Genomic DNA, 50,830 nt, shown 5'->3' with positions numbered 1-50,830 from the left:
CACCAAAATCCGACTCATCACCCGAATCGCCTTCGGCTTCAAATCACCCGACGCCCTCATCGCCCTCGCCATGCTCAGCCTCGGCGGCCACAAACCAGTGCTCCCCGGCCGGGTTTAACCCACGGTTACGACAGGAGAGCCCTTTTGGGCGCGCATTTCACGTGTTTCAGGATCGAGTTGGGTGTACACGAGGATGAAGCCTGACAGCAAGAAGAACAGTGACACCCCGATGTAGCCAGTGCGAACGAAGTTCATCGCCCACCCCGGCCACCCTTGGGCGAATGTGCCGGAGAGGTGGCCGACGAGGACGTGGAGCGCTGCGACAAAACGCAGGCCGGTCAGGGCGTGGAGCACGCGTAGTGGCATGCGCTCAGTCAACCATGGGGATTACCGCCGCTTCGACCGTGACATATGCCAAATTCCCTGGTCTGCTCGGGCACAGACTACCCGGCGCGGACCTTCATCGCCACCACGTGGTTAGAAAGCTGAGGCGCATGGTGAGGCTGGCCTCGGCAGCGAACTCCGACAGGGCAATCAGGCGCCATGCTCGACAAAACCGCGATGGGAGGTGTCGTGCCTGGCGACTGGTCCACCAACACGTTATTGGGGCACACGCGAGTTCACGGGGCAGAGTAGTGATCCAACGCGGGAAAGCCATCGACGTCATGTCCAAGCGAATCTGTCCATGCGATCTTGCAGCGGCGGAGGAAGCTACGTTGTACAAGGCGCCCCATCACGACCAAGCAGGATCTCTCAACTGCCAGGTTGATTGGGCGCTCGCATCTGGCAACCGCGGTGGCGGCGAAGGTGTCGGAGGGCTGCCCCGCAAGATCGGGCCGCCTCGAAGTTCGACGCCCCCTTTGGAGCGACAGACCGGTTGAAAACTGCGTCCACGGGAAAGACGATTCGACACCTCCCCACCGAGTGCCGGCGAGTCCCGGACATCGCCGGAGTGCGGCTTGAAGCTGAGGCCAAGAACAGCCACCTTGGCCGTGTATAGACGAGCTTGTCGAGCGTCTGCAGGGTGATCGCGACGACCCGCTGGCGCTGCCGCAGATTGATGGCGTCAACCTCCTTCAGGAAGGCGACAGAGGCGCCCCGCCGAGTTCTTCAGCACGGGGCGTGAACTGAGGATCGCCGTCGACGCGACCAATGGCTTCACTGCCCGAATAACCACGTCGTTTGAGACGGCGGCGACCTCCCGCACGGCCGAGAGATTCGCACCCAGGAATGGGATGAGTTCGACCCTGCGCCAGACCGGATGGCTGGTGAGCGAACGCGCACTCTCGGTGTGCTTCGCCAGGTCGTCAACAGACGATATCGACCCGGCGGAATCCCCTGACAGCAACTGGGCCTTGATCGTTGAGGCTAGAGGAATCGCCGCTTGAAGTTCCGCTTTCACCGCCAGTAATCGAACCCCCACCCGAGAAACAATGACGAGACTGACTCCAATAGAGACAACTACCCACCGGAACCACCGCCGACGATGGACTCGGGGCTTGTCTTCAAGCACAGCGGATAAATGCGGGTCAGAAGAACTCTTCATTTCAGCCACGGAGCAATTGAATCGGTTCCAAGTCGAATTTGAGGTCTGGAGAGACTCATCACATAGATGGACTCCCATGACTGGAGAGGCAGCCGTTCAGGGCCTGGGCTAGACTCCTCTGAGGCAACGGATGTCCATAGCGACAGCAATGAAGTCCGGGAGTGCCGAAGTGAGGTTGAGACATTTCTCGCCCACGCAGCTTATTCGTCGGGGGAAGCGATACATTTTGGCTCGAATTATGGTGGTCGGACCGTTAGACGCGGATTCATTTGCCGACAATGTCACGGACACTCTGCGGCGTCTCGGACACGACGTCCGTGCGGCGGGGCCGGCTCGAGCGCGACCCAAATCCGACCGCTTGGCGAATCTGATTTCGATACTTGGCGATCGACTCCCGCGCCAGGACGCTCTGCTCCAGCGTCACCTCATCGCACAGGAGCGTGACTTCAAACCGGATGTGATTCTCACGACGGACCGAACGATACAACCGGCCGTAGTGCGGGAGTTGCGCTCGGGTGGAGCGAAAATCGCGCTCTGGTTTCCCGACCACGTCAGCAACATGGGCCGTCACGATCTTTTTCTCGCCGGCTACGATCGGATCTTCTTCAAGAACCCTGTCTTGGTTAGGCAACTGACATCCATCCATGGCGTTGCTGCGACTTACATGCCCGAGGCGTGCAATCCCTCCTGGCACAGACCAGACGCTGACTATGGGACGGTCGAAGAAATCGCCTTGGTGGGAAACGTGCACCCCACCCGCGCGCTGCTGCTGGACCGCATGGTCCGGGCGGGACTTCCTCTCCGGATCTATGGCCCCCGACTTGCGCGATGGATTGACCTCCCGGCTCTCGAGTCTGTCCATTCCGGGATGAGCGTGCACCGGGAGCAGAAGGCACGGACGTTCCGCAGTGCCCGGGTGGTGCTGAACAACCTTCATCCTGGGGAATACGCAGGCGTGAACTGTCGCCTTTTCGAAGCGGCAGGCTCGGGGGCTGCTGCCCTCACAGAATCGCGGGAGGGGCTGAGTGATCTTTTCGATGAAGGAAATGAAGTGATGACCTTCGCGAGCTTTGATGAACTCGTCGAGAAGTGCAATTTTCTCCTGAGCAACCGAGCCGCAGGCGCGGCCATGGGCGATGCTGCCGCCCGCCGTGCGCATCGAGACCACACGTACGATGTGCGGCTGCCCACGCTTCTCGGGTCATTGTGACCTCCGCCGAACCTGTCGGCTGAAAGTCGACGCTTGATAAGGGTACTGAAACGCGCACTTTCGACAGCCTTTGCGGCGCGTCGTCATGCCGTGGTCCATGCGGCGGGAACGAACCTTGTAATCGTGGGCTTGACTACCACTGCGGGGATTGTCATTTCCCGCACCCTGGGAGTGGAAGGACGCGGTTATTACGCGGCCATCATGGCTTGGTTCGCCTTCGCCCAAGTACTGGGCGAGCTCGGTCAGAGCGGATCCGTCACATTCTGGGTGGCCAGAGCGTCCAACCATAAGAAAGACTATGTCGCATCGTCGCGAGTGTTGATGCTGATAGCAGGCGGCACAGTGAGCGCCCTGGGCATTCTGATGTCCGGTGTTTTGGCGCAAGGGGTCGAGAGCGTCACAACGAGCTATCGGATAGCGTTTTTCGGCTGCCTGCTAAATAGTATTTGTGCCGCCTCCGTGTACGCCCTCCAATCTGTATCGATCAAGCGATGGAACGTCGTACGGCTGTGCCAACCAGTCGCATATGTCGCAATTGTCTGGGCATTTTCCGTTTTAGGAATTCTCGACATCATTTGGTTATCGGTGGCATTGGTGCTGAGTATCGCGGCGCAATTCACGGTGGCAATGTTCCATAGTTACAAAGTGGGTCTGGCAGGGGGGCGACCTCGACGAGCGCTACTCGGGGATCTCGCTCGCTATGGCACCGCGTACGCGGGGTCAGCGATACCCGCATCCCTGTCCTCGCAATTTGACCGACTGGTGCTCTCCCGAATCGCCACCCCGACGGATCTCGGGCAATACGCGGTTGCATCGTCGGTCGCGAGCCTTGCCTTTCCTTTCTCGACGGCGGTGGCCAGCGTTGTGTTCCCACAGTCTGCCAACGACCAGCTTTCAGAAATGGAGAGGCGCCACATTGAGCGCCGCGCGATATTTGGTGCCACTGCAGTCAGCGCAGCCGTATCAGTTCTCGTGGCCGTTGCTGTCGCGCCTCTTATTCCATTCGTGTTCGGCCAAGCCTTTTCAGATGCGGTCGGCCTTGTGTGGTGGATCGTCCCCGCGATTCTGTTCCGGTCGATCTCTCAGGTCATTGGCGCCCTGCTGAGGGGAAGGCACAAGCCGGGCTTAGTCACCTACGGACAGCTTCTTGGGCTTGCTGTGGGGGCCGTCTCAATTCTCCCTTTCACGAACTGGTTAGGGATTAGAGGCGCTGCGTCTGCGGTGTCCCTGAGCGAACTTACGGTGCTCGCAGTCGCACTTGCGCTGTTGAGGCGTGAGCAGCGCGGTACTGGGACAGACCGCAAGAGCGCAATCGAGACAAATGGTCTTTCATCGCCGACTCAAGCCGGAGTTGCGGTTGGCACCGAGTCCACGTTCCGGGGAAGGCCTGAGGATGGAAACCAGTAGATCCGAGCAGCAAATGAATCATCCGGTTGCCGGCATCAAGGCCCCTTTTGTCGACCTCTCGGCGTCTCGAGCAACGTCGATCAGGCCGCTCCTGCCGTTCATTCTGTTGGCGCTCGCCTTGATCTCTGTTTACGGCGCCGTCACCGCTGGAGGTCTCGAGGGAGAAATCGTCTGGGGCTCGGTCGCCTTGGGTAGTTACCTCTCGGGTGTCTTCGTGTTGTTGTTTTCGGGGTCTAAGAGCTATGGCCTGTATGACCTCCGCCTGGGCGCCTGGTTTCTTGCCTTCGGCGCATTGGCCTTCGGTTTGGCAACCATGTCGATCACGCTGCCGCAGACGGGTGCGGCAGAACTTGTAGACAAGTCGATCATTCCGGCAGCGCTTCTGATCGTGGGTTTGTCCTTCACTCTTTGGGCAATCGGATACGCGTTGGGGCGTGCCCAGATCTTTCGCATACCGTTCAGGTGGGGCCAGTCCGTCGTCACCTCACGGTTGTCACAAAATGTACGGGGCCCGGGCGCGCTTCTTCTGGTCTTCGCGCTCGGCCTGATCGCTGACGCACTGACAGTGTCGATCTCAGGCAGCTACGGATATCTGGGCGATTCCTCCACGGTCACTTCCGCCGATGCGACTTGGTACGCCCAACCACTGATGATCCTGTCCGGGCTGAAGTCAATTGCCCTCTTCGGGCTCGCAGTGCGGGTCTTCATCTCGAAACTCGACAAGATGATTACGTTCCTCATCCCGACACTCCTAGTCGCTCTTGCACTGAGTCTCCTCACCGGAATGAAGGAGACGTTCGTTGCCACAATGGTCAGTGTCGCCATCCCGTTCTTCCTGGGAGATTTCAAATGGCGGATGGTCTCCATAGCTGCTGTCGTGCTCGTCTTCGTGTTCATCGTTACCCCGTCGATCACCGGCTTCCGGGAAGATATTCGCGGCGAGTCGGGGCGCCTCGACGTTATGAGCTCACTTTCACTTGGCGTGCAGAAGATCTTCGCTTTTGACGAATATCTCAGCAGGCCTAGCAACGGGACGGACAGCTCCAACGGGGCTAGCACGGTTGCACGTATTCGACTGATTGACAACCTCGCGCTGATCATGACCAAGACACCGGTGGAGATCGGTTACAGGCCCGCAATTGAGGTAATCGCTGCCCCGGTCACTGCACTGATCCCTCGTCTTTTCTGGGTAGACAAGCCCGTTCGAATCTCAGGCTACGACTTCTATCGAACGTATTATCAGGGCACGTCTCAAAGTTCGAGCGCGATCACGCTCCAAGGTTCGCTGTACATGTACGGCGGTATTTGGGTACTTTGCCTTGGCATGGTCCTTGTCGGTGCGATCATGAGGGCCCTCGATGACGCACTCGACGCGCAGAATAACCTGCATGGCGCCCTGTTCTTCAGCGTTCTCGTGATGATCATCGCGAAACAGGAGATGGACGTCGCCGAGTTCCTGGCATCTGTGCCGACCTTGACGGTCATATGCGCGCTGGGCGCCCTTTTGATTTTCGACAGGGCCCAGCCTCTGTCTAACGCAAGAGTTCGCTGATTCGTGTCGCAGGAAAAAGTCGTAAACGAAGGATGCAAATGGTGAGGATCGCTCTTGTCGTGCCAGAGTACAGAACTGAATCGGGAGTCGGTGGTGGTATCACCACCATGGCGGATTCAATCTTGAAGGATCTTGCGTTTGTCCCCGACTGGAGTACTGACGTGATTTCCCTTCGAATGTCGAGGCGAGCTCCGCAAAGCGTCCGCCTCCTGGCTCCCCACAGCTGGTTCAAAGGTCCTCGTCTGGAGGAGCGACGATATGGCACTACACGAATCATAGATGTCGGTTCACATCTCGCAGAGTTCGAAACCTTTCGCTACCTGCCCCGCCGATCGCTCGATCGCCTTCTCGGTCAATACGATATCGCCTTGGTCTTATCGGGGTCTCCGGCGCCAGCCGTCGCAATACGACGAATGCGCATGCCTATAGTCTCGTATCCAGCCACACTCATTTCTGAAGAGCGCCAAAGCCTCCTGTCTTCTGCAAAGGGTCTGCGGCGCGTCTTCATGGGGCTCAACACTTGGATAACGGGCAGACTCGACGAGGCCGGCCTCCGGCTTGCCGACTCTGTATTAGTGATCAACCCATGGATGCTAGAAGAGTGTCAGCGTCGCGGTTTGTCGGACGCTATCCTCGCGCCCCCGGGTATCGACACCGACTTCTTCACGCCTGCTGAGAGAACACAGCGGGACGGATACATTTTGACCGTTGGGCGATTGGCCGATCCGAGAAAGAGAATCGGTGACCTCATCCGGGCCTACAAGGTGGCCCGAGAATTGGACCCAAACGTCCCTCGCTTGGTGCTGGCTGGGCGCGAGAAGCCGGCAGAGGCCGATCTTCGTCTAATAGTAGATCTCCAACTCATCGATCACGTAGACGTACTCGCCCCCGTGGCACCAGAAAACCTCGCGGCAATCTACCAAGGCGCGAGCATTTTCGTGCTCCCGTCTTCTGAGGAAGGGTTGGGGATCGTCCTTCTGGAGGCCATGGCTTGCGGACTCCCGGTGATCTCCACGGACACGGAAGGCGGCAAGTACGTAATCAGCGCACCGCCCATCGGCGGTCGACTCGTGAGTCTAGGACCAGGAGTCGAGTCCCGACTTGGAGAAATGTTGGTCCAATTGTCCCAGGATGAACATCTCCGCAGCAGCCTGGGGATTGAGGGCCGGGAGCGCGTACTGAGCACTTTTTCACAGCAGGCGGCTGCAGAACGTTTACGAAGCACCATCCATAAGTCACTATTGCCAACTTTGCACTAGGTGAGCGGATAACGCATGTTGAAAGTTACCAATGGGCGCAAATGGGTCGTGGCTGTATTTGCGCCGGGGTTTCCGCCGGCATCCCTCGGCGGAGGACCGATTCGGACGCTCGAAGCACTGGTGGAAAGCGCCTCCGCCGACTTCGACGTGAGAGTCATCACTCCGGACAGAGACCATGGGGCTACGGCAAGACTCGCCGTGGCCGGAAATCGCTGGCTAGATCATGGAGCGGCGCGAGTTTATTTTGCGTCCACCAACAGAGTGCGCCTGCTCGCCAAAGCGCTGCTCGCCGTCAGAGCTCAGCGCCCAATGGTCCTCTACTTGAATAGCTTCTTCCACCCCACCTTGTCAGTTCTTCCCCAGCTGCTCATGACCCTGGGCTTCTGGGGAAGACCTATACGTCTCCTCGCCCCTCGCGGCGAATTCGGTACTGGTGCGCTTCTGCGGTCCACAACGAAGAAGCGCCTATACATCTTCTTCTACAAGGCGCTTTCCTTGCACCGCAGGGTCTATTGGCATGCCTCATCGGCAGCCGAGGCTGGGGACATCGTCCGGGAATGGGGAAACTCTGCACGGATTCTTGTTCGCGAAGATGAGACATCGCTGCCCCGCCACGCTCGCGCCGCCCCCCGTAACGACCTGAACAATGTCTTGCAGGTGAATTTTGTGTTTCTCGGACGACTGGTCGAGCACAAAGGACTACTGATCCTGCTCGATGCATTGCAGAACGTGAATTCGGCCGTGAACCTCGACATCTACGGTCCCGAGGAAGATGCACTGTACCTTGTGGCCTGCCGAGAGAGCGCGAACCGACTGCCGGCTCACGTTACCGCACGGTTCATGGGACCGGTCAAGCCGGACGAAGTACGTGACCGCTTATGCTCCTACGATGCACTCCTCCTGCCAACCGCTGGAGAGAACTTCGGGCACGTCATTGCTGAGGCGTTGTCCGTCTCTTGCCCTGTCGTTTGCACGCCATACACGCCCTGGACCTCTGTCCTTACCGATGGGGGTGGCAGCCTCGTATCCGATCAGTCTCCAGAGCGTTGGAGGACTGCGATCGCTGGCTATGCAGCGCAATCGCTGGAGGAAAGATCCGCAGGCCGCGCCGCCGCTGGTGCAGCTTACGACCGTTGGATGTCGCAATTGAAAGGTCCACACATCTTCGAAATGCTGAGATTTGCGGACGAGAGCAAGTAACCCAACAGCTATAACGCATCCCTGTCGAGTGATTCGGCTCACAGCCGCTGCGCGCGCTCGATGCTCGATTAGGGGAAGCTGCAGCCCAAAATATCAGGAGAGCCAACGAGCCGTCTCAGTCGGTTGGCCGAATTCCCGTTCTCTGGTGGTGAGAATGGGCGGTGGAAAGTAGGAAAGCCAGGACACGATGGGATGTGTTCGTGATCAGGTACTCATCTGGGACGGTTGTCTTCCAAGTTCCCGAAAGAGCAAATGTCACTGCTTGGAGGACGCTTTTTGTCGAAATCCCAGTGGAAATGATCGCCCCCGCGTCCAGGGCTTCAGGCCGTTCGATGAAATCTCGCAGAGTGACGGCCGGAAAACCTAGCAGCGCCGACTCTTCGCTTATCGTGCCACTGTCAGAAAGCACCAACTTGGCGGACTGTTGGAGCTTCACGTAGTCGTTGAAACCAAATGGTGGGTGGAACTGTAGCTTGTCTTTCAGCCCATCCGATTGTCCTTCCAACCGTTTACGTGTGCGGGGGTGCGTTGAGACAAGCATCGGTAGCTCATACTTATCGACGATCTGACCGAGCGCCTCCAGAACCGAGGTCAGGCGTCCTGGAGCATCCACGTTTTCTTCCCGGTGCATGCTGACCAAGAAGTAGCCACGTTCTTTCAATCCCATTCGCGTCAATACCTCGCTACGAGCGATTGACTCCGCATTCTCGGCTAGGACTTCATGCATCGGCGAGCCTGTGAGGAGAATGCGAGACGGATGGATCCCCTCAGCGAGCAAATTTCGTCGAGCGTGTTCTGTATACACGAGGTTATAGTCGGAAATGTGATCCACGAGACGACGATTGATCTCCTCAGGAACGTTTTCATCGAACGATCTGTTGCCAGCCTCCATATGGTAGACGGGTATCTTCATTCTCTTTGCAATGAGCGCTGATATGGAGCTGTTTGTATCGCCCAGTATTACCAGCGCATCCGGGCGTTGCTCGGCTAGGACAGCCTCCGTCTTGATCAGAACTGATCCGAGCACTGTGCCGAGCGAAGTCGTATCAACTCCGAGAAAGATATCGGGAGATCGCAATCCCAAGTCCTCAAAGAAGATCTCGTTCAACTCATAGTCGTAATTCTGACCGGTGTGCACCAGCACATGTTCAGTGAAGGCGTCCAGGAGCTTGATTGTCGGTGCCAGGCGGATTATCTCCGGACGCGTGCCCACTATGGTCACGACCTTGAGCTTGTTCGTCGCCCCCGAAGAATTGCTCAAGAGTTTGCCGCCCGTCATCACGCCTTGGACCATTGTGCGATTTCGTCCCTGACCTCAGGGATGGTCAGGAGCAGCTCCTCGACTCCGTCCACGTCCAACCGTTCCGTCGTGTGGGAGTCGTAGTCGCGGAACATTTCGAGCCCCTCAGTGCCTTCTTCGAAGTACGGCTCATAGTTGAGGTCACGACTGTCGGGATTGATACGGAAGTAGTCACCCATATCGTCTGCTCGTGCAAGCTCTGCACCACTTGCCAAACATTCGGATAGCTTCTCCGCGTGTCTTGTGCCGATAACGCTCACATTCGGACGGACGCCGAACAGATGACCGAGAGCCTCCACCAAGTCCCCGATGGTGCATGATGGGGCCTTTCGAATGAAAAGATCCCCCTGACTCGCATTAACAAAGGCATGCTCAACTAGTTCGACTGAACCGACCAAGGACATCATGAAACGCGTCATCGAAGGATCAGTGACCGTGATCTGCTTTGACTGCGTGATCTGCCGAATGAACAGGGGGATCACAGAGCCTCTGGAGTACATCACGTTGCCGTAACGCACGCACGACACCGTCGTCACCGCGTTCGGGTTGTTGAGGCCATGGGATTGGGCCACCTTTTCCATCATGGCCTTGCTCATGCCCATGGCATTGATTGGGTAAACAGCCTTGTCAGTACTCAGGCAAACAAGTGACTTGACTCCATGGGTTTCACTTGCCCGAATGACATTCTCGCTGCCGAGGATATTGGTCCTGACAGCTTCAAGCGGAAAGAATTCACAGGATGGCACTTGTTTCAAGGCTGCAGCGTGGAATACATAGTCAACATCGCGAGTGGCTCGATCAACGCTCAGGTAGTCACGGACATCGCCGACGTAAAATCTCAGCCGAGAGTCACCGAATTTGTGACGCATCGCATCCTGCTTGGCTTCATCTCTGCTCAGCACACGTACCTCGGACGCTCCCCGGCCAAGCAGCGCCTCAGTCACCGTCTGACCGAAGGAGCCGGTACCACCCGTTATGAGGATTCGCTTTCCCTCGTAGTCAGGTTTCATAGCCATTTTTCCCCCAGGTATCTTTGTTGCCCTATCAGACGGCGCGCGGCCCCCGCGGGCCCATTGCGCCTCATCACCAAGAACTAAAGCCACGTTGACGTTCGAGTTCCCTCACCCTGATAATCAAGGCCATTGACATTCTCCCACAGGCACACCGAGCTGCCCGCCTGTCATAACTCTGCAGGTCCGATAGCTTGGATATATGAATATGAAGGTACTGGTTCTCGGTGGCGCCGGCATGTTGGGAAGCGCAATAGTTCGCCGACTTGAACAATTCGATATGCAGGCCACCGTTACTGGCCGAAGCGCCGCACCCTCATCAGCCCTGATCAGCCGAGTCCAATTCGCAGTGGGCGATCGTGGCTTGCAGTCCCTCCTCCAGAGCTACGGTTCAGGGGACGTCGTCGTCAACTGCATCGGTCTGATCAAGCACCACTTGGATGATGCCGATAGGCAACTTCGATTGGACGCTATCCGGGTAAACGCGGAATTCCCTTATGTCCTGGCTGAAATCGCAGAACGCCAAGGCTTCCGCGTAATTCAAATCGCAACCGATTGCGTCTACTCCGGATCACGAGGCTCCTACGTCGAGACTTCGGTCCACGACGCGAATGACGTATACGGGAAAACAAAGAGTCTCGGTGAAGTTCCGAGTCCTCACTTCCTGAACTTGCGTTGTTCAATAATCGGCCGTGAGCTCGCTGGGAGCACATCGCTCATCGAGTGGATCCTCTCACAGCCGGCACAAGGTACTATCCGCGGGTTCACCGACCACCATTGGAACGGTCTGACCACGGACACCTTCGCCAGCATCGCAGTTGGACTTATTTCTTCCCGAACTGAACTTTCAGGAACCTTCCACGTGATCCCGGCAGATCAGGTAACGAAGAACGAATTGGTTCAGTTAGTTCTACGGCGATTCGGGAGAGAAGACGTCACAGTGGTTCCCACTGTGACGGGGAACGCAGTCGATCGCACGCTTGCCACACTTCACCCCGAAACGAACAACGCGTTATGGGACCTCAGTGAGTTCTCCGGACCCCCCACAATTGAACAAATGGTTCTATCTCTCGCATAGTGCCGGGTGGAAGCGTTGCCCGTGAGCTAGGCATTTACGCGAGAGCCACTGAAACGGCTGAAAGTGCTGAAAGTGCTGAAGGCACGAGTGACATTCGCAGCAAGCACCGCCGACGAGAGGTTCTCCTCGTAGTAGAAGCGTCCGAGCTTTGCCATATCACCACGTTGAGAATCTGACAGAGACGCCATTTCCAAGATCTTTGCCGCAAGTGATTCAGCACTGCCCGGCTCGGCGATGAGACCCGCACCACTTTCCTGGATCAGCTGAGCGCCGTCACCCGAAATTTGCCCGATGATAGGCACGCACGAGGCGAGGAGCGATGTAATTTTGCTGGGCATCGTGTATTTGAGGAACTTGCGCTCCGCGAGTGACACAAGCTGAACCTGCGCAGTGGCCATGTATCCAGGAACAAGTTGTTTGTCGACTCGCCCCACGAAATCTACGTTCTTGAGCCCCAAGGCAGCTACACGAGCCTCCAGCTTCGGCCTTGCAATTCCGTCACCAACAACCACGATGTTGATGTCACCGTGCGATCGAATGATCGCCGCCGCGTCGATGAGGCTTTCTAGACCCTGCACGTCTCCGACGGCGCCCGCGTACATGACCGTGAACCGGTCCCTCCATGGAACATCCGGAATTTGTGACGGGCTGAGTTCACTCAAAGGATAAAAGACACTCTCATCGGTCGGATTTGGTGCGTTGACAACGCGCTGCGGATCCAACCGAGGGTTGCGGTCAAGGAGCAGATCCCGAGCCCCCGGAGAACTGACACCGACGAACCCCGCCCGGTCCTCCATCAGGCGGACCAATCCCGACAACATCGTCGACGCTGCCTTCCCAATGAGACCGCCAGGAAACATTCCACTGTCGATAAGCGAATCCGGCCAGAGATCCTGAACTTGCAGGAAGTAGGGCGTTCTCCCCCACCGTGAATGAGCCAGGAGCGGCAGGGAGACGGTGATTGGAGAGTTGTACACCCAGATTCCGTCTACGTTCTTTAGAGCTGAATGACTCAACAAAGTCGCCGACGCAGCGAAGGTTGCGTAGTTCGCAATCCGGCCAAGGCTTGACGAGTTGTGGCTGGGATAGAGAGGAACCCGCGTCAGCGAATACCCGGCCTCCCGGGTGACGGTTCGGAGTCGCTGAGGGTATCCCGGGTAAATGCGCCCGGATGGGTAGTTGGGGAAACCCGTCAGAACCGATACCTCATGGCCGGCTGCAACGAACTCTCGACTGTAAATTCCCGGTATGGCGCCGCCGCCCGGCTCGGGATCAAACCACTGCGATAACACACCAATTCTCAATGGACACGCTCCGTCGCTGTTTCAAAAACCTCTGCAAGGTACGAGTTCTTCTCAAGACCAACCGACCGAGCCCAGGATGCATCTTGGGCCTGACCGAGCCACATGAGCTCAACTCGACGGACTGGTCCCCTGAGCGACGGAATGAAAGAGCCGAACAGATAGCCACCAGCGATGAGCGCTCGACAAAACCCTGCCGGCAACCGTCGTGGACTCCTCCCACCTGCCAGTTCAAGCACGGAAGATGTCGTCATTCCCTCCCACGGTTGCAGGACGATGCTTGGTACGCTCCCCTTGTGTGCACCCACGCTGACCACGAACTCCACCAGCCCTTTGACGGAACTCACACCTGTCGGTCGGTCCCCCGGGTTCGCGACGGACGCCACTGGTGACTGCGCGAGACGCCGGAGGCGCCCCGTCGTGGTCCTCCCCGCCCCCTGGACGGACGTGGCGCGAAGAATCACTAGCCCCGGAGAGTCGCGGTGCTGCCCATCTCTGACACCGGCCAATAGGGCGGCCTCACCCAGCGCCTTTGACGACGAATAGGGGGAGAGCGGACTTGTCGTGGCGGTCTCATCCAGCACCTTCCGCCGTCCCTGAACTGAGGACGAGCTGAGATGGATCAGCCTCTGCACCTGTGCACGTTCCGCGGCTAGGAGGATCGCAGCAGGAAGAAGCGCGTTGGCCCCGAAAAGAGATTCGCTCGCGCTGGCGCACGGAGAAGCGAGACCAGCCGCGTTCACAACGACGTCCGCTCCCATCATCTCTGCCGCGAGGGAGGCGATGACATCCGAACTTTGCGCCAACAATTCAAGCGTTTCCAGAGCTGTTGCGTTGGGGTTCAGGCGCAATCTGGGCGCGGTCACAGTATCTACTTGAAAACCCTGCAAACGCAGTCCCTCCACCAACGCCGAACCGATGAACCCCGTACCACCAACGACTACCCAGTGCACTGGCACGAACCCCCCATGCTCATATGAATCGACAGGCAGCCATCCGTCCGTCCTCGGAGCTTCAGGCTCCCTGCCTCTCGCCCCTAATACGAGCGGAAGCGACAGGTAGACGGCTGCGACGAAACCGATTCCCGAGGCTGCGACGGAACCTGATGCCACCGAACCAACGAGGCTGAATAGCCCGACCACACTCGCAGTTAGCGTGCCTGTCGTCACGACGAAAGCAGTGTTCAGATGGCTCAAGCCTGTATCGGTGAGTCGCTGGTACACGTGAGAACGATGAGCTTGCTGCCATTCCTCGCCGGCTAGGACGCGTCTGACAAGAGTGAACGCAGTGTCAGCCAAGTAGACAACGAGCGGTGCCATGACCGCTATCGGTGCGACGCCGTCCAGGACTGCGGTGATCGCCGTGATCCCGATGGCACCGCCGAGGAGATAGCTGCCGACATCGCCCAAGAACATGCGGTTTTGCGTCAGGTTCCACGGCAAGAAAGCGGCAAACGAAACTGCGATCACGAGCCCGGTTGCCAACAGCCAGGGCCTTTCGGTCAGCACGCCGATGAGCGCGAATGCCGATCCGACAGCAGCCCCGTGCAGAGCTGATATGCCGTTGATACCATCCATGAAGTTCGCGGCATTCGTGTAACCCGCCAAGGCGACGGCACCAAGGGGAACCCACCACAGGGCCGAACCGGAGTGCCACACGAGAGCGGATGTCGCCACCGCACCAACTGCGAGTTGCACCGAGGCGCGTGTCAGGATGCGCACTCCACGCAGATCCTCGAAGAGGCCAAGGAGTGCCAAAGCGACGCCGGCCAGTCCGATCACCAGGAGTTCGAACATCCAGGGTCGTAGGAACGAGAACAGGGCGGACATCCCGATGAGAAAGCCGAGGAGCGGGGCGATACCAGCACCCCGTAGGACCGGTACAGAGTGCGACGAGCGTTCATTGGGAACATCAACAACTCTAAGACGGGTGAGAATCGGTCGCAGGAGTAGCGGCGCTGTTGCGCTCACTAGGAAGGCACACGAGATCGCAACCCAACCAGCGATCGTCATCGGGCGGAGTCCTGCAGCACCGGGTGTTGGCTCTCGACGCACCTCTCGGACCAACGAACTTTGTCCAGGCTTTCGGGGGAGATCGGCGGAATCTCGGCGTGCGAGATCTTGGGGTGGACGGGGCGATCGCCTCTCTCGTTTTCACCGATGAGTTCTTCGTGCATCTTCTCGCCCGGGCGCAGTCCGGTGAATACGATATCGATGTCCTTGCCGGACATCTCGATCATGCGCTCTGCGACGTCCAGGATTCTCACGGGCTCTCCCATGTCGAGAATGAGGACCTCGGCAGGGCGACCAATGCCGCCGGCTTGTATGACCAACTGGCAGGCTTCGGGAATGGTCATGAAGAAACGAGTCACGTCCGGGTGGGTGATCGTCAGCGGTCCCCCCGCTTCGATCAGGGTGGTGAAGGTGGGCAGCATCGAACCTCGGCTGCCGATGACGTTGCCGAAACGCACGGAGAGGTAGGCGCGGCCGGTTTCCTGCGCGGCCCAGGCGGTGAGCTTCTCGGCGACGCGCTTGGAATGACCCAGTACGCTCGTGGGATTCGCGGCTTTGTCCGTAGAAATGTTCACGAACGTCGTGACCCCGACCGCTTGGGCGGCCTCAAGCACGTTGAGGGTGCCGAGCACATTTGTTTTCCATGCCTCGTCAGGGTATTGCTCGAGCATGGGCAAGTGTTTGAGTGCTGCTGCGTGGAAAACCACCTCGGGCCGCCGCTCGGTGAAAATAGCGTTCAGGGCCTCGGCATCGCGGATATCTGCGAGCACAACATCCTTGGTGTCGAGAAGCCCGTGGCCAAGGATCGAGATCTGGGTGCCCTGCAGTCCCGTCTCATCGCGGTCGAGCATGATGAGTTCGCTCGGGCCGAACTTAGCGATCTGTCGGCAGAGTTCAGAGCCGATGGAACCGCCGGCACCCGTCACGAGCACCCGCTTGCCCGCCAGATACCCGGCGATCGACGCGACGTGAGTATCGACGGGGTGGCGTCCGATCAGGTCTTCGATCGCGATTCCGCGAAGATCGTGCAGGCGAGACTTGCCACTGAGTAGTTCCTCAAGGGGTGGAAGGACCAGGACCTTGAGATGTGCGATCTTTGCCGCGTCGGTGATCGCACGCAGCAAAGTGGCATCGGCCTTGGCAATGGCCACGACCAGTGCGGTTGCTCCGGTAGCTTCCGCTGCGGCGGAGAGCGCGACGCGCGAACCCACCACGCGAACTCCATGGAGCCAGAGATTGCGCTTGAGCGGATCGTCGTCGATGATCCCCACCGGCAGGAATGGCGAGTTGCGGTCGGTGGTCATACGGCGAGCAATCGACGCTCCCATATAACCGCCACCGAAAATGAGGGCCTTCTGAATGTCATCCTTCTGGACCACGGACCGTTCCACGAGCAGGCGCTTGATGTAACGCACTCCGCCCATCAGGACGAAGGCCATCGGCAGCGCAATCAAGACCGTGCTGCGGGGGATGCCCACTGCGGTTCCGGCGACGGCGACCGGGATGCCGAGAACGACCGCTGCGACAAGTACGACCCCGAGCAGCGCTCGCACCTCGGAGAAGCTGCCGTAAATGTGACGCCCTTGATAAAGGTGGTTGGCACCGCCCGCCAGGAACTGGACGAGGCACGCAGCTGCGCACAGTGCCAGGAGCGGCGGCAGGTCAACCAGTTGCACGTCGAACTCATAGCGAAAAATCTCCGCCGTGAGCAAGGCGACAACCAATGCCCCCGCATCGAACGCATACTGAGTCCCGAACCGAACCAGTGGCACGGACCCGTGCAGCTCCTGCATTCTCGTCGTTGCAAAATCACTTATTGCCACGTTGCGCCCCCATCACCCGACTTGCTCATCGCGTCCCCCACCCACAGCCAGACGGTTCCATCGGCACTTGCGACCGCCAGGTCTCCCGGCGTAATTGTCGCCTCACGGCATCCGGTCGGCGTAAGCGCGCCGTCGACTGCATCCGACGTCGCGAGTACCCGGGCGCCCGGGCAGTCCACCTGCTGGGCGGCGACAATGATGTAGCCATCGTCGCTGACGGTCAGATTCGCGGCACCGGAAAGCGCGACCCCGGGCCCGTACTGAGCGGCACCATCGCTGGTGCGAAAGAGTGTGCCGTCTGAGCAGAGGAGCGCAGCAGCCGAGTCGGTACGGGGCGCGAGTGCGATGACAGTCGGGCACGGAGCTGTAAATGCTCCGCTGGGGCTATGCACGGTGGCCCGGTCTGCTGGGTCCACGTACCAGTTCGCTCCGACCCGATCAGGGTATTCCTGCCACTGGTCCCCGGCCACGAAAGTAGTCACGCGTTGCGGCGTGCAGTCCCCAGCCGTGAGCGTGACCAAAGATACCTCGGTCTTGCTGGAAACGTAGAGCGAAAGAATGGAAGAGGCGTCAGTGCCCTTCGACGCGTCAAAAGTTGTCCAGGTTTCGCCGGCGTCGGTGGAAAGTTCCGGGTTCGCGGTGGTGGCGGGGCAGGCGCCGGTAGTGGCTCGCCAGACCGTGGTCGCGCTGAACGCTGTGAGGATGCGCGTGGGTGCTGGGGTTTCGATCGCGAGGGCCTTGACAGGTTTTGCCTCGGGCGCTTCGGTCTCCGCGGGCTCGGCGGTCGGCCTTGTGGTTTCGATTGGCGCCACAATGGAACCCGCGTTGGCCGATGGCTTGGTGTCCTTGAGCGCGACGGAGACCAGCGCCACGTCAAAGAGCAAAAACGCAGCCAAGCCAGCGACGAGCAGACGTCGGCGAAGCACGGTGTTGCGATTCTTACGAACTTTTGTTTTGGGTCCCCCCATGGCTTTCATTACTCCCGCACTACCCTGGCAGCTCTGTGGAACAGCGCCGTGACCGCATTGATTGCGGGCACGAGCTGCCGCGCCGACTCGACGTATACCTCGTCACTTTGGCGGTAGGGGTCTACCACATCGTCGTCATCGGCGGACACCAGCGGGGCGACGGCGCCGCGCTGGGAGGCGGCCAACCCAATCAGGGTGGAGAGACGCCCGGCCACGTCGTCGAGGGGGAGAGCTGCGGCCCCATCTAGGTCGTCATCGGTGAGCTCGGCGATGAGCCTCGCGAATTCGCGGATCGTGAACGTGTAGCGGATAGCGCGCGGCATGAGTTCGACAATGGCGCGACGGTGCTCGCGGGACATCGCGAATACCAGGTCAGCGGATTGCAGATGCTGCTCAGTGAGTTCCTGCGCCACGTGAGCAGACGGATCGCCGCCAAAGTGCCGGGAGAGGTCCGCCGCTTGCTCGGGCATACCCTGCCCGGTCAGCCCGATGGTTCCGGCACTGGCCAGCTGCACTTGAGGCCACGACGCCAGGCCGACGCGCAGGAGCTGTTCGGCCAGCGGCGACCGGCAAATGTTGCCCGAACAGACAGTCAGAATCGAGAAGGTCTGCATCAGGCAGTTCTCCGACGTGCCTTGCGCATGCTGACCCGAGCGACGGACACCCCGGCTCCGGCTGCGTCGTTCTCTTCTTCGTGGGCCGCGCCGTAGCTGTACTGGCCGTAACCGTAGGAGTCGGGTCCCTTGGTGGGAAGCATGGTGATGACCATGCCGACCAGGCGGCTGCCCGCTCGCTCGAGGGCATTCAGTGCACTCGTCAGCTCGTTGCGCTTCGTGCGGCCCGAGGCCACCACCATGATGGCACCGCCGCAAAGTTTGCTCAGCACGGCGGCATCCGTCACCAGCAAGAGTGGTGGGGCGTCGATCAGCACCACGTCGAACTCGGCGGTGAGCGTGCCGAGCAAGCGGGCCATGGCGGCGGAGCCGAGGAGTTCGCTCGGGTTCGGGGGAACACGGCCGCTGGGCAGCACGAACAGTTTGTTCTTGCCCCACTTCTGCAGCACATCGGCGAGCTCGGCTCGGCCGATCAGAACGTCGGTGAGGCCCACGCCACCCTCGATGCCCATATACTCAGCCACGCGCGGCAGTCGCAGGTCGCCGTCGATCAAAGCGACGCGGGCGCCGGTCTCGGCGAGCGCAATGGCCAGGTTGGCCGTGGTCGTGCTCTTACCCTCACCGGGCACCGAACTGGTGACGACGAAGCTGCGTGGTCCGCCCTCGATGTTCACGAACTGGAGGTTGGTGCGCAGGCTGCGGAACGATTCGGCCCGCGGGTTCTTCGGGTCTGAGTGCACGACCAGGGGACGAAGGCTCGCCCCGGGGTCATTGGTGATGCCGCCGAGCATGGGCGAATCGGTTACGAGCTCGATGTCGTGCAGGCTGTGGATTCGAGTGTCGAGCACGTTGCGGAGCACGGCGAGGCCGATGCCGACCGTGAGACCGAGCAGCAGACCGAGGGCGATGTTCAACGGAACGTTCGGGCTGGCCGGTTTGGTCGGCACGATCGCGGGCTGGATCGTCTCGATCTTCACCGGGCTGGCCGCTTCGCCGTCGGGCTTCTCAAGCCGGTCGACGACGATCTTGCTGAAATTCTGCCCAACCGAGTTGGCGATCTTGGCGGCGAGTTCAGGGTCGCTGTTGCTGACCGTTACATTGATGAGCACTGTGTTGAGAGGAGACGCCGACGTGACCGTTGAAGCGAGTTGCGCCGCGGTGACGTCGAGCTTCAGCTCCTTGATGACCTCGTTGAGAACGATCGCGCTGTTGACGACGTCGACGTAGGACGTGACGGCCTGCCGCGCGAAGCTCGTGCCTTGCACTAAGTCGGTTGTCCCTGCGCCGGATGCAGCCTGCACCGAGACGTAGAGTTGGGTGCTGGCGACGTACTTCGGGGTGGTGGCGATGGCCGCCCCTGCCGCTGCGGCAATGCCGAACAGGGTGCAAGCGAGAATCAGGATCCAACTTTTGTGAAAGATTCTGAGGTAGTCCTTGAGCTCCACGAGCGTTCCTTCGGTAGTGCTGGGCACGAAGGAACCGCTGGAATTGCGTTCCCCCCTCCGCTATCTTTACACACGGACCGAACGTGCTATCCCCATTGGGGTGTGATAACCCTCAGTTACTGCGTTTTCGTCTCTGCAGCGGCGGTTCATGGGGGCCTTCAGGCCTCCTGCAGGAGACCCTCCGGCGTGACCACCAGCATGTGGGGAGTGGCCGCGTCGATCACGATCGACGCGATGATGGGCCGGTCGGCGGGGAGCAACCGTGCCGTGAGGCGGCCGGAGGCGAGCACGTTCAACTCGTCCGCGACCGCGGCGACGACGACGGCCATCTGGGCGGGCTGGTGGTCGCCGCTGTCGTCGAGCAGGGTCACCTCGACGCCGCGCAGACGGGCGGCGCGGGTGGCCGATACGACCGGCTCCACGAATAGGGCGCGGGCCCGCATGGCGTCGCGGAGGGTGGCCTCGACCAGCAGACATTCCGTGCGCACCTCGGGGCTCAGCTCGGTGCTCTGCGCGAGCCGGTCGAGGGTGGGGCGGGAGAGCACGTTCACCCGGGCGAGCTGCGACTCGCGCTCCTCTATCGCGGCCACGGCTGTGGCCGATGCGGCGCCGTTCAGGGCCCGCTCGTGGTTCAGCACGGACAGCGCCTGGGTGGACCGCGCCAGCCCCACGGCGAACAGGCTGCCGGCGAGCAGCGTTCCGGCATGGCGGCTGACCATCACCAGGCCCTCGGCCACGGTCAGATCGTTGGCGATCGACCACACGATGGCGATCGCGGACATGAGTGCGTAGCCGAGCCAGGCCAGGCCGGAGCGGCCCCTCACGGCGAGCACGAGTAGGAGCAGGGTGATCGCGCCGAGGTACCAGTGCCCGAACGGCGTGGGATTCGCCGGCGTCATCGGGAACGAGACCAGTGCCGCGGATGCCGCGCACAAGGCGACGACCGCTGCGGCCCTGATGCGGGTCATTTGATTGATGTACGCGCGGGCCATGATGAGGGCGGCGAGCACCAGGGCGACGAAACCGAGGACCTCCCCCGGCAGGGTCGCCACCGGTTCGTCGTCACCGAAGGCGAGCAGGGCGTGCACGAGGACGAAGAGTGCGAGGATGGCGAAGTTCACCGGGCTCGGCAGGCGCACGCGTTTGGGCGCGAGTGAGTTGGGCGGGTCTGGGATGGTCGGGTCTGGGGCGGTCGGCTCTGGGGCGGTCGGCTCTGGGCGCGTCAGGACAGCGGCGGGGGCGGGGTGGACAAGGGTCGCCAGAGCTGCGGGCGCAGCGCCGGCGGGCGTGGCCGCGGCAGGGACGCCCGCGGGCCGGGGCTCCGGCGTCCAGGACACCTCCACCTCGGTGCCGGCCCCCGGGCGGGACCGCACCGAGGCCGCGCCGCCGGTCAACCGCTCCATCCGGCCGATGATGCTCTGCGTGATGCCGAGGCGCTCGGCGGGCACCCGGGACGGGTCGAAGCCGGCGCCGTCGTCGTGCACGAGCACCCGGATGCCGCCGCGTCGACCCTGCACGGTGACGGTGCGGACGACCTGGCGGCCCTGCCCGCGTCCGGCCGCGGCGACCGAATTGCGCAGCGCCTCGCCGACGGCGTCGAGCAGGGCGGTCACTGCCACGGCGGGTATGCGGAGGGTGTCGGACAGGTCGGAGTGCACCGCGGCATCCGGTGCCAGGTCTGCCGCCAGCTGCTCGAGCGAGTCGACCAGTTCGTGGCCAGTGGTGGGGAAGCCCGGGCTGACCGTGGGTGCGCGGAGGGCGTCGAGGCGGGTCAGCGTGGTCTGCGCATGACGGGCGAGGGTGAGGGTGGGGATACCGCCGCGGCCGGCCATCAGCAGGGTGGAGATGACGCTGTCGTGCACGAGCGCGTCGATGGTCAGGCGCACCCGCTTGCGCGCCACCTGGGCGGCCCGGGCGGCCCGGTCGGCGCGCATCACCCGGGCGGCGGCGTCGACCTGGGCGGCCCGGCGCCGGGTGATCGCGGTCAGGCCGACGAAGACCGTAATCATCAGCAGGGAGTACAGAGCGTCTTCGACGCCCACCAGAAACGGTTGCGAATCGGTCGTGGTGGCGGCCCGCAGCAGTCCGCTCGCCGTGCAGACTACGACCGTGTAGGCCCAGCCGATCCGGTCACGGGTGGCCACAGCCACGGCCATGGCGGGGATTCCGGTGAAGGAGATCACCCAGGGGATGTCGGAGGCCCCGGTGGTGAGGGGTTCGGCGCGCACGACCAGCCAGAACCCGAGGATGACCAGGAACACGACCCCGTCGGCCAGGGCGAGGGCGCGCAACAGGCGCAGCGGCGCCCCTCTGGAGAGCAGGCCGATCAGTATCGGGAGGCCGAAGACCAGCAGGAAGGCCAGCAGCGACAGGGCAGGTGCGGGGCGCCAGGCCTGGTCGAGGTAGGTGCCCAGGCAGAGCAGGCCGAAGGCCAGTGCGGCGACACCCATGGCGCCGTAGAGCACGCGCGCGTGCCGCTCGACCGCGGTCGGAGCTGGCGGCACCTTGCGCGTGCGAGCGGTCACGACTGGCCGGGGATGGGCAGGATGCCGTCTTCCAGCGCGCGCTTGTAGAGGTCGATCTTCGTGTTGGCGGGGCGGCCCACCCGCTCATACTTGGTGCGCACCCGACGGATGTAGTCGATCACCGTGGCCTCTGACAGTCCCATCCGCGACGCCACCAGGGGCGCCTTCGCGCCCGCCGCGTAGAGGGAGAGCGCCTCGCGCTCCCGGTTGCTCAGCCCGGCATCGGCCAGGTCAGGGTCACCGTCGAGGGCCGCTGCCCACTCCGTGGACGCGATCGTCTCCCCCGCCGCCGCGCGCGTGACCGCGTCGAGCAGCACCGCGGTCGGCTCGGACTTGCGCACCACGCCGAGCACGCCGCTGCGCGCGGCGTGCCGCATCAGCACCTCGTCATCACCGCCGGTGAAAGCGAGCACGGCGGCCCCCGCGGCGCGCAGCCGATCCACGTTGCTGCCCACCAGGGATCCGTCGGACAACCGCAGGTCGAGGATGACCAGGTCGACCTGCTGGTCCTGCGAGGCAGCGAATTCGAGCAGCTCGGTCACGGTCGCGACGGTGCCGACGACCTCGATTTCGGGGATGGTGGAGAAGAGGTTTGCGAAGCCGCGGGCGACGATCTCGTGGTCATCGATCAGGGCGACTCGGAAGCGGGACATCAGGTTCCTTGCATGGGTGGTGCTCGGCGATGGCGGGTTTGGTTGTCTTGTTGAGCCGTGTGACCGGCTGTTCTGGTGCGGCTTGCTGCGGTTCTGGTGCGGTTTCGCTGCCAGTTTTGCACAGGATTCGGGCGGCCCGCGCAGTACCCCCGTTGGGGTGCCACAGAAAGTGACGGCTGGTGAGGCGGGAAAAACGCGCCTACGTTGTAGTTGGGAAATCAACCGGGGGGTTGGTGGGGCGCTCACGACTCAGTGTCGTTTGAGCGCCCCCTCTCCCTTGTTTTCCTTGGTTTGATTTGTCCACATCAGGTTCTAACCCAAATATGGGACATATTGATTCAAGATCCCATATACGGGAATGACTCATGTATAGTACCGGATATGCGACAGCTGCTGGACGACATCCGAGCCAGCGTCGGCCTTGACCGGCGGGCGCTCGCACTACGCTCCGGCGTGTCCAAATCCACGATCTACCGCATCGAAGGCGCGCAAGTCGACCCCTCCGTCGGCACGCTCCGAGAACTCGCCCTGGCCGCCGGTTTCGACCTGGACATCAGTCTCGCTCCGCTCTCGGACGTCAACGCCGCGCGGGCTGCCCGGGAAATCCTGGCTGGGCCGGCGACCGGCGAAAAGGACAAGGCCGTCGCCGACTGGGAGGCCCGATTGCACCGCTGGGTGCCAAACGGTGACCCCGTCGAAATCGCTCGCACTGCCGGCGTGAGCTCCTCCCTGTTGAAACGCGCCGGCGCAACATATCTGTGCGGCAGCGTGGACGAGCTCAAGATCGCGGCGGCCGCCAGCGCCGGCGAGACGCCATGGATCCTGTCCGGGCTCAGCGGCATCAGAAGGCTGAACCCCGACACGAACGACCCCGCGGCCGGACCGTCCGTGGTCTACACCGCCGACCCGCATCGCCTGGTTCGCCGCCTGGCCCACATGGCACTGTGCCGACCGGAGGAGGCCGACCTCATCGTCGTCCCGTACACGGCCGACTTGGACGTGGACGCGTTCCTCGACGACGGCATCCGGGTGGTCGCCCCCATCCAGACCCTGGTGGACGCATTCGGCATCGGCGGTGCGCTCGCAGACGAAGCCGAAACCATTGCACGGAGCTGGTGAACCATGACCGACACACCCAACCACTGGGCCCGAGGGTCCAACCAGTACCAGAAGCGTTCGAAGCCGCCGCAGCCACGACCTGAGCTGCCGGGGAGCTCCCTGCCCCGCAGCGTGGTCAATCAGCAGCGCGCGGCGACAGGAATCGTGTGGGACTCCGCATCCGTTGCCTGGGACCTGCTCCCACAGTCGGCCACCGACCGCGCCCGCGCCCGGTTTCGGGCCGCCCTCCCGGAGTACATCTGGGATGCGGCGTCGCTGGAAGGCAACCCGTACACCCTGCCCGAGGTGCAGACCCTCCTCGAAGGCGTCACGGTGAGCGGGCACCGGGTCTATGACCAGAACCAGATCCTCGCCCTCCAGGAGGCGTTCAACTATGTTGACACGCTCGTCGGCGACGGTACTTTCGCCCTCACCAAAGACGTGAGCGACGAAGTGCACCGCCGCGTGGCCGTGCATGAAGAAATCGAGTCAGGCCATTTTCGAGGAGAGGGCAACGTCACCGGCGGAGGCCTTGTCGGGCTGGGTGATTTGGGAACCTACCAGGCGTCCCCTCCTGGAGAGCACGGGGAGACTCTGATTGACGAGCACGACCGCCTCCTCCGTTACCTCTACACCCTGCCGGACGCGCGCGAGCAAGCCATCACGTACTTCTGTGCCGCCACCCGGGCCCAGTTCTACTTCGACGGCAACAAACGCACGTCCCGGCTGATGATGGCCGGCCACCTCATGGCGTCGGGATTCGACGCCATCTCGGTGTCTGCTCGACGCAGACTCGAATACAACGAGCACCTCAGCACCCTCTTCGACACCGGGGACGCCACCACGCTGATGGCCTTCATCATCGACTGCCGGCCCGAGGCCTGACGGTCTCCCCAGGCCAGGTCAGGCCTGCACGGAACGCCGGCGGTTGTTGAGCACGCCGCCGCTCTCCTCGAGGTAGCACGAGCCGCAGAGGGACTCGTAGGTGACCTGCTCGCCGTCGATCGCCACCTGGGCGCCGTCGAAGACGAAGACGCCGTCGATCTGGCGCCCGTTGAACACGGCCTTCCGGCCGCAGCGGCAGATGGTCTTAAGCTCCTCGAGGCTGTGCGCCACCTCGAGCAGCCGGCGGCTGCCGGGAAAGGCCACGGTCTGAAAATCGGTGCGGATGCCGTACGCCAGCACCGGGATGTTCTGAAGAATCGCGATCCGCAGCAGGTCGTCGACCTGCGACTCGGTCAAAAACTGGGCCTCGTCCACGAGCAGGCAGCTCACGTCGAGGCCGGTGGCGGAGAGCACCTCGGCGCGGTGCTGCTGGAAGGAGGCGTAGGCATCCGTCTCGGGGGTGAGCAGGTAGTCGACTCCCCGGGTGACGCCCAGGCGCGAGAGGATGCCGCGGTCGCCCTTGGTGTCGACCGACGGCTTGGTCAGCAGCACCTTGTGGCCGCGTTCCTCATAGTTGTAGGCCGCCTGGAGCATGGACGTGCTCTTGCCGCTGTTCATGGCTCCGTAGCGGAAATACAGTTTGGCCATGCGGTGGGTGCCCCCTCGGCTGCTCGTGCTCGGGTCGTGCTGGGTCGCTGGTGAAAACCTACTTCAGCGTACTGGGCGGTTGCGGAGGCGGGCCCTCGACGCCGGGCGGCGGTCGCCGAAGTCGAGCATCACCAGCGGGCGGCTGATCGTGACCCGCACCCGCGGGAACACGACCCGGAACACGGCCAGGTAGGGGCGGAGCAGGGCGCGGGCCTGGCCGGCGGGCAGGTCGAGTCCGGCCTGGATCGTGACGGTGTCGACGATGCCGGCGGGCACGGGCTGGGGCTGCTCGGCGGGCTCGGGCTGGGTGGGCTCGGGCTGCTCGGCGGGCTGCTCGGGTTCGGCGGGTTGCTCGGGTTCGGCGGGTTGCTCGGGCTCGGCGGGTTGCTCGCTCTTCCCGGCGTGCCCGGGAGCGGCCGGCCGGGCCCCGTCGGCGACCTGCACCACGAGGCTGCGCGGGTCGAAGCCGGGGGCGGCGCAGAGCAGGCTGATCAGGGCGGCGGTGGCGGCGCGCTGGTCGGGTCCGAAGCGCAGGGCGCGGTGCTCGGGGTCGGCGACCACGAAGAGCGGATCCAGGCCGCGCTCGACCAGCCGGGCGCGCTCCCGGGCGATGACGGCGTCCAGCCAGGTCAGGTCGATGTCCTGCACGAGCGAACGGCGCACGCGGGCGGCCAGCTCGTTGGCCCGGGCGATGTCGGCCTTGGTGACCTCGCCGCGTTCGAGCACGTCGGCGAAGAGGGGGAAGACGCCGGTTTCGAGGTCGGCGAGCTGCTGCCCGACCACGGCACGCACGACTCGGCCGCGCGACTCCTCGGTGCGTTCGGCGATGGCGCGGCGGGCATCCGTCTGCCAAGCCAGCAGCAGGCGCACCATGCGGCGGGAGTAGGCGGCCGCGGCCAGGCCAAGGGCCAAAACCGGGGTGACCGACACGACCGCGTAGACGGCCGGCGGCACGGTGATGGCGAGGAACGGGGCCTGCGGCACGGTGACGGCGGCGACGATGACGGATGCCGCCACCGCCGACAGGGTGATCTCCCGCCACGGGCGGTACGGGGCGAGGGCAAGCAGGAGGAGGCCGATGGCGACGGGTCCGAAGTCGTCTTGCAGGAGGGTGTTCGCGCCCCAGCGGGACGCCTGGTCGAGCAGGTAGGCGCTGACGGCGAGGCCGATCATGGCCAGGTGAGAGCCGAGCCGGAACGGCGGCTCGGACGGCCGGGTGCCGATGACGAGGGTGGCGGCCGCGCCGGCGATGGCCAGCAGGGCCAGCCCGACGAGCACCGGATACCGCGACTGGTCGGCCTGCCACGACGTGGCCAGCGCCGCGTAGCCGAAAACGACCGTAGCGATGACCGGAGCGAGCGGCCAGGTGGCGAGGGTGCCCAGCGGGTCGAGCCGCTGCTGGGTGAGGGTGCGCGGGGTGGGCGTCGCGGGGGCGAGCGGGGTGGGGGTGGCCGCGGTGGTGGGGATGGGAGCGGTTTCGGGGGCGGTGCTGGCGCCGGGGGTGGCGGCGGTCATCGGGGGGCCTGCTCGCCGAGGGTTGCGGCATCCGTCGTGATCGGGTCTGAGATGGGGACCGGCACGTTCAGAAGTACGGATGTGCCCGCGCCGGGGCGGGTGAGGATGCTCACCGAACCACCCAGGCGTTCGATGCGGTGGCGCACGGCCTGGCGCAGGCCGAGGCGGTCGGAGCCGGTTTCGGATTCGGTGAAGCCGCGGCCGGCGTCCATCACCATCAGGGAGATGCTGTCGAGTTCGCTCTCGATCACGACCTCGGCGGCCACGATGCCCGAGTGCAGGATCACGTTGGTCAGGCACTGCTGCACGGCGAGGCCGAGCTCGCGGTCGCTGACCGGGTCGAGGCGGCCGAGGGCGGCGCGCTCCCCCGTGACTTCGACCACGAGGCCGCGATCGCGACTGCGCTCGATGGCGGCGTAGACCTCGCTGGTGAGCCAGGCATCCGTGCCCGCGGACGGCTCAACGCTGCGCTGGTCGGCGTCGGTCAGCCAGTCGGTGCCGCGCAGGGTCTGCAGGGTGGCACGGATGCTGCCGGCCAGGTTCGGGCTGAGCGGGCCGGCGTGCGCGCGGGCGAGCGCGACGAGCTCGGTGAGGGTGGTGTCCTGGGTGCGGGCCAGGGCGCGCTGGTCGAGGTCGTGGCGCAGCAGGCGGGCCCGATCGGCGAGGACGGCCCGGTGCAGGGCGGTCTGGGCCGCGGCCTGGCGGCGGGCGAAATGGGCGAAGAGGAGCACGCCGACGAGGAACAGGTAGGTGGAGATGGTGAAGGGGTCGGGGCTGTAGGGCACCTGCGTCTGGAGGGCGGCGAGCACCGTGACGGCTTCGGCCAGCACGAAGCCGAGGGTGCTCCAGAGCACGCCGGCAAGGGCGCCGGTGCCGGCGCCGCCGACCATGATCAGGGCCAGCTTGGGCAGGGCCACCAGGAACAGGTTCGAGAACGGGAACACGTCGGGCATGCCGAGGATGGTGACCGTGAAGAGGTAGATGCAGCCGCTGCCGACAATCAGGTAGGCGATGGTCAGGGTGACCGTGCGGCGCAGGGAGAGCTCGATCAGGAAGCCGGCCATGGCGAGGAGGGCGAGGATGGTGAACCAGAGGGCGGCGGAGGTTGTGGTGGAGGCGGCGGTGGCGGTGGAGGCGGCGGGGCGGTGGGCGAAGTTCAGGGCCAGCAGGGCGAGCAGTGCGCCGGCGAGGCAGGTGAGTCCGAACCAGTGCGAGGCACGCGCGAGGGCGTGACTGATGGTTCTCGCCACCAGGTGGTCTGGCAAGCCAAGCGTCATTACTGTTCCGTTCGTGTTGGTGCGTGTGGTGCGTGTGGTGCGTGTGGTGCGTGTGGTGCGTGTGGTGCGTGTGGTGCGTGTGGTGCGTGTGGTGCGTGTGGTGCGTGTGGTGCGTGTGGTGCGTGTGGTGCGTGTGGTGCGTGTGGTGCGTGTGGTGCNTGGTGCGTGTGGTGCGTGTGGTGCGTGTGGTGCGTGTGGTGCGTGTGGTGCGTGTGGTGCGTGTGGTGCGTGTGGTGCGTGTGGTGCGTGTGGTGCGTGTGTGTTGGTGTGGTCGCACGTGTGCTGCACCGCGATCTGCGGTACGTTCTGCGGCGCGTTCGTGCGGGTGTGTATCGGTCGAGTATCCCATTTCGGCGGCCGTGTTCCCCGTTCGGGGCGCAAGCTGCCCGTCGTTCTAACCAATTCGACGGAGATTTTGGCGAAAACATGCGTTCTCGCCTGCTGTGCGCCTGATTTGGGCAAAATCTCCGTCGAATTCGTTCGGGGCCGGGGCATCCGCTCGAAGGGTGATGGCCGGGTTGAGGCATCCGGGCGCAGGCGGCTTCCGAGCATACCCCCAGGGGTATACTTGGTGAAGGTTGGCGCGGCAGCGTGCCGCTGGAGTACCGACGACGAAGGGTTCCACCTTGACGACAGCGCTTTTTCTATTCGATGGTGACTGCGGCCTGTGCCAAAACGCAGTCGACCGCATGAAGCGCCGGATCGCGCCGCAGATTGTTTTCGCAACGTACCAGTCGGTCGACCTGGACGCGCTCGGCGTGACCCTGGCGACCTGCCTCGAAGGCCCCGTGCTCGTGCGGGCCGATGGCAGTCACGTGGTCGGTGTGGGCGCGATGGCCGGGATGCTGCTCACGGCTCGCAACCCGTATCCGTTCTTCGGACGCGTAATGATGACCCCGGTCGCTTCCTTGCTGCTCAACCGGGTCCAATCGGTGTTCTACCGAAACCGCCACCGTCTGCCGGGCGGCACGGAAACGTGCCGGATTCCCCAGGTCTGACGCCGCGCCGATCTGGGCCGGTCGCCGCCGAATTCGTTCGGGGCGGGGCATTCGTTCGCGGCCTGTTCGCCGGAGTCGGGGCGGTCGGTCAGAAGAGAGTCGGGCTCAACTCGGGCGGGAGCTCCTCGGCGATCAGTGAGCGCCGCACGGCGGTATTCGCCGAGTCGCGGCCGGCGCCGCTCCGGGTACCGCGGCCGGCACCGGCGCCGCTGCCCGCCAGGCCAGTACCCCTGCCGGGCGTGGCGGGACGGCCGAGCGCCGTCGAGCGCACGCCGCCGGTGGACGGATCCTCCAGCCCACGCTGCAGTCCGTGCGCCTTGATCAGGGGTTTGATTCGGGCGGCCAGCCAGACCCGGTAGTCCTTGGGCGCATAGGCGCCCTTGGCGTAGAGCTCGAGGTAGCGCGGCAGCAGCTCCGGGTGGTCGCGGGCCAGCCACTGCAGGTACCAGTCCCGCACGCCCGGGCGTAGATGGAGCGCGGTGTACATGATGCTCGACGCACCGGCATCCTTCGCCTGGCGCAGCGCCTCGTCGAGGTGGGCCTTCGTGTCGGTGAGGAAGGGCAGGATCGGCATCATGAAGACCGAGCAGTCGAGTCCGCGCTCGCGCACCGCCGTCACCGTGGCCAGGCGCGCGACCGTGGACGGGGTGCCCGGCTCGACCGCCTGCTGCAGCTCGTCGTCGTAGATGGCGATCGACAGGGCCAGGTCGACGGGGACGAGTTCGCTCGCCTCGACGAGCAGGTCGAGGTCGCGGCGGAGCAGCGTGCCCTTGGTCAGGATGGAGAGCGGCGTGCCGGACTGCGCGAGCGCGGCGATCACGCCGGGCATCAGCCGGTAGCGGCCCTCGGCGCGCTGGTACGGGTCGGTGTTGGTGCCGAGCGCCACCGGATGCCGGCCCCAGGTTGGCTTCTTCAGCTCCCGCTGCAGCACCTCGGCCACGTTCACCTTGACGATGATCTCGTTGTCGAAGTCTGTGCCCGCGTCGAGGTCGAGGTAGGTGTGGGTGGGCCGGGCGAAACAGTAGGTGCAGGCGTGGGAGCAGCCGCGGTAGGGGTTGATGGTCCAGCCAAAGGGCATCGCGCTCTGGCCCGGCACGCGGTTCAGGGCCGACTTCGCCAGCACCTCGTGGAACGTGATCCCGGCGAATTCGGGCGTGCGCACGCTGCGCACCAGGTTGTTCAGGCGGGCGAGTCCGGGCAGGGCGCCCGCCTGCTCCGTCGTGAGTTCCTGTCCGCTCCACCGCATGCACCTATTCGAACACACGTTCTAGAGAGATGCAAGCGGATGCTGCGGCTATCCGCGTGCGTGCTCGACTGGTGATCGGCTGCGGCGGGGCCGGCCTGCGGTCGTGGCCAACTCAGGAGAATTGGTGCACTGGCGCCGCCGCGGCCGCGGACCAGTGCCGGAGTCGGGGCGAGGCGTCGCGGATCTCCTGAGTTGGCCACAGGGGGCCTCGTCTCCGACTGCACTTCGGTGGGTAGCAGCAGGAGCACCGCCGCCCGCGCCCGCGGACCGCGGGCGGGACGGGCGGGACGGGCGGGACGGGCGGAAGGACTACGCGGTGAGGTTCAGGGTCTTCGCGGTGGCGGCCAGGGACGCGGCCGCGGCGGCCGGGTCGTCGGACAGCTTCGTGCCGAGGCTCGGGATCATCTCGCGCAGCTTGGGCTCCCAGGCCGGGTACTGGTCGGGGAAGCAGCGCTTGATCAGGTCCACCATGATCGGGGCCGCCGTGGACGCACCCGGGGACGCGCCGAGCAGGCCCGCGATGGTGCCGTCGGCCGAGGTGATGACCTCGGTGCCGAACTGCAGCACCCCGCCGAGCTTCGGGTCCTTCTTCATCACCTGCACGCGCTGGCCGGCGGTGATGAGTTCCCAGTCCTCTATCTTGGCCGTGGGGATGAACTCCTGCAGCGCCTTGAGCTTCGTCTTCTTCGAGGCGAAAACCTCGCCAATCAGGTACTTCATCAGGCCGAAGTTGTGCGCGGCGACACCGAGCATCGGCCCGATGTTGTGCGTGCGGATCGAGAACGGCAGGTCGAACCAGGTGCTCGACTTGAGGAACTTGGGCGTGAAGCCGGCGTAGGGCCCGAACAATAGCGAGGTCTCCCCCTCGACCACGCGGGTGTCGAGGTGCGGCACCGACATCGGCGGGGCGCCCACGGCGGCCTTGCCGTAGACCTTGGCGTGGTGCTGGCTGACCAGCTTCGGGTTCGTGGTGCGCAGGAACTGGCCGCTGATCGGGAAGCCGCCGAAACCCTTGATCTCGGGGATGCCGCTCTGCTGCAGCAGCGCCAGGGCGCCGCCACCCGCGCCGACGAAGACGAACCGGGCGTTCACCGCACTCGGGTGGTTGCCGACCAGGCGGCGCAGGTTCAGGTTCCACGTGCCATCCGGAAGCTGCTTGACGCCCGTGACCTGCTGGTTCACGTGCACGCCCGCGCCCGCGGCGGCGAGGGAATCGAAGAGGTAACGGGTGAGGGCGCCGAAGTCGACGTCGGTGCCGGACACGATCCGGGTCGCCGCGATCTTGTCGTTCTTCGGGCGCTTCCTGGTCAGGAGCGGGGTCCAGGTGCCGATCACGGCCGGGTCCTCGCTGTACTCCATGCCCTGGAACAGGGGCTGGTCCTTGAGCACCGCGAACCGCTTGCGCAGGTATTCGATGCTGGACTTTCCGTGCACGAACGTCATGTGCGGGGTGGAGTTGATGAAGTTCTTCGGCTCCGGCAGCGCGCCCGTCTCGACCAGGTGCGCCCACAGCTGGCGGCTGATCTGGAACTGCTCGTTGATCGCCACGGCCTTCTCGGCGGTGACGGTTCCGTCCTTCGCCTCCGGCATGTAGTTCAGCTCACACAGAGCGGCGTGGCCGGTGCCCGCGTTGTTCCACGGGTTCGAGCTTTCCTGCGCGACTTCCCCCAGTCGCTCGTAGATCTCGATGCTCCAGTCGGGCTGCAACTGCTTGATCAAGGTACCGAGGGTGGCGCTCATTATGCCGCCACCAATAAGAACGACATCGACATTCGCCATTGGATTCACACTTTCGAGTGTAACGCCGGTAACGGATTCCTCCCGCCGGAACGCGGGCACCACAGGTAACGGTTGGCCCGCGACTCGGGCCGAAACGGCTCAGGCGCTGGACTTCACGCGCTCGTAGTTGGCAATGAATTCCTCAACGGACACTTTGGCGATGACTCGGGCGACAAGATCGAGATCCAGGTCGGCCAGCGTCTTGAAGCGCACGCAGCTCTTGCCCATGTTCAGAGTGCGGCCGGTGGCGGCCCACTCGGCGCGGAACGCGGCATCTTTCTCGGGAAAGCTGTAGAGGGCCATCAGGTAGAGCGAGTTGTAGTTCTTCTGCGCGGCCAGGCTGACGTAGGCGAGCGGCTGCTTGTTGTACGTGTCGGGGTACGTCTCCAGCGGAACCACCCAGCCGAGGATGCCGCCGTACACGCCGAGCCGGTAGCCCTTCGGCATGGCGTCGCGCACGGTGTCGAGCACCGGGTAGAGCACGGCACGGCGTTCGGGTTCGAGGTCGAGAACGAGCGTCTCCACCTCGAACGGAATCGGCTCTGCACTCATGGAGTCAAGGATATCGGTTCCGACTCTCGAGACAGCGGCCCGCTAGGGCTGTGGGACCGCGTCCGGCACGACGTCCGACAACACGACGTCGACCGCGGCCGTGGCGGGACGGCCGGCGCCGACCGGCGCGCCGCGCGGCACGACGGCCCGGGCCCCGTGCAATTCCAGCCGGGTGAGGGTGTTCTCGAAGTTCTCCGGCACGCCGTAGTGGAACCCCTGCGCGCTGCGGATGCCGAGTCTGATCAGGTGGTCGGCCATGGCGTCGTTCTCCACGCCTTCGACGATCATCGAATACTCGAGGTTGTCGCCGAAGCCCTGCAGGGCGGTGAGCACCTCGCGCTGGCGGACGTCGTCGAGGTCGTCGACAAGGCTGCGGTCGATTTTGAGGATGTCCATCGGCATCCGTACCAGGGCGTCGACCGAGGAGTCCTGGGAACCGTAGTCGTCCAGCGCGATCATCAGGCCGAGGTCGCGTAGGCGGTCGGCCTGGGCACGGATGGCGGGCGTCACCTTGGTCATCGACCGTTCGTTGAGTTCGAGGCAGAGCGAGATGCCGGGGTAGCGTCCGGCGAGGTCTTCGATGTACGTGCCGACGCGTTCGGGCAGGATCTGCCCGGCCTCCACGTTGATGGTCATGCAGACCACGCGTGGCTCGACCAGACGGAAGTCGGCGGCCGCCTTCATCGCCTTGACGGCCACCTGGCGGGTCATCGCGTCGAGCCGGCCGAGGCCCTTGGCCTTCTCCACGATCGACGGCGGGGACAGCGGACCCAGGTCGGGGTGGGTGTAGCGCACGAGCGCCTCGAACGCCCAGATCTGCCCGGTGACGAGGCTGACGATGGGCTGGAACGCGAGTTCGAGCAGGTCCTCGTCGATGGCATGGGCGATGATGTCGTTCATCTGCGAGGACCGGTGGCTGGAGATGTTGATGCTGCTCTCGTTCGCCGGGCCGCCGCGCCGGCGGGACTTCTTGATCGCGAGCATGGAGCGGTCGGCGTCCTGCACGAGCTGGTTGACGTCGGTTTCCCGGTGCGCGGAGTAGGCCAGCCCCACGCTGATCACCGGGTTGTGGGTGTTCTGACCGATGGTCACCGGCTTGCCGGACTCCACCAGGATGCGCTCGGCGATGATCTTGGCCTCGGCGAGCGACGTGAGGTGGGTGAGGATGACCACGAATTCGTCGCCGCCGACGCGGGCCACCACGTCGTTCGGCCGCACGACCGCGCTGAGTCGGCGGCCGAGTTCCTTGAGCATCTCGTCGCCCACCTGGTGGCCGAACCGGTCGTTGAGGCGCTTGAAGTCGTCAATGTCGATGAACAGCACCGCGAGCGCCTCGGAGTAGTCCCGGTGGTCGTTGATGTTGGCCAGGGCCTCCTGGAACGCGCCGTAGTTCGGCAGGCTCGTCAGCGGGTCGGTGTTGGCCCGGAGGGTCAGGCCGGCGATGTTCGCGCGTGCCTTGACCACCATCCCCGCCGTGGTCGCGAGGGCCTGGAGCGCCCGGCGGTCGTTTCCGGTGAAGGCACCGTCCATGGGGTCGCGGCGGGCGACGATGTACATGTCCTTGCCGGGAACGGCGCCCAGCGGCAGGGCCATGCTGATCTCCCCGGGGCGGGCCGGCTCCGCCCGCACGGAGACGGATTCGGCCCCGATGGTCTCTTCAACCGCCTGCCGGAGCACCTCGACGATGGTGGCGGTGGCGCCGGACTGCGCGTCGGCGCCCGGGTCGGTGCTCAGCGCGCTCGCGCCGCTGACCATCCCGGCGAGCCGGCGGCGCATGACCGAGACCGTGGTTGACACCTTGACGATGGTGGCGACGATCACCAGGGCGACCAGCACCCTGGCTGCTTCGAGGGTGGTGCCCACCACGACCATCACCGGCACGCCCTCGACAGTCCAGACTCGGGCGATCACGGAGATCAGGGCGCAGCCGACCAGGGTGACGGCGAGCCGCACCGGCGACAGGAGCGGGCGGCCGCCGCGCTCGACGGGAGAGTTCGCCAGGCGGTGTCGCAGCACTTCGACCAGGACGACGAAGGCGACGTAGCCCACGGATGCCGCGGCCACCGCCGGCAGCACGGGCAACCCGGCGCCGGTCAGGCCGGCGTAGATCAGGGCGGAGACGATGCCGCCGGCACCCTGCAACCCGGCACTGTAGAAGGCGACGGATGCGCGGCCGGCCTCGATCAGGATGGCCAGCAGGACGCCGAGCGAGATCAGGCCGATCGCGGCTTCCGCCGACAGGGTCGGGGCGAGCGCAGGCAGGGCCAGCATGGGAAGGCTGATCACCGGGCTGCGGTGCTCCACGGCGCCCACCCGCACCCAGGTGAGTTCCAGGACGGCCGCGCAGAGCACGCCCGCCGCGGCGATCAGCCAGTGCTCGGCGGGGGCGCCGACGAGCAGTGCCAGGGAGGTGGCGATGCTGGCCAGAGCGATGCCGGCGAACAGCACAAAGGCGGCCCGTCGCACGGCTGCTGAATTCCGAATCCCGCCCACGAGGTCTGACACTAGCGGAGAGAGCGGTCGAACGTTCACCATCCCGCGAAGGCTGGTGCCGCGGACCCCCGGCCGGCGGGTGCGCGGGCCGCGGGGGGACGGCCGGCGGGTGTCACCTCCGCCGGCCGTGAATGCCGGTCCTTACACTCTGATCAGTACTTTTGCTGGCCGTGATGCTCTGCGAGGACCGGATCCGCGGCGGCGGGTCAGGGCTGCAGCGCGAGCAGATCGGCGGCGACGAGTTCCGCGATCTGCACGGCGTTGAGCGCGGCGCCCTTGCGCAGGTTGTCGTTGGTGATGAAGAGGGCGAGGCCGCGCCCGTTCGGCACACCGCTGTCCTGACGTACCCGGCCGACGAAGCTCGGGTCCTGGCCGGCCGCCTGGAGGGGGGTGGGGACATCCGTCAGCACCACGCCGGGCGCGGTGGCCAGCAGCTCGAGCGCGCGGGCGACCGACAGCGGGTTGGCGAATTCGGCGTTGATCGACAGGGCGTGGCCGGTGAAGACGGGGACGCGCACGCAGGTGCCGGAGACGCGGAGTTCGGGCAGGTCGAGGATCTTGCGGCTCTCGTTGCGGAGCTTCTTCTCCTCGTCGGTCTCGAACTCGCCGTCGTCGACGATGGAGCCGGCCAGCGGGATGACGTCGAAGGCGATCGGGCGAACGTAGACGATCGGGTCGGGCATCGGCACGGCGGAACCGTCGTGCACCAGCTGCAGCAGGTTGTCGCTGGCCGCGGCGGCGCGCACCTGGCTGGCCAGCTCGCGGGCGCCGGCGAGTCCGCTGCCGGAGACGGCCTGGTAGGTGCTCACGATCAGGCGCTCGAGGCCGGCCTCATCGTGCAACACCTTGAGTACGGGCATGGCCGCCATGGTGGTGCAGTTCGGGTTTGCGATGATGCCCTTGGTGGCGAGCTTGATGGCCTCCGGGTTGACCTCGCTGACGACGAGGGGCACGTCGGGGTCCATCCGCCAGCCGGACGAGTTGTCGATCACGGTGACGCCGGCAGCGGCGAAGCGGGGCGCCTGCACCTTGGACAGCGTGGCGCCGGCGGAGAAGATGGCCACGTCGAGGCCTCTTGGGTCGGCGGTGGCGGCGTCTTCGACGACGATCTTCTTGCCCTTGAACAACAGAGTGGTGCCGGCGGACCGGGATGACGCGAAGAAACGGATGCCGGCGACCGGGAAGTCGCGCTCCTCGAGCAGGCGGCGAACGACGGCCCCGACCTGGCCGGTGGCGCCGACGACGCCGATCTGGATTCCTGCGGTGCTGGTGGCTGCGGTGCTGGTCACTGTGTGTTCCTCTGCTGCTCGCGGGTGGTGCTTGTGATGCTCATGGGACTGATGTGGTCGGTGTTCCGGTGCCGGTGCCAGTTCGACGCCGTGTCTGCTCCGGCCCTGGTGGCTAACTCAGGAGATTCTTCCGGTTTAGCCTGAAATCGGGCCGGATTGGGGCATCCGTGGCCGGTTTTCCTGAATTAGCCACAGAAGCACCAGGTGACAGTTGCGTGGTTGGGGGTGGGGACGGGCGGGGCGTGGTTGGGGGTGGGGACGGGCGGGGGACGGGCGGGTGGGGACGGGCGGGGGACGGGCGGGTGGGGACGGGCGGGGCGTGGTTGGGAAGGGGTGGGGACGGGCGGGGGACGGGCGGGTGGGGACCGGGCCTGGCCTGGGCTGGGGCTGGGCTGGTGGGGACGGGTGGGGACGGCGGGGCAGGCGCGACGGATGCGGCTAGCGGCCGGTGCCGCCGTGCACGACGGCCTCGTCGGTGGAATCGAGCCCGAAAGCCGTGTGCACCACCCGCAGCGCCTCGTTGATCGTGTCGGCCCGGGTGACCACCGAGATGCGGATCTCGCTGGTGGAAATCATCTCGATGTTGATCCCGGCCTCGTAGAGGGCCTCGAACAGCTTGGCGGAGACGCCCGTGTTGGTGCGCATCCCGGCGCCGACCAGCGCGAGCTTGCCGATCTGGTCGTCGTACTGAAGTCCGGCGAAACCGACGTTGGCCTGCTCATTCGTCAGCGCGGTCAGCACCTGCTGGCCCTCCGACTTGGGCAGGGTGAAGGAGATGTCGGTCAGGCCCGTGGCCGCGGCCGAGACGTTCTGCACGATCATGTCCACGTTGGCGTTGGTCTTGGCGACGATCTTGAAGATCTGCGCGGCCTTGCCGGGAATGTCGGGAACGCCGACGACCGTGACCTTGGCTTCGCTCAGGTCGGCGGCGACCCCGGCGATGATTGGCTCTTCCACTGTCTCTCCATTCGCGAGTGCGTTATTGGGATGCGTGTGCTCGGCGATCGAGGAGTTCGGGATCGCGATGTGCGGGCTGGTGGTATCCGGGTTGTACACGATGGTGCCCACGTTGTTGTTGAACGAGGAGCGCACGTGCAGCGTCACACCGTGCCGGCGGGCATATTCCACTGCCCGAATGTAGAGCACCTTGGCGCCGGACGCGGCCAGCTCGAGCATTTCCTCGCTGGAGATGCGGTCGAGTTTGTGGGCGCGGGGGACGACGCGCGGATCCGCGGTGAAGACGCCGTCGACATCCGTGTAGATCTCGCAGATGTCGGCGTTCAGCGCGGCGGCGAGGGCCACCGCGGTGGTGTCGGAGCCGCCGCGGCCGAGGGTGGTGATGTCTTTGGTGTCGCGGTTGAAGCCCTGGAAGCCGGCGACGATTGCGACGGCACCCTCGTCGAGGGCGTCGCGGAGGCGCCCGGGGGTGACGTCGACGATGCGCGCGGAGCCGTGGTGGGCATCCGTGATCATGCCCGCCTGGCTGCCGGTGAAGGAGCGGGCGTCGTAGCCCATGCTCTTGATCGCCATCGCGAGGAGGGCCATGGAGATGCGTTCGCCGGCCGTGAGCAGCATGTCGAGCTCGCGCGGCGCGGGGATCGGGGTGACCTGGTGCGCCAGGTCGAGGAGCTCGTCGGTGGAGTCGCCCATCGCGGAGACGGCGACGACGACCTCGTTGCCGGCCTTGCGGGTGTCGACGATGCGCTTGGCCACGCGCTTGATACTTTCAGCGTCGGCGACGGATGATCCGCCGAACTTCTGCACGATCAAGCTCACGTGGCACTCCTGGGGTTCGGAAACGCGGGCACAGCTAAGATTCCATCATAAATGCAGATGTATTCGGCACCGGCCATGTGACGTTTGGGCGCAGGGGTCACCGTTTGGGCCAGAGCCGCGAGTATGGCCGGCGCGCCTCAGTTCGTGACGGTGCGGCGGCCCTCGAAGGCGCGACCGAGGGTGACCTCGTCGGCGTACTCCAGGTCGCCGCCGACCGGCAGCCCGGACGCGAGCCGGGTGACCTTGATCTCGAGGGTGGTCAGCAGGCGCGAGAGGTACGTGGCGGTCGCCTCCCCCTCGAGGTTCGGGTCGGTGGCGATGATGACTTCCTGCACGGTGTTGTCGGCGAGGCGCTGCATCAGCTGACGGATGCGCAGGTCGTCGGGTCCGATCCCGTCGATGGGGCTGATCGCCCCGCCGAGCACGTGATAGAGCCCCTTGAATTCGCGGGTGCGCTCGACGGCGACGACGTCCTTGGCCTCTTCGACCACGCAGATCATCGCGGGGTTGCGGCGCGGGTCACGGCAGATCAGGCAGGTCTGTTGCTCGGAGACGTTGCCGCAGATCTCGCAGAAACGAACCTTGTCGCGCACCTCGAGGAGCACGTTCGCGAGGCGGGTCACGTCGAACGCCTCGGTCTGCAGAATGTGGAACGCGATGCGCTGAGCCGACTTGGGCCCGATTCCGGGCAGGCGGTTGAGCTCGTCGATCAGTTCCTGAACGATGCCTTCATACATGGGTTAGTCGCCTCTCTGGCGCGAGGCCGGCTCGTGCGGCTGTTCTTCGAGGAACGTTGCCCCGAGGATCTCACGCACCACCGACTCACCGTAACGCTGCTTCTCGGCGAAGGCGGGACCACGACGGGCAACGGATGCCGCTCCGCCCGTGGCCTGGGTCGGGGCGGTGGGCGCGGGCGGGGCGGTGGGAGGGGCGGCGGGAGGGGCGGTGGCAGTGGGCGCCGCGGCACGTGCGCCCGAGGTCGGCCCCGCGGCCTGGAAGCGCGCGGACTGAGCGCGTTCGGCGTGGACGTCCGGCGGGAATTCGTCGTCGAACGGCGGGGGCTCTTCGTCGAAGGGCGGCTCCTGCTCGGATGCGCGTTCGGGCGTGCGCACAACGGTCGGCGCGGGGCGGGACGCGTCGGCCGGACGGAGGGCCGCCGGAGCTTGCGCCGGCGTCGCCTGCGCGGCCGCACCGCCGGATCCGGGGATGACCACCGTGGCCCAGCCGCTGTCTGCCGCCGGGGAGCTGGGAATCGTGGCCGTCACCCATCCCCCGGGGGAGGGTTCCGGTGCGACGGATGCCCGTGCCGCGGCCTTCGCCGGTGCGGAGGCGGGCACGGGTGCGGAGGTAGAGGTAGGTGCCGAAGTGGCTGCGGGCGCGGAGGCGGGGGCTTCAGCGGGTGCCCCCGTGGTTGCGGACGCGGTCGTGTTCAGGGGCGCGGAGATACTCGCGGAGGCCGAGGTGTTTTCGGAAGCACCCGCGCCGTTGGCACCGACTTCGACTTCTGCGGCGACGGAAACGCCGGCCGGGTCGGGTTCCGCGTCGGTGTCGGCCTCGGTCGGTGTCGATGCCGGACTCTCGGGGGCTGTCCTGGTCTCGGAGGATGTTGATCCGGTTCGGCCGACCGTCGGGGTCGAGGTGAGCGGCGCGGCAGCAGATGACGGGGCTGCAGGCGACGGGGCTGCAGCGCTTGGGGCCGCAGATGTCGGAGCTGACGTTGGCGTTGTCACCGTGGGCGCCACCGCGGACGGCGCCGGCGGAGTCGCCGCGACGCCCGCCGGGGCTTCGCGGCCGCCGGAGATCGGGGGCGCATCCACCTTCGCGGTGAGCCTCGGCGTGAATCCGAGCACGTCGTTGACGGCCTTCTTGAGGTGGTCGCCGACGCCCGGTCCGGGTGCGGTGGACGGCCTGAGTCCCTCGACGTCTTTCTGGCTGGGGAACGAGAGCACGAGCAGGTCGCCGTCGCGGAGCTCGATGGCCCGTGCCGTGTAGAGCACCAGCCAGGCGTTGAACTTGGCGACCTTGACCGCCTCGAGGATCTCGGGCCAGGCATCCTTGACCTGTTGGAAGGTCACCGGTCCGACCGGGCGCGGCTTCTCGGCTGCGACCGGATCAGGGGTCGGCGCGGAGGCCGGGGTCGAAGCGGAGGCCTGGGCGGGGACCGGCGTCGGCGCGCCAGAAGGCGACGCACCAGCGGAACGTGCGGTCGAAGACGACGCCGCAGAAGTCGTCGCGGCAGAAACGGGTGCAGCTGAACCCGGCGCAGTGGAAGTCGGAACGGACGAGGCGACGTCGGCACCACGGGCGGGCGGCGAGGCCGACCCGGCGGGCGGGGCCGGGGCATCCGTCACCCGGGAATCGGCGACGTCAGCGTTGCCAGCGCCAACGCTGTTGACGGCACCAACGCTGTTGACGGCACCCACGCCGATGCGCCGCTCGAGGCGCTCGACGCGGGCGAGCGCGCCGCGGGTGGAGTCGTCGCTGGCGGGGATGAGCACGCGGGCGATCATGAGTTCGAGGTGGAGGCGCGGCGAGGTGGCGCCAGTCATCTCGGTGAGGGCGGCGTTGATCACGTCGGCGGTGCGGGACAGCTCGGCCGGGCCGAACTTGGCGGCCTGCACGGCCATGCGGTCGAGTTCATCCTGCGGCACGCCGCGGAGCACGGCGGCGGCCCCGGCCGCGGACGTGGCGCCCACGATGATCAGGTCGCGGAGGCGCTCGAGCAGGTCTTCAACGAAGCGGCGCGGGTCCTGGCCGGTCTGGATGACCCGGTCGACCGCGTCGAACGCGGCGGACGGGTCGCGGTCGGCGATCGCGTCGATCGACTCGTCGAGCAGGGACGCGTTCGTGTAGCCGAGCAGCGCCACGGCCCGCTCGTACTCGACCGAGTGCCCGTCGGAGCCGGCCATCAGCTGGTCGAGCAGGGACAGGGTGTCGCGCGGCGACCCGCCGCCGGCCCGCACGACCAGCGGCAGCACGCCGGGCGCCACGGTCATCTTCTCGGTCTCGCACATCTGCTGCACGTATTCGAGCATCGGCCCCGGCGGCACGAGCCGGAACGGGTAGTGATGCGTGCGCGAACGGATGGTGCCGATCACCTTTTCGGGTTCCGTCGTCGCGAAGATGAACTTGACGTGTTCGGGCGGCTCTTCGACGATCTTCAGCAGGGCGTTGAACCCCTGCGGCGTCACCATGTGCGCCTCGTCGAGGATGAAGATCTTGTAGCGGTCGCGGGCCGGCGCGAAGATCGCGCGCTCACGGATGTCGCGGGCATCGTCGACGCCGTTGTGACTGGCCGCGTCGATCTCGACCACGTCGAGGGAGCCGCCGCCGTCGCGGGACAGTTCCACGCAGCTCGGGCAGACCCCGCACGGAGTGTCGGTCGGACCTTCGGCGCAGTTCAGGCAGCGCGCGAGAATACGGGCGGATGTCGTCTTGCCGCAGCCGCGGGGGCCGCTGAACAGATAGGCATGGTTCACCCGGTTCGTGCGCAGGGCAGTCATCAGGGGATCCGTCACCTGAGACTGACCGATCATTTCGGCAAAGGTCTCGGGCCGGTAGCGGCGATACAGGGCGGTAACCACGGGGTCAATCGTAGTCGGAGCCACTGACAGTGGGGTCCGGGGTGGTGGGCCGGGCATCCGTTGGCGCCGGGGGCGGGCATCCGGTGGCGGGCCGTGCGTGCCCGGTCGGCGCGCCCACTTCGTCAGTTGCGGTCGAGTTCGCCTGGTGTGCCGGGCGAACTCGACCTGAAGTGGCGTACTCGGCGATTCGAAGGGCGGCAACGGGCATCCGTTGTCGCGCCGGGCGGGCATCCGTTGTCGCACCGGGCGGGCATCCGTTGTCGCGCCGGGCGGGCCCGGTCGGTGCGCCCACTTCGTCAGTTGCGGTCGAGTTCGCCTGGTGTGCCCGGCAAACTCGACCGGAAGTGGCGAACTCGGCGCCGAGAATCGCCGAATGCGCCGAGAATCGCCGGTGGAACGGCGACTCTCGGCGCAATTGGCGCAAGTGGACGGTGCTGGACGGCGAGGGGATGCCACGGCCCGCGTGCGGACGGCACGGATGGTGCTGGACGGCACGGATGGTGCTGGACGGCACGGATGGTGCTGGACGGCACGGATGGTGCTGGACGGCACAGGTGCTGGACGGCACAGGTGCTGGACGGTACGGATAGTGCTGGACGGCACAGGTGCTGGACGGTACGGACGGCACGGACGGCACGAACGGCACGAACTGCACGAACTGCGCCGGACCGCGCCGGACCGCGCCGGACCGCGCCGAACCGCGCCGTGCCGACTACCCGAAGAGCGCGGCGACCCTGGTCAGGGTCATGAACACGCCGTAGGCCAGCGGGATCCCGACCAGCGCCCAGGCGATTGTGAGTTGTGCGCTCTTCATGTCAGGACTCCATCGCTGGTTGGCCGACCACCGGGCGAGCGGTGACCGTTTCGTGGAATGTGGCCTGGACCGGCCGCACCATCAGGTTCGCCAGGAAGCCGATCACCAGCAGTCCCACCATGGTGAGCAGTGCCGGCTGGTAGGCCTGGGCGGTGAGCGCGCCCGGGGTGCCCTGGGCGTCGAGGAAACCGTTGACGATCAGCGGTCCGGCGATCCCGGCCGCGGACCAGGCGGTCAGCAGCCGGCCGTGGATGGCGCCGACCTGGAAGGTGCCGAAGAGGTCCCGCAGGTAGGCGGGCACGGTCGCGAAACCCCCGCCGTAGAACGAGATGATGACGAAGGCCAGCAGAACGTAGAGCGCGGTTGTGCTGGACCCGAACAGGGCGAGGAGGAGGTAGAGAACGGAGCCGACGCCCAGATAGACCATGTAGATGTTCCGGCGCCCCGTCTTGTCGGATGTCGCGGACCAGACAAATCGGCCGCCCATGTTGGCGATGGACAGCAGGCCGACGAAGCCGCCGGCCACGACGACCGACACGGTGGAGGTGCCGTCGGGCTGGCGGAAGAAGTCCTGGATCATCGGCGCCGCCTGCTCGAGGATGCCGATGCCGGCCGTGACGTTGCAGAAGAGTACGACCCAGACTAGCCAGAACTGGCGGGTCTTGATGGCGTTGGCCGCCGACACGTTCTTGTCCGTCACGAGCGGCCTCGCCTTGATCGTGGCCGGGTCGAAGCCGTCCGGCTTCCAGCCGGCGGCGGGAACGCGGATCGTGAACGCGCCGAACATCATGTACGCGAGGTACACGACGGCGAGGGTGAGGAAGAGTTTGCCGACCGCGTCTCCGCTGGCCACCCAGCCCTCCGCACCCGAGTTGGGGTCATAGAGTGCGAGCAGCGCCGTGGAGACCGGGCTGGCGATCAGGGCGCCGCCGCCGAATCCCATGATCGCCATGCCGGTGGCCAGCCCGGGACGGTCAGGGAACCACTTGATCAAGGTCGAAACCGGGGAGATGTAGCCGATGCCCAGGCCGATCCCGCCGATGAAGCCGTAGCCGAGGTAGACCAGCCAGAGCTGGCCGGAGAAGATGCCGAGCGAGCCCACGAGGAATCCGCCGGACCAGAACAGCGCCGACACGAACATCGCCTTGCGCGGGCCCTGTGTGTCGACCCACGTTCCCATCAGCGCGGCGGACAGTCCGAGCATGACGATGGCGATCGAGAAGATCAGGCCGATCTGGGTCAGGCTGACACCGAAGTGGGCGACGAGGGCGGTCTTGTACACGCTGGTCGCGTACGCCTGACCGATGCACAGGTGCAGGGCGAGGGCGGATGGCGGAATGAGCCAGCGGTTGAATCCAGGAGGTGCAATCGTGCGTTCGCGGTCGAGCCAGCTCATGTGTTCCCCCTCGTGGGGAGCTGCGTACAACAGCCCCATTACTGTCGGCATACGCGCCGTGGGCGAAACACTAGCAGTCCGCCCGCGGGCTTCCGGGAGAAGTGCCATGGCGTGGCGCGTGCTTTCCGGTCGCTCGGGACCGACGTAACATCGGACGATTTCGCAACACGCCGCATCCGTCGCCACCGGATGGTGCACCCTCTTCGGCAGTTCCGGTCGAGTTCGCCATCTGTGCCCGGCGAACTCGACCGCAAGTGACGAACTCGGCGCCGAGAATCGCCGAATGCGCCGAGACTCGCCAGTGGAACGGCGACTCTCGGCACAATCGGCGCGGCTCGACGGAGCTGGACGGCACACACGCAAATCGGCCGCCCCCAGCGCGGGAGCGGCCGATCCGATCAGTACACCGGGATCACCGGAGGGCGATCACCGGCAGGCGATCACCGGAGGGCGATCACCGGAACCTGACTACAGCGACGGATGCGTGCGGCTGATCGTCGCCAGCGTTTGGCGGGCGATCTCCAGCTCCTCGTTCGTCGGGATGACGAGCACGGTCACGCGCGAGTTGTCCGTGGAGATCACGCGCGGCTTGCGCGACTTCGCCTCGTTGCGCTCGGGGTCGATTTCGATCCCCATGCCCTCGAGTCCGGCCAGCGCGCCCGCGCGCACAATCGGCGAGTTCTCGCCGACGCCCGCGGTGAAGACGATCACGTCGACCGCGCCCAGCTGGGCGTAGTAGTTGCCGACATACCCCTTGATCCGGTGGAAGTACACGTCGAGGGCGGCCTGGGCCACCGGGTCGCCCGCGACCGCGGCGTTCTCCACGTCGCGCATGTCGCCGTTGCCGGCCAGCGCCAGCATGCCGCCGCGGCGGTTCAGCAGGTCGTCGAGCTCGGCGGTGGTCATCCCGGCCCGGCGGCGCAGGTGGAAGATCACGGCCGGGTCGATGTCGCCCGAGCGGGTGCCCATGACGAGCCCCTGCAGCGGGGTCATGCCCATGGAGGTGTCGATCGAGTTTCCACCGTCCACGGCACACACGGATGCCCCGTTGCCCAGGTGCAGCACGATCGTCTTCAGCTCGGCCAGCGGCCGGTCGAGGAAGGTGGCCACGGCCTCCGACACGAACTTGTGCGAGGTGCCGTGGAAGCCGTACTTGCGCACGCGGTAGCGCGTCGCCAGATCCTTGTCGATGGCGTAGGTGTAGGCCGCCGGCGGCAGCGTCTGGTGGAACGCGGTGTCGAAGACGGCAACGTGAGGCACGTTTGCGAAGCTGGCACGAGCGGCACGGATGCCCTGAACGGCGCCCGGGTTGTGCAGCGGCGCGATCTCGGACAGGTCCTCGATGTTCAGCTCGACCAGGTGGGTGACCTCGGTCGGCTCGAAGAACCGGTTCCCGCCCTGCACGACGCGGTGGCCCACGGCGATCAGGTCGGCTTCGGAGAGCTGGGGTCCGTGCTCGGCGAAGGCCTCGAGCATCACGGCGAAGCCGGCGGTGTGGTCCGCGATCGGCAGGTCGCGTTCGGTGCGGCCGTCCTTGGACGTGCCCACGTTGTGCCGTGCGTGACCGATCGGCTCACCGATGCGCTCGACGAGGCCGCTGGCGAGCTCGGTTTCGGTGTCCATGTCGAGCAGCTGGTACTTGAACGAGGACGAGCCCGAGTTGACGACCAGGACGGCGGTCATGCGGACACCGCCGCGGCAGTCGCCGGAACAGCAGTCGCAGCGGCAGCTGCGGACAGCGTCGCGGCCTGGATGGCGGTGATGGCTACGGTGTTGACGATGTCCTGCACAAGTGCTCCTCGAGAAAGGTCATTAATGGGTTTACGCAGCCCCTGCAGCACGGGGCCGATGGCGACGGCACCTGCGCTTCGCTGCACGGCCTTGTACGTGTTGTTGCCCGTATTCAGGTCGGGGAAGATGAAGACGGTGGCGCGGCCGGCGACGGCGGAACCGGGCATCTTCGTGGCGGCGACGGCGGCATCCGCTGCCGCGTCGTACTGGATCGGTCCCTCGATCAACAGGTCGGGGCGACGCTCCCGCACGAGGGCGGTCGCGGCGCGAACCTTGTCGACGTCCGCACCCTGGCCGGACTCGCCGGTCGAGTACGAGAGCATCGCGATTCGCGGCTCGATGCCGAACTCCACGGCCGTCTCCGACGCGGAGATGGCGATGTCGGCGAGCTGCTCCGCGGTGGGGTCAGGGTTCACCGCGCAGTCGCCGTAGACGAGCACCTTGTCGGCGAGCGCCATCAGGAACACGCTCGACACGACCGAGACGTTCGGCCGGGTCTTGATAATCTCGAAGCTGGGCCGGATGGTGTGCGCCGTCGTGTGGGTGGCGCCGGAGACCATGCCGTCGGCCAGGCCGAGCTGCACCATCATCGTGCCGAAGTAGGACACGTCGGTGACCTGCTCCATGGCCTGCTCGACCGTGACGCCCTTGTGGGCGCGCAGCTTCGCGTAGGCCTCGGCGAACTTGTGCCGCAGCACGTCGTCGAAGGGGCTCACGACCTGGGCCCGGGAGATGTCGAGCCCGAGGCCGATCGCGCGCGAGCGCACCTCGAACTCCTCACCCAGGATGATGATGTCGGCCACGTCGCGGGCCAGCAGGGTCGCGGCGGCGCGCAGCACGCGGTCGTCGTCCCCTTCCGGCAGCACGATCCGCTTGCGGTTGGTGCGCGCCCGCTCGAGCAGCGTGTACTCGAACATCAGCGGGGTCACCACGTCGGCGCGGCTCACTTCGAGCCGGTCCAGCAGAACGGATGCGTCCACGTGGCCTTCGAACAGGGCCAGCGCGGTGTCGCGCTTGCGCTGGGAATCCGCGGCCATCCGGCCCGGCGTGTGCGTGATGCGCAGCGCCGCGTCGTACGAGCCGAGCTCGGTGCGGATGATCGGCACCGACGGTGCGAGGCCCTCGACGAGCCGTTCGATCTCCTCGGGCAGGGCGAACCCGCCGACCAGCACGATGCCCGCGATCGACGGGAACGTCGCGGAGGAGTTCGCCATCAGCACGGCGAGCAGCACCTGCGGTCGGTCGCTGGGAACCACGACCACGGCGCCCTCGAACAGGCGCGGCAGCACGTTGACCATCGACATGGCCGCGACCACCACACCGAGCGCCTCGCGGCTGAGCAGGGCCTGGTCACCCTTGACGAGGGTGCCGCTGGTGGCCTTGAGGATGCTCTTCATGCTCGGCGCCACGAGGAACGGGTCCTCGGGCAGCGCCCAGACCGGCACCGCGTTCAGCCCCTTGCCGGGCAACATGCCGGCGTCGATGACACCGCGCACGGCGGCGATGAGCTCGTCCAGCCGGGCCGGGTCGGCCCGGTTGACGATGACGCCCACCAGGGACACGTGCTCCTCGCGCAGTTCGGCCAGCGTGACGTCGGTCAGCTGACGGATGTCCTCCGGCGTGCGCGGGTCGCTCTGCCCGAGCTGACGGTCGTTGCGGTCGCCCGGGGCGATCGCTGCACCCTGGTCGCGCCCGTCGCCCTGGCCGGGACCGACCCGGCCGCCGAGCACCAGCAGAACCGGCACCCCCAGGTTGGCGGCGATGCGCAGGTTGAACGCAAGTTCGGTGGGACTGCCGACATCCGTGTAGTCGGAACCGACCACGACGACGGCGTCACACTGGGCCTCGACGGCCTTGTACCGCTGCACGATCTTGCCAAGGGCGGCATCGGGGTCGAGGTGCACCTCTTCGTAGGTGACGCCGACGCACTCCTCGTAGCTGAGCGGAGGCAGCGGGCTGGGGGCGGCCCCGGAGGACAGGTGCGAGAGCAGCAGCTCGAGCACGTAGTCGGGGTGGTGCACCGACCGGGCGATGGGCCGGAACACGCCGACCCGCTCGACCGAGCGGAGCAGGGTGTCGAGCACGCCGAGCGCGATGGTGGATTTTCCGGTATTTCCCTCGGGAGAGGTGATGTAAATGCTGTCAGCCACGGTTATACGTTGTCTCCACCGGTAGACACACCGGCATTGTTGGGGGTCACGCCGACGCCAGTGGCGTCCCAGACCCATTCGGTGACGGCGGGGATGTCTTCCCCGTGGTCTCTGGTGTACGAGCGGGCCCGCAAGCGGGCATCCTGCATCTCCTGGCGCAACAGGCCGGCGCGGGCGCCGAGTCCGGGAACGCGGTCGATGACGTCCATGACCAGGTGGTACCGGTCGAGGTCGTTGAGCATGACCATGTCGAACGGCGTGGTGGTCGTGCCGTTCTCCTTATAGCCGCGGGCGTGCAGGTTGCCGTGCCCGTTGCGCTTGTAGGTCAGGCGATGGATCAGCCACGGATACCCGTGGTAGGCGAACACGATCGGCTTGTCGGCCGTGAAGATCGCGTCGAACTCCTGGTCGCTGAGACCGTGCGGGTGGTCGGCCTCGGACTGCAGGCGCATCAGGTCGACGACGTTCACGACGCGCACGGCGAGGTCGGGCAGCCATTCCCGCAGGATGGAGGCCGCGGCCAGCACCTCGAGCGTGGGCACCTCGCCGGCGGCGGCGAGCACGACGTCGGGTGAGGTGCCGAACTTCTCGGTGCCCGCCCAGTCGAAGATGCCGAGGCCGCGCTTGCAGTGCGCGACGGCCTGGTCCATGTTCAGCCAGTTCGGGGCCGGCTGCTTGCCCGCGACGACCACGTTGACGTAGTCCACGCTGCGCAGGCAGTGGTTGTAGGTGGCGAGCAGGGTGTTGGCGTCGAACGGCAGGTAGACGCGCACGACATCCGCGCTCTTGTTGACGACGTGGTCGATGAAGCCGGGGTCCTGGTGCGAGAACCCGTTGTGGTCCTGGCGCCAGACGTGCGAGCTGAGCAGGTAGTTCAGGCTCGAGATGGAGCGGCGCCACGGGATCTCGCGGGTGACCTTGAGCCACTTGGCGTGCTGGTTGAACATGGAGTCCACGATGTGGATGAAGGCCTCGTAGCAGTTGAAGAGGCCGTGGCGCCCGGTGAGCAGGTAGCCCTCCAGCCAGCCCTGGCACTGGTGCTCGGAGAGCATCTCCATCACCCGGCCGGCGCGCGCGAGGTTGGTGTCGCCCTCGTGGTACTCGGCGTTCCACTGCTTGTCGGTGGCCTCGTAGACGGCCGGGGCGAGGCGGTTGGATGCCGTCTCGTCGGGCCCGAAGATGCGGAAGTTGTCGGGGTTGTCACGGATGACGTCGGCCAGCCAGGTGCCGAGCACCTTGGTGGCCTCATCGGTGGTGGCGCCCGGGGAGGGGACCTCGACCGCGTAGTCGCGGAAGTCGGGCAGCTTCAGCGCCCGCCGGAGCAGCCCGCCGTTGGAGATCGGGTTGGCGCTCATCCGCAGGTCGCCGTCGGGGACGAGCGCGGTGATGCTCCGCATCGGGGCCCCGGACTCGTCGAAGAGTTCCTCTGGTTTGTAGGACGCGAGCCACTGCTCGAGCACGCGGGTGTGCGCCTCGGTGTCGCGGGCGTTGCTGAGCGGCACCTGGTGCGAACGCCAGGAGTCCACGACCTGCACGCCGTCGATGACGGCCGGGCAGGTCCAGCCCTTCGGCGTGCGCAGGATGATCATCGGCCAGCGGGGCCGCTCGGTGTCGCCGGCGAGGGCGCGGGCCTTGATCTCGGCGATCTCGTTGAGCACGACGTCGAGCGTTTCGGCCATCCGCTGGTGCACCAGGAGCGGGTCTTCGCCGTCGAAACCGCCGGCGACGATGTGGGGCGTGTGGCCGTAGCCGCGCATCAGGTCGAGTAGTTCCTCTTCGGGGATGCGGGCGAGCACGGTGGGGTTGGCGATCTTGTACCCGTTGAGGTGCAGGATCGGCAGCACGACGCCATCCTGCAGCGGGTCGATGAACTTGTTCGAGTGCCAGCTGGTGGCCAGCGGGCCGGTCTCGGCCTCGCCGTCGCCGACGACCGCGGCCACGAGCAGATCGGGGTTGTCGAAGGCGGCGCCATAGGCGTGGCTGAGCGCGTAGCCGAGCTCACCGCCCTCGTGGATGGAGCCGGGGGTCTCGGGTGAGGCGTGGCTGGGGATGCCGCCCGGGAACGAGAACTGGCGGAACAGTGCCTTGACGCCCTGCTCGGACTGTTCGATGCCGGAGTAGATCTCGGTATAGGTGCCGTCGAGGTAGGCGTTGGCGACCATGCCGGGACCGCCGTGGCCGGGGCCGGTGACGTACAGGGTGCTGATTTTGCGTTCCTGGATGACGCGGTTCAGGTGGGCATAAAGAAAATTGAGCCCCGGGGTCGTTCCCCAGTGGCCCAACAGTCGAGGTTTAATGTGTTCCCGCGTCAGCGGCTCGCGCAATAACGGGTTGTCCAGCAGATAGATCTGCCCGACGGAAAGATAATTGGCCGCCCGCCACCAGGCATCGACGCTTTCCAGCGCTTCGGCGCTGAGCGGATGCGGTGAGCTGACTGGCCAGACAAAGGGTTTACCGGACGATTCAACCATTGGGTGCCTCCATGCACTGTTCGGGGCGTTGACTGCGCGATTCCATCTTACGAGGAGATGGCAAATCGTTATCATTGCTAACGGCCTGCCGGGCGCGGATGTGGCGCGCGGGGCGGGGCGCGTGGCGGGTGCGGCGCGCGGGGCGCGTGGCGGGTGCGGCGCGCG

The 50,830-nt window shown here is 65.3% G+C and carries 36 protein-coding genes; 9 read left to right on the top strand and 27 right to left on the bottom strand.

The window, feature by feature from the left end:
- Positions 1 to 114: 114 nt before the first annotated feature.
- The gene (locus E3T42_RS09490) at positions 115 to 366 is read right to left on the bottom strand and encodes an acyltransferase family protein (RefSeq protein ID WP_134402916.1); all 252 of its coding nucleotides are present in this window, start codon (positions 364 to 366) and stop codon (positions 115 to 117) included.
- 700 nt (positions 367 to 1,066) lie between these two features.
- Complete coding sequence (locus tag E3T42_RS09485; RefSeq protein WP_134402915.1) at positions 1,067 to 1,555, bottom strand: hypothetical protein; 489 nt, start codon at positions 1,553 to 1,555, stop codon at positions 1,067 to 1,069.
- 349 nt (positions 1,556 to 1,904) lie between these two features.
- On the opposite strand from E3T42_RS09485, the gene E3T42_RS09480 reads away from it, so the two are divergent.
- From E3T42_RS09480 to E3T42_RS09460, 5 genes are read left to right on the top strand one after another with little or no spacing between them, the layout of a single operon-like run.
- Positions 1,905 to 2,756 (top strand): glycosyltransferase, encoded by an 852-nt coding sequence (locus E3T42_RS09480; RefSeq protein WP_166805322.1) that lies wholly within the window; start codon positions 1,905 to 1,907, stop codon positions 2,754 to 2,756.
- 33 nt (positions 2,757 to 2,789) lie between these two features.
- Positions 2,790 to 4,163 (top strand): oligosaccharide flippase family protein, encoded by a 1,374-nt coding sequence (locus E3T42_RS09475; RefSeq protein ID WP_134402913.1) that lies wholly within the window; start codon positions 2,790 to 2,792, stop codon positions 4,161 to 4,163.
- Entirely contained in the window at positions 4,150 to 5,715 is a 1,566-nt protein-coding gene (locus E3T42_RS09470) for a hypothetical protein (protein WP_134402912.1), read from the top strand. Before E3T42_RS09475 ends, E3T42_RS09470 begins: the two co-directional genes overlap by 14 nt.
- 38 nt (positions 5,716 to 5,753) lie before the next feature.
- Positions 5,754 to 6,974 (top strand): glycosyltransferase family 4 protein, encoded by a 1,221-nt coding sequence (locus tag E3T42_RS09465; RefSeq protein ID WP_166805321.1) that lies wholly within the window; start codon positions 5,754 to 5,756, stop codon positions 6,972 to 6,974.
- A 15-nt stretch (positions 6,975 to 6,989) separates the two neighbouring features.
- The gene (locus E3T42_RS09460; protein ID WP_134402910.1) at positions 6,990 to 8,174 is read left to right on the top strand and encodes a glycosyltransferase family 4 protein; all 1,185 of its coding nucleotides are present in this window, start codon (positions 6,990 to 6,992) and stop codon (positions 8,172 to 8,174) included.
- Between the two features lie 115 nt (positions 8,175 to 8,289).
- On the opposite strand, the gene wecB is transcribed toward E3T42_RS09460, so the two are convergent.
- Positions 8,290 to 9,453 carry a non-hydrolyzing UDP-N-acetylglucosamine 2-epimerase gene (wecB, locus tag E3T42_RS09455; protein WP_134402919.1) on the bottom strand — a complete coding sequence of 388 codons (1,164 nt, stop codon included), beginning with the start codon at positions 9,451 to 9,453 and terminating at the stop codon, positions 8,290 to 8,292.
- Positions 9,453 to 10,484, bottom strand: a complete 1,032-nt coding sequence (locus E3T42_RS09450; RefSeq protein ID WP_134402909.1) for a polysaccharide biosynthesis protein — start codon at positions 10,482 to 10,484, stop codon at positions 9,453 to 9,455. The genes wecB and E3T42_RS09450 overlap by 1 nt, the downstream gene beginning before the upstream one ends.
- A gap of 202 nt (positions 10,485 to 10,686) precedes the next feature.
- Between E3T42_RS09450 and E3T42_RS09445 the strand changes: the two genes are divergently transcribed.
- A complete protein-coding gene (locus tag E3T42_RS09445) occupies positions 10,687 to 11,562 on the top strand; it encodes an SDR family oxidoreductase (RefSeq protein ID WP_134402908.1) in 876 nt (291 codons plus the stop codon).
- A 26-nt stretch (positions 11,563 to 11,588) separates the two neighbouring features.
- Here E3T42_RS09445 and E3T42_RS09440 read toward each other — a convergent pair whose 3' ends face one another.
- The 8 genes from E3T42_RS09440 to E3T42_RS09405 all read right to left on the bottom strand — a co-directional run bounded on the left by E3T42_RS09440 (position 11,589) and on the right by E3T42_RS09405 (position 22,903).
- On the bottom strand, positions 11,589 to 12,866 hold the full coding sequence (locus E3T42_RS09440; protein WP_134402907.1) for a glycosyltransferase family 4 protein: 1,278 nt from the start codon (positions 12,864 to 12,866) through the stop codon (positions 11,589 to 11,591).
- Positions 12,863 to 14,659, bottom strand: coding sequence for an NAD-dependent epimerase/dehydratase family protein (locus tag E3T42_RS09435; RefSeq protein WP_166805320.1), 1,797 nt, complete (start codon positions 14,657 to 14,659; stop codon positions 12,863 to 12,865). The genes E3T42_RS09440 and E3T42_RS09435 overlap by 4 nt, the downstream gene beginning before the upstream one ends.
- Positions 14,660 to 14,871: 212 nt before the next feature.
- Positions 14,872 to 16,668, bottom strand: coding sequence for a nucleoside-diphosphate sugar epimerase/dehydratase (locus E3T42_RS09430; protein WP_134402905.1), 1,797 nt, complete (start codon positions 16,666 to 16,668; stop codon positions 14,872 to 14,874).
- Between the two features lie 20 nt (positions 16,669 to 16,688).
- Complete coding sequence (locus tag E3T42_RS09425) at positions 16,689 to 17,675, bottom strand: hypothetical protein (RefSeq protein WP_134402904.1); 987 nt, start codon at positions 17,673 to 17,675, stop codon at positions 16,689 to 16,691.
- On the bottom strand, positions 17,675 to 18,280 hold the full coding sequence (locus E3T42_RS09420; RefSeq protein ID WP_134402903.1) for a low molecular weight phosphatase family protein: 606 nt from the start codon (positions 18,278 to 18,280) through the stop codon (positions 17,675 to 17,677). The genes E3T42_RS09425 and E3T42_RS09420 overlap by 1 nt, the downstream gene beginning before the upstream one ends.
- A complete protein-coding gene (locus E3T42_RS09415; protein ID WP_370262154.1) occupies positions 18,280 to 19,752 on the bottom strand; it encodes a polysaccharide biosynthesis tyrosine autokinase in 1,473 nt (490 codons plus the stop codon). The genes E3T42_RS09420 and E3T42_RS09415 overlap by 1 nt, the downstream gene beginning before the upstream one ends.
- Positions 19,753 to 19,883: 131 nt before the next feature.
- Positions 19,884 to 22,250 (bottom strand): ATP-binding protein, encoded by a 2,367-nt coding sequence (locus E3T42_RS09410; RefSeq protein ID WP_134402902.1) that lies wholly within the window; start codon positions 22,248 to 22,250, stop codon positions 19,884 to 19,886.
- Positions 22,247 to 22,903 carry a response regulator transcription factor gene (locus E3T42_RS09405; protein ID WP_134402901.1) on the bottom strand — a complete coding sequence of 219 codons (657 nt, stop codon included), beginning with the start codon at positions 22,901 to 22,903 and terminating at the stop codon, positions 22,247 to 22,249. Before E3T42_RS09405 ends, E3T42_RS09410 begins: the two co-directional genes overlap by 4 nt.
- Positions 22,904 to 23,284: 381 nt before the next feature.
- Between E3T42_RS09405 and E3T42_RS09400 the strand changes: the two genes are divergently transcribed.
- Positions 23,285 to 24,022: a helix-turn-helix transcriptional regulator gene (locus tag E3T42_RS09400; protein ID WP_134402900.1), complete on the top strand. Its 738-nt coding sequence runs from the start codon at positions 23,285 to 23,287 to the stop codon at positions 24,020 to 24,022.
- Between the two features lie 3 nt (positions 24,023 to 24,025).
- Entirely contained in the window at positions 24,026 to 24,886 is an 861-nt protein-coding gene (locus tag E3T42_RS09395; protein WP_198416909.1) for a hypothetical protein, read from the top strand.
- Positions 24,887 to 24,904: 18 nt separating this feature from the next.
- On the opposite strand, the gene E3T42_RS09390 is transcribed toward E3T42_RS09395, so the two are convergent.
- The 3 genes from E3T42_RS09390 to E3T42_RS16735 all read right to left on the bottom strand — a co-directional run bounded on the left by E3T42_RS09390 (position 24,905) and on the right by E3T42_RS16735 (position 28,326).
- Positions 24,905 to 25,534, bottom strand: coding sequence for a thymidine kinase (locus E3T42_RS09390; RefSeq protein WP_134402899.1), 630 nt, complete (start codon positions 25,532 to 25,534; stop codon positions 24,905 to 24,907).
- 63 nt (positions 25,535 to 25,597) lie between these two features.
- The gene (locus E3T42_RS16740; RefSeq protein ID WP_166805319.1) at positions 25,598 to 27,049 is read right to left on the bottom strand and encodes a hypothetical protein; all 1,452 of its coding nucleotides are present in this window, start codon (positions 27,047 to 27,049) and stop codon (positions 25,598 to 25,600) included.
- The gene (locus E3T42_RS16735; protein WP_166805318.1) at positions 27,046 to 28,326 is read right to left on the bottom strand and encodes a sensor histidine kinase; all 1,281 of its coding nucleotides are present in this window, start codon (positions 28,324 to 28,326) and stop codon (positions 27,046 to 27,048) included. The genes E3T42_RS16740 and E3T42_RS16735 overlap by 4 nt, the downstream gene beginning before the upstream one ends.
- 626 nt (positions 28,327 to 28,952) lie before the next feature.
- On the opposite strand from E3T42_RS16735, the gene E3T42_RS09375 reads away from it, so the two are divergent.
- On the top strand, positions 28,953 to 29,324 hold the full coding sequence (locus tag E3T42_RS09375; protein WP_134402898.1) for a thiol-disulfide oxidoreductase DCC family protein: 372 nt from the start codon (positions 28,953 to 28,955) through the stop codon (positions 29,322 to 29,324).
- Positions 29,325 to 29,412: 88 nt separating this feature from the next.
- Here the strand turns inward: E3T42_RS09375 and E3T42_RS09370 are convergent, their stop codons facing one another.
- From E3T42_RS09370 to E3T42_RS09310, 12 genes are all read right to left on the bottom strand, one after another.
- The gene (locus E3T42_RS09370; RefSeq protein WP_134365921.1) at positions 29,413 to 30,570 is read right to left on the bottom strand and encodes an Rv2578c family radical SAM protein; all 1,158 of its coding nucleotides are present in this window, start codon (positions 30,568 to 30,570) and stop codon (positions 29,413 to 29,415) included.
- A 309-nt stretch (positions 30,571 to 30,879) separates the two neighbouring features.
- Positions 30,880 to 32,358 carry a malate:quinone oxidoreductase gene (locus tag E3T42_RS09365; RefSeq protein ID WP_255572717.1) on the bottom strand — a complete coding sequence of 493 codons (1,479 nt, stop codon included), beginning with the start codon at positions 32,356 to 32,358 and terminating at the stop codon, positions 30,880 to 30,882.
- 90 nt (positions 32,359 to 32,448) lie between these two features.
- Positions 32,449 to 32,901: a DUF1801 domain-containing protein gene (locus E3T42_RS09360; RefSeq protein WP_134365919.1), complete on the bottom strand. Its 453-nt coding sequence runs from the start codon at positions 32,899 to 32,901 to the stop codon at positions 32,449 to 32,451.
- A 42-nt stretch (positions 32,902 to 32,943) separates the two neighbouring features.
- Entirely contained in the window at positions 32,944 to 35,406 is a 2,463-nt protein-coding gene (locus E3T42_RS09355; RefSeq protein WP_166789042.1) for an EAL domain-containing protein, read from the bottom strand.
- Positions 35,407 to 35,600: 194 nt separating this feature from the next.
- Positions 35,601 to 36,683 (bottom strand): aspartate-semialdehyde dehydrogenase, encoded by a 1,083-nt coding sequence (locus tag E3T42_RS09350; protein ID WP_134402897.1) that lies wholly within the window; start codon positions 36,681 to 36,683, stop codon positions 35,601 to 35,603.
- Between the two features lie 438 nt (positions 36,684 to 37,121).
- Positions 37,122 to 38,459 (bottom strand): aspartate kinase, encoded by a 1,338-nt coding sequence (locus E3T42_RS09340; RefSeq protein ID WP_134365916.1) that lies wholly within the window; start codon positions 38,457 to 38,459, stop codon positions 37,122 to 37,124.
- Positions 38,460 to 38,596: 137 nt separating this feature from the next.
- A complete protein-coding gene (gene recR / locus E3T42_RS09335) occupies positions 38,597 to 39,196 on the bottom strand; it encodes a recombination mediator RecR (RefSeq protein ID WP_134365915.1) in 600 nt (199 codons plus the stop codon).
- A 3-nt stretch (positions 39,197 to 39,199) separates the two neighbouring features.
- The gene (locus E3T42_RS09330) at positions 39,200 to 42,043 is read right to left on the bottom strand and encodes a DNA polymerase III subunit gamma and tau (protein ID WP_134402896.1); all 2,844 of its coding nucleotides are present in this window, start codon (positions 42,041 to 42,043) and stop codon (positions 39,200 to 39,202) included.
- An 815-nt stretch (positions 42,044 to 42,858) separates the two neighbouring features.
- Positions 42,859 to 44,253 carry an OFA family MFS transporter gene (locus E3T42_RS09325; RefSeq protein WP_134365913.1) on the bottom strand — a complete coding sequence of 465 codons (1,395 nt, stop codon included), beginning with the start codon at positions 44,251 to 44,253 and terminating at the stop codon, positions 42,859 to 42,861.
- A 468-nt stretch (positions 44,254 to 44,721) separates the two neighbouring features.
- On the bottom strand, positions 44,722 to 45,936 hold the full coding sequence (locus tag E3T42_RS09320; protein ID WP_134365912.1) for an acetate/propionate family kinase: 1,215 nt from the start codon (positions 45,934 to 45,936) through the stop codon (positions 44,722 to 44,724).
- On the bottom strand, positions 45,933 to 48,194 hold the full coding sequence (pta, locus tag E3T42_RS09315) for a phosphate acetyltransferase (RefSeq protein WP_134365911.1): 2,262 nt from the start codon (positions 48,192 to 48,194) through the stop codon (positions 45,933 to 45,935). Before pta ends, E3T42_RS09320 begins: the two co-directional genes overlap by 4 nt.
- 2 nt (positions 48,195 to 48,196) lie before the next feature.
- Positions 48,197 to 50,665 carry a phosphoketolase gene (locus E3T42_RS09310; protein ID WP_134365910.1) on the bottom strand — a complete coding sequence of 823 codons (2,469 nt, stop codon included), beginning with the start codon at positions 50,663 to 50,665 and terminating at the stop codon, positions 48,197 to 48,199.
- Between the last annotated feature and the right edge of the window lie 165 nt (positions 50,666 to 50,830).

Origin of the sequence: Cryobacterium sp. TMT4-10 (assembly GCF_004403275.1) — a bacterium.
In the GTDB taxonomy this organism is placed as follows: Bacteria; Actinomycetota; Actinomycetes; order Actinomycetales; family Microbacteriaceae; genus Cryobacterium; species Cryobacterium shii.
The sequence above is the reverse complement of the archived record's forward strand: the minus strand, read 5'-3'. Positions and strand labels throughout refer to the sequence as shown.

Coding starts and splice junctions, on each gene's coding strand:
- E3T42_RS09490 (WP_134402916.1), bottom strand. CDS start 366: ATGCCACTACGCGTGCTCCACGCCCTGACCGGCCTGCGTTTTGTCGCA.
- E3T42_RS09470 (WP_134402912.1), top strand. CDS start 4,150: ATGGAAACCAGTAGATCCGAGCAGCAAATGAATCATCCGGTTGCCGGC.
- E3T42_RS09465 (WP_166805321.1), top strand. CDS start 5,754: ATGGTGAGGATCGCTCTTGTCGTGCCAGAGTACAGAACTGAATCGGGA.
- E3T42_RS09460 (WP_134402910.1), top strand. CDS start 6,990: ATGTTGAAAGTTACCAATGGGCGCAAATGGGTCGTGGCTGTATTTGCG.
- wecB (WP_134402919.1), bottom strand. CDS start 9,453: ATGACGGGCGGCAAACTCTTGAGCAATTCTTCGGGGGCGACGAACAAG.
- E3T42_RS09450 (WP_134402909.1), bottom strand. CDS start 10,484: ATGAAACCTGACTACGAGGGAAAGCGAATCCTCATAACGGGTGGTACC.
- E3T42_RS09445 (WP_134402908.1), top strand. CDS start 10,687: ATGAATATGAAGGTACTGGTTCTCGGTGGCGCCGGCATGTTGGGAAGC.
- E3T42_RS09435 (WP_166805320.1), bottom strand. CDS start 14,659: ATGTTCGAACTCCTGGTGATCGGACTGGCCGGCGTCGCTTTGGCACTC.
- E3T42_RS09430 (WP_134402905.1), bottom strand. CDS start 16,668: ATGCAGGAGCTGCACGGGTCCGTGCCACTGGTTCGGTTCGGGACTCAG.
- E3T42_RS09425 (WP_134402904.1), bottom strand. CDS start 17,675: ATGAAAGCCATGGGGGGACCCAAAACAAAAGTTCGTAAGAATCGCAAC.
- E3T42_RS09420 (WP_134402903.1), bottom strand. CDS start 18,280: ATGCAGACCTTCTCGATTCTGACTGTCTGTTCGGGCAACATTTGCCGG.
- E3T42_RS09405 (WP_134402901.1), bottom strand. CDS start 22,903: ATGTCCCGCTTCCGAGTCGCCCTGATCGATGACCACGAGATCGTCGCC.
- E3T42_RS09400 (WP_134402900.1), top strand. CDS start 23,285: ATGCGACAGCTGCTGGACGACATCCGAGCCAGCGTCGGCCTTGACCGG.
- E3T42_RS09395 (WP_198416909.1), top strand. CDS start 24,026: ATGACCGACACACCCAACCACTGGGCCCGAGGGTCCAACCAGTACCAG.
- E3T42_RS09390 (WP_134402899.1), bottom strand. CDS start 25,534: ATGGCCAAACTGTATTTCCGCTACGGAGCCATGAACAGCGGCAAGAGC.
- E3T42_RS16740 (WP_166805319.1), bottom strand. CDS start 27,049: ATGACCGCCGCCACCCCCGGCGCCAGCACCGCCCCCGAAACCGCTCCC.
- E3T42_RS16735 (WP_166805318.1), bottom strand. CDS start 28,326: ATGACGCTTGGCTTGCCAGACCACCTGGTGGCGAGAACCATCAGTCAC.
- E3T42_RS09370 (WP_134365921.1), bottom strand. CDS start 30,570: ATGCGGTGGAGCGGACAGGAACTCACGACGGAGCAGGCGGGCGCCCTG.
- E3T42_RS09360 (WP_134365919.1), bottom strand. CDS start 32,901: ATGAGTGCAGAGCCGATTCCGTTCGAGGTGGAGACGCTCGTTCTCGAC.
- recR (WP_134365915.1), bottom strand. CDS start 39,196: ATGTATGAAGGCATCGTTCAGGAACTGATCGACGAGCTCAACCGCCTG.
- E3T42_RS09325 (WP_134365913.1), bottom strand. CDS start 44,253: ATGAGCTGGCTCGACCGCGAACGCACGATTGCACCTCCTGGATTCAAC.
- E3T42_RS09320 (WP_134365912.1), bottom strand. CDS start 45,936: ATGACCGCCGTCCTGGTCGTCAACTCGGGCTCGTCCTCGTTCAAGTAC.
- E3T42_RS09310 (WP_134365910.1), bottom strand. CDS start 50,665: ATGGTTGAATCGTCCGGTAAACCCTTTGTCTGGCCAGTCAGCTCACCG.